This is a genomic window from Streptomyces sp. NPDC020192 (assembly GCF_044388685.1).
Lineage (GTDB): Bacteria > Actinomycetota > Actinomycetes > Streptomycetales > Streptomycetaceae > Streptomyces.
The window spans coordinates 736,765-792,862 of the sequence record NZ_JBIRXG010000001.1 but is presented as its reverse complement, the minus strand read 5'-3'; the positions used below and the strand labels follow the sequence as shown (position 1 = coordinate 792,862).

At 71.5% G+C, this 56,098-nt stretch carries 49 protein-coding genes, 3 tRNA genes and 1 pseudogene (2 of these 53 running past the window's edge); 21 read left to right on the top strand and 32 right to left on the bottom strand.

Features of this window, described 5'->3' with window-relative positions; genetic code table 11:
• A protein-coding gene (gene dnaG / locus ACH47Z_RS03685; RefSeq protein ID WP_399070074.1) for a DNA primase crosses the window boundary here: on the top strand, positions 1-704 show its 3' end. The gene continues 1,198 nt to the left of window position 1, outside the view; the window shows 704 of its 1,902 coding nt (coding positions 1,199-1,902); the start codon falls outside the window, past its left edge; it ends in the stop codon at positions 702-704.
• 7 nt (positions 705-711) lie between these two features.
• Here dnaG and ACH47Z_RS03680 read toward each other — a convergent pair whose 3' ends face one another.
• The 3 genes from ACH47Z_RS03680 to ACH47Z_RS03670 form a co-directional block, all read right to left on the bottom strand.
• Positions 712-1,035 carry a hypothetical protein gene (locus ACH47Z_RS03680; protein ID WP_399070073.1) on the bottom strand — a complete coding sequence of 108 codons (324 nt, stop codon included), beginning with the start codon at positions 1,033-1,035 and terminating at the stop codon, positions 712-714.
• Positions 1,036-1,118: 83 nt separating this feature from the next.
• Complete coding sequence (locus tag ACH47Z_RS03675) at positions 1,119-2,036, bottom strand: nucleotidyl transferase AbiEii/AbiGii toxin family protein (protein WP_399070071.1); 918 nt, start codon at positions 2,034-2,036, stop codon at positions 1,119-1,121.
• Complete coding sequence (locus ACH47Z_RS03670; protein ID WP_399070070.1) at positions 2,033-2,659, bottom strand: hypothetical protein; 627 nt, start codon at positions 2,657-2,659, stop codon at positions 2,033-2,035. Before ACH47Z_RS03670 ends, ACH47Z_RS03675 begins: the two co-directional genes overlap by 4 nt.
• Positions 2,660-2,867: 208 nt before the next feature.
• Here ACH47Z_RS03670 and ACH47Z_RS03665 point away from each other — a divergent pair, with 208 nt between their 5' ends.
• Positions 2,868-4,064 carry an RNA polymerase sigma factor gene (locus ACH47Z_RS03665; RefSeq protein WP_399070372.1) on the top strand — a complete coding sequence of 399 codons (1,197 nt, stop codon included), beginning with the start codon at positions 2,868-2,870 and terminating at the stop codon, positions 4,062-4,064.
• A 42-nt stretch (positions 4,065-4,106) separates the two neighbouring features.
• On the opposite strand, the gene ACH47Z_RS03660 is transcribed toward ACH47Z_RS03665, so the two are convergent.
• The 4 genes from ACH47Z_RS03660 to ACH47Z_RS03645 form a co-directional block, all read right to left on the bottom strand.
• Positions 4,107-6,032, bottom strand: a complete 1,926-nt coding sequence (locus ACH47Z_RS03660; protein ID WP_399070068.1) for an ABC transporter ATP-binding protein — start codon at positions 6,030-6,032, stop codon at positions 4,107-4,109.
• Complete coding sequence (locus tag ACH47Z_RS03655) at positions 6,032-7,765, bottom strand: ABC transporter ATP-binding protein (RefSeq protein ID WP_399070066.1); 1,734 nt, start codon at positions 7,763-7,765, stop codon at positions 6,032-6,034. Before ACH47Z_RS03655 ends, ACH47Z_RS03660 begins: the two co-directional genes overlap by 1 nt.
• Positions 7,766-7,917: 152 nt before the next feature.
• Positions 7,918-9,357, bottom strand: coding sequence for an FGGY family carbohydrate kinase (locus ACH47Z_RS03650; protein WP_399070064.1), 1,440 nt, complete (start codon positions 9,355-9,357; stop codon positions 7,918-7,920).
• Between the two features lie 75 nt (positions 9,358-9,432).
• Complete coding sequence (locus tag ACH47Z_RS03645; protein WP_399070062.1) at positions 9,433-9,726, bottom strand: YtxH domain-containing protein; 294 nt, start codon at positions 9,724-9,726, stop codon at positions 9,433-9,435.
• Between the two features lie 159 nt (positions 9,727-9,885).
• Here ACH47Z_RS03645 and ACH47Z_RS03640 point away from each other — a divergent pair.
• From ACH47Z_RS03640 to ACH47Z_RS03630, 3 genes are all read left to right on the top strand, one after another.
• Positions 9,886-9,958, top strand: a tRNA-Asn gene (locus ACH47Z_RS03640).
• A 6-nt stretch (positions 9,959-9,964) separates the two neighbouring features.
• Positions 9,965-10,037: transfer RNA gene (locus ACH47Z_RS03635), tRNA-Asn, on the top strand.
• Positions 10,038-10,214: 177 nt separating this feature from the next.
• Positions 10,215-10,288, top strand: a tRNA-Ile gene (locus ACH47Z_RS03630).
• A gap of 112 nt (positions 10,289-10,400) precedes the next feature.
• On the opposite strand, the gene ACH47Z_RS03625 is transcribed toward ACH47Z_RS03630, so the two are convergent.
• The gene (locus ACH47Z_RS03625; protein ID WP_399070060.1) at positions 10,401-12,029 is read right to left on the bottom strand and encodes a protease pro-enzyme activation domain-containing protein; all 1,629 of its coding nucleotides are present in this window, start codon (positions 12,027-12,029) and stop codon (positions 10,401-10,403) included.
• Positions 12,030-12,150: 121 nt separating this feature from the next.
• Complete coding sequence (locus ACH47Z_RS03620) at positions 12,151-15,075, bottom strand: AAA family ATPase (protein ID WP_399070058.1); 2,925 nt, start codon at positions 15,073-15,075, stop codon at positions 12,151-12,153.
• Between the two features lie 98 nt (positions 15,076-15,173).
• Here ACH47Z_RS03620 and ACH47Z_RS03615 point away from each other — a divergent pair, with 98 nt between their 5' ends.
• Positions 15,174-16,427, top strand: coding sequence for a serine/threonine-protein kinase (locus ACH47Z_RS03615; RefSeq protein WP_399070057.1), 1,254 nt, complete (start codon positions 15,174-15,176; stop codon positions 16,425-16,427).
• 334 nt (positions 16,428-16,761) lie between these two features.
• On the opposite strand, the gene ACH47Z_RS03610 is transcribed toward ACH47Z_RS03615, so the two are convergent.
• Positions 16,762-17,685, bottom strand: coding sequence for a LysR family transcriptional regulator (locus tag ACH47Z_RS03610; protein WP_399070055.1), 924 nt, complete (start codon positions 17,683-17,685; stop codon positions 16,762-16,764).
• Between the two features lie 203 nt (positions 17,686-17,888).
• Between ACH47Z_RS03610 and ACH47Z_RS03605 the strand changes: the two genes are divergently transcribed.
• Positions 17,889-19,253: an MFS transporter gene (locus ACH47Z_RS03605; RefSeq protein WP_399070053.1), complete on the top strand. Its 1,365-nt coding sequence runs from the start codon at positions 17,889-17,891 to the stop codon at positions 19,251-19,253.
• A gap of 6 nt (positions 19,254-19,259) precedes the next feature.
• Here ACH47Z_RS03605 and ACH47Z_RS03600 read toward each other — a convergent pair whose 3' ends face one another.
• The 4 genes from ACH47Z_RS03600 to ACH47Z_RS03585 all read right to left on the bottom strand — a co-directional run bounded on the left by ACH47Z_RS03600 (position 19,260) and on the right by ACH47Z_RS03585 (position 23,867).
• Positions 19,260-20,297, bottom strand: a complete 1,038-nt coding sequence (locus ACH47Z_RS03600) for a rod shape-determining protein (RefSeq protein ID WP_399070051.1) — start codon at positions 20,295-20,297, stop codon at positions 19,260-19,262.
• A 144-nt stretch (positions 20,298-20,441) separates the two neighbouring features.
• Positions 20,442-20,810, bottom strand: a complete 369-nt coding sequence (locus tag ACH47Z_RS03595; RefSeq protein ID WP_399070049.1) for a CU044_2847 family protein — start codon at positions 20,808-20,810, stop codon at positions 20,442-20,444.
• A gap of 17 nt (positions 20,811-20,827) precedes the next feature.
• Positions 20,828-22,387: a carboxyl transferase domain-containing protein gene (locus ACH47Z_RS03590; protein WP_399070047.1), complete on the bottom strand. Its 1,560-nt coding sequence runs from the start codon at positions 22,385-22,387 to the stop codon at positions 20,828-20,830.
• Positions 22,380-23,867, bottom strand: coding sequence for an acyl-CoA synthetase (locus tag ACH47Z_RS03585; RefSeq protein ID WP_399070045.1), 1,488 nt, complete (start codon positions 23,865-23,867; stop codon positions 22,380-22,382). The genes ACH47Z_RS03590 and ACH47Z_RS03585 overlap by 8 nt, the downstream gene beginning before the upstream one ends.
• A 114-nt stretch (positions 23,868-23,981) precedes the next feature.
• Between ACH47Z_RS03585 and ACH47Z_RS03580 the strand changes: the two genes are divergently transcribed.
• Positions 23,982-24,866, top strand: coding sequence for a RimK family alpha-L-glutamate ligase (locus ACH47Z_RS03580; RefSeq protein WP_399070043.1), 885 nt, complete (start codon positions 23,982-23,984; stop codon positions 24,864-24,866).
• Here ACH47Z_RS03580 and ACH47Z_RS03575 read toward each other — a convergent pair.
• Complete coding sequence (locus tag ACH47Z_RS03575) at positions 24,856-25,758, bottom strand: LysR family transcriptional regulator (protein ID WP_399070041.1); 903 nt, start codon at positions 25,756-25,758, stop codon at positions 24,856-24,858. The two genes, ACH47Z_RS03580 and ACH47Z_RS03575, sit on opposite strands and share 11 nt — an antisense overlap.
• A 97-nt stretch (positions 25,759-25,855) precedes the next feature.
• On the opposite strand from ACH47Z_RS03575, the gene ACH47Z_RS03570 reads away from it, so the two are divergent.
• The gene (locus tag ACH47Z_RS03570) at positions 25,856-26,686 is read left to right on the top strand and encodes an oxidoreductase (RefSeq protein WP_399070039.1); all 831 of its coding nucleotides are present in this window, start codon (positions 25,856-25,858) and stop codon (positions 26,684-26,686) included.
• 1 nt (position 26,687) lies between these two features.
• On the opposite strand, the gene ACH47Z_RS03565 is transcribed toward ACH47Z_RS03570, so the two are convergent.
• Positions 26,688-27,248, bottom strand: a complete 561-nt coding sequence (locus ACH47Z_RS03565; RefSeq protein ID WP_399070037.1) for a hypothetical protein — start codon at positions 27,246-27,248, stop codon at positions 26,688-26,690.
• Positions 27,249-27,393: 145 nt separating this feature from the next.
• Here ACH47Z_RS03565 and ACH47Z_RS03560 point away from each other — a divergent pair, with 145 nt between their 5' ends.
• Together ACH47Z_RS03560 and ACH47Z_RS03555 are read left to right on the top strand one after the other, a co-directional pair.
• Complete coding sequence (locus ACH47Z_RS03560; RefSeq protein ID WP_399070035.1) at positions 27,394-28,167, top strand: IclR family transcriptional regulator; 774 nt, start codon at positions 27,394-27,396, stop codon at positions 28,165-28,167.
• On the top strand, positions 28,164-29,036 hold the full coding sequence (locus ACH47Z_RS03555) for an SMP-30/gluconolactonase/LRE family protein (protein WP_399070033.1): 873 nt from the start codon (positions 28,164-28,166) through the stop codon (positions 29,034-29,036). The genes ACH47Z_RS03560 and ACH47Z_RS03555 overlap by 4 nt, the downstream gene beginning before the upstream one ends.
• A gap of 6 nt (positions 29,037-29,042) precedes the next feature.
• Here ACH47Z_RS03555 and ACH47Z_RS03550 read toward each other — a convergent pair whose 3' ends face one another.
• Together ACH47Z_RS03550 and ACH47Z_RS03545 are read right to left on the bottom strand one after the other, a co-directional pair.
• Positions 29,043-30,278, bottom strand: a complete 1,236-nt coding sequence (locus tag ACH47Z_RS03550) for an MAB_1171c family putative transporter (RefSeq protein ID WP_399070031.1) — start codon at positions 30,276-30,278, stop codon at positions 29,043-29,045.
• On the bottom strand, positions 30,278-30,886 hold the full coding sequence (locus ACH47Z_RS03545) for a toxin-antitoxin system, toxin component family protein (protein ID WP_399070029.1): 609 nt from the start codon (positions 30,884-30,886) through the stop codon (positions 30,278-30,280). The genes ACH47Z_RS03550 and ACH47Z_RS03545 overlap by 1 nt, the downstream gene beginning before the upstream one ends.
• Positions 30,887-31,179: 293 nt before the next feature.
• Between ACH47Z_RS03545 and ACH47Z_RS03540 the strand changes: the two genes are divergently transcribed.
• Positions 31,180-32,700 (top strand): alpha-N-arabinofuranosidase, encoded by a 1,521-nt coding sequence (locus tag ACH47Z_RS03540; RefSeq protein ID WP_399070028.1) that lies wholly within the window; start codon positions 31,180-31,182, stop codon positions 32,698-32,700.
• Here the strand turns inward: ACH47Z_RS03540 and ACH47Z_RS03535 are convergent.
• Positions 32,687-35,647, bottom strand: a complete 2,961-nt coding sequence (locus tag ACH47Z_RS03535; protein ID WP_399070026.1) for a beta-galactosidase — start codon at positions 35,645-35,647, stop codon at positions 32,687-32,689. The genes ACH47Z_RS03540 and ACH47Z_RS03535 overlap by 14 nt on opposite strands.
• Positions 35,648-35,722: 75 nt before the next feature.
• Here ACH47Z_RS03535 and ACH47Z_RS03530 point away from each other — a divergent pair, with 75 nt between their 5' ends.
• Together ACH47Z_RS03530 and ACH47Z_RS03525 are read left to right on the top strand one after the other, a co-directional pair.
• Positions 35,723-36,181 carry an RrF2 family transcriptional regulator gene (locus ACH47Z_RS03530; protein ID WP_399070024.1) on the top strand — a complete coding sequence of 153 codons (459 nt, stop codon included), beginning with the start codon at positions 35,723-35,725 and terminating at the stop codon, positions 36,179-36,181.
• 270 nt (positions 36,182-36,451) lie between these two features.
• On the top strand, positions 36,452-37,099 hold the full coding sequence (locus ACH47Z_RS03525) for a DUF4360 domain-containing protein (RefSeq protein WP_399070022.1): 648 nt from the start codon (positions 36,452-36,454) through the stop codon (positions 37,097-37,099).
• Here ACH47Z_RS03525 and ACH47Z_RS03520 read toward each other — a convergent pair.
• A complete protein-coding gene (locus ACH47Z_RS03520) occupies positions 37,059-37,277 on the bottom strand; it encodes a DUF397 domain-containing protein (RefSeq protein WP_399070020.1) in 219 nt (72 codons plus the stop codon). The two genes, ACH47Z_RS03525 and ACH47Z_RS03520, sit on opposite strands and share 41 nt — an antisense overlap.
• Positions 37,274-38,110, bottom strand: coding sequence for a helix-turn-helix domain-containing protein (locus ACH47Z_RS03515; RefSeq protein ID WP_399070370.1), 837 nt, complete (start codon positions 38,108-38,110; stop codon positions 37,274-37,276). The genes ACH47Z_RS03520 and ACH47Z_RS03515 overlap by 4 nt, the downstream gene beginning before the upstream one ends.
• A 107-nt stretch (positions 38,111-38,217) precedes the next feature.
• Here ACH47Z_RS03515 and ACH47Z_RS03510 point away from each other — a divergent pair, with 107 nt between their 5' ends.
• Both ACH47Z_RS03510 and ACH47Z_RS03505 read left to right on the top strand, forming a co-directional pair.
• Positions 38,218-38,685, top strand: coding sequence for an ATP-binding protein (locus ACH47Z_RS03510; RefSeq protein WP_399070018.1), 468 nt, complete (start codon positions 38,218-38,220; stop codon positions 38,683-38,685).
• A 132-nt stretch (positions 38,686-38,817) separates the two neighbouring features.
• Positions 38,818-38,985, top strand: a pseudogene (locus tag ACH47Z_RS03505) (arabinan endo-1,5-alpha-L-arabinosidase); the annotation flags it as partial.
• Here ACH47Z_RS03505 and ACH47Z_RS03500 read toward each other — a convergent pair.
• Positions 38,979-39,404, bottom strand: a complete 426-nt coding sequence (locus tag ACH47Z_RS03500; RefSeq protein ID WP_399070015.1) for a hypothetical protein — start codon at positions 39,402-39,404, stop codon at positions 38,979-38,981. The pseudogene ACH47Z_RS03505 and the gene ACH47Z_RS03500 overlap by 7 nt on opposite strands.
• Positions 39,405-39,513: 109 nt before the next feature.
• Here ACH47Z_RS03500 and ACH47Z_RS03495 point away from each other — a divergent pair, with 109 nt between their 5' ends.
• The 3 genes from ACH47Z_RS03495 (at position 39,514) to ACH47Z_RS03485 (ending at position 42,161) form a co-directional block, all read left to right on the top strand.
• A complete protein-coding gene (locus ACH47Z_RS03495; RefSeq protein ID WP_399070012.1) occupies positions 39,514-40,083 on the top strand; it encodes a TetR/AcrR family transcriptional regulator in 570 nt (189 codons plus the stop codon).
• A gap of 242 nt (positions 40,084-40,325) precedes the next feature.
• A complete protein-coding gene (locus tag ACH47Z_RS03490; RefSeq protein WP_399070010.1) occupies positions 40,326-40,562 on the top strand; it encodes a hypothetical protein in 237 nt (78 codons plus the stop codon).
• A gap of 51 nt (positions 40,563-40,613) precedes the next feature.
• A complete protein-coding gene (locus tag ACH47Z_RS03485) occupies positions 40,614-42,161 on the top strand; it encodes a right-handed parallel beta-helix repeat-containing protein (protein WP_399070008.1) in 1,548 nt (515 codons plus the stop codon).
• Positions 42,162-42,179: 18 nt separating this feature from the next.
• Here ACH47Z_RS03485 and ACH47Z_RS03480 read toward each other — a convergent pair whose 3' ends face one another.
• From ACH47Z_RS03480 to ACH47Z_RS03445, 8 genes are all read right to left on the bottom strand, one after another.
• The gene (locus ACH47Z_RS03480) at positions 42,180-43,925 is read right to left on the bottom strand and encodes a pyridoxal phosphate-dependent aminotransferase (RefSeq protein WP_399070005.1); all 1,746 of its coding nucleotides are present in this window, start codon (positions 43,923-43,925) and stop codon (positions 42,180-42,182) included.
• 101 nt (positions 43,926-44,026) lie between these two features.
• Positions 44,027-45,199 (bottom strand): aldose epimerase family protein, encoded by a 1,173-nt coding sequence (locus ACH47Z_RS03475; RefSeq protein WP_399070002.1) that lies wholly within the window; start codon positions 45,197-45,199, stop codon positions 44,027-44,029.
• A 60-nt stretch (positions 45,200-45,259) separates the two neighbouring features.
• Entirely contained in the window at positions 45,260-46,504 is a 1,245-nt protein-coding gene (gene mmsB / locus ACH47Z_RS03470) for a multiple monosaccharide ABC transporter permease (RefSeq protein ID WP_399070000.1), read from the bottom strand.
• Positions 46,501-48,051 carry a multiple monosaccharide ABC transporter ATP-binding protein gene (mmsA, locus tag ACH47Z_RS03465; protein ID WP_399069998.1) on the bottom strand — a complete coding sequence of 517 codons (1,551 nt, stop codon included), beginning with the start codon at positions 48,049-48,051 and terminating at the stop codon, positions 46,501-46,503. The genes mmsB and mmsA overlap by 4 nt, the downstream gene beginning before the upstream one ends.
• Before the next feature lie 44 nt (positions 48,052-48,095).
• The gene (gene chvE / locus ACH47Z_RS03460) at positions 48,096-49,205 is read right to left on the bottom strand and encodes a multiple monosaccharide ABC transporter substrate-binding protein (RefSeq protein ID WP_399069996.1); all 1,110 of its coding nucleotides are present in this window, start codon (positions 49,203-49,205) and stop codon (positions 48,096-48,098) included.
• Between the two features lie 137 nt (positions 49,206-49,342).
• Positions 49,343-50,314, bottom strand: coding sequence for a hypothetical protein (locus ACH47Z_RS03455; protein ID WP_399069994.1), 972 nt, complete (start codon positions 50,312-50,314; stop codon positions 49,343-49,345).
• Positions 50,315-50,432: 118 nt separating this feature from the next.
• Positions 50,433-51,437, bottom strand: coding sequence for a zinc-binding dehydrogenase (locus ACH47Z_RS03450; protein WP_399069992.1), 1,005 nt, complete (start codon positions 51,435-51,437; stop codon positions 50,433-50,435).
• The gene (locus ACH47Z_RS03445; RefSeq protein WP_399069990.1) at positions 51,434-52,591 is read right to left on the bottom strand and encodes a mandelate racemase/muconate lactonizing enzyme family protein; all 1,158 of its coding nucleotides are present in this window, start codon (positions 52,589-52,591) and stop codon (positions 51,434-51,436) included. The genes ACH47Z_RS03450 and ACH47Z_RS03445 overlap by 4 nt, the downstream gene beginning before the upstream one ends.
• Before the next feature lie 201 nt (positions 52,592-52,792).
• Here ACH47Z_RS03445 and ACH47Z_RS03440 point away from each other — a divergent pair, with 201 nt between their 5' ends.
• Both ACH47Z_RS03440 and ACH47Z_RS03435 read left to right on the top strand, forming a co-directional pair.
• Positions 52,793-53,692 (top strand): hypothetical protein, encoded by a 900-nt coding sequence (locus tag ACH47Z_RS03440; protein ID WP_399069987.1) that lies wholly within the window; start codon positions 52,793-52,795, stop codon positions 53,690-53,692.
• Between the two features lie 253 nt (positions 53,693-53,945).
• Positions 53,946-55,097: a serine hydrolase domain-containing protein gene (locus tag ACH47Z_RS03435; RefSeq protein WP_399069985.1), complete on the top strand. Its 1,152-nt coding sequence runs from the start codon at positions 53,946-53,948 to the stop codon at positions 55,095-55,097.
• Between the two features lie 61 nt (positions 55,098-55,158).
• Here the strand turns inward: ACH47Z_RS03435 and ACH47Z_RS03430 are convergent, their stop codons facing one another.
• Entirely contained in the window at positions 55,159-55,578 is a 420-nt protein-coding gene (locus ACH47Z_RS03430; RefSeq protein ID WP_399069983.1) for an organic hydroperoxide resistance protein, read from the bottom strand.
• A gap of 108 nt (positions 55,579-55,686) precedes the next feature.
• Positions 55,687-56,098 carry the final stretch of an NADP-dependent oxidoreductase gene (locus ACH47Z_RS03425; protein ID WP_399069981.1) on the bottom strand. It continues 587 nt past the right edge of the window, so only the last 412 of its 999 coding nucleotides appear in the window; its start codon lies beyond the right edge, outside the window — the gene reads right to left on this strand; the stop codon is at positions 55,687-55,689.

Here is a 56,098-nt window from a genome sequence, read left to right as displayed (position 1 = left end):
CGGCACCGATCGTCGCCCGGATCAAGAACAGCGGCGCCCAGCACGAGGTCGCCGTCGAGCTGGCCGGCATGCTCGGCATCCTCGACACCCAGTTCGTGGTCAAGCGGGTGGCCCAGCTGGCCCGCTGGGCGCGCGAGCGCGGCGGCAAGGGCCCGGCACCCGCGGGCACGGGCCCACAGTCGTACGAGGCCGCCGCCCGCCCCGCCACGGGGGGCCCCGCGCTCCAGCTCCGTAACCCGATCTACGCCACCGAGCGTGAACTGCTCAAGCTCGCCCTGCAGCGCCCCGAGCTGGTCTCCCCGGCCTTCGACGCGTACGGCGTGGACGAGTTCACCGCCGTCCCCTACGCCGCCGTACGCCAGGCCATCCTGGACGCGGGCGGCGCCGAGTACGGCCTGCAGGACTCCCAGGAGTACCTGGTCCGCGTCCGCGAGGCCGCCCCCGACGACACGGTCCGCGCCATGGTCACCGAGCTGGCCGTGGAAGCGATCATGCGCAGGACGGTGGACGAGTCGTACGCGGGCGAGCAACTGGTGACGGTCCGCCGCCGAGCCGTGGCCCGCCGGGTCGAGGAGATCCAGATCACCGTCCGCCGCCTGGAAGCAGGCGGCGACCCCGCCCAACTGGCCGCCGTACGCAACGAGCTGTGGGTCCTCCAGCAGTACGACCAGTCCCTGAAGACCCGGGGGGCGGAGGCGCTGTAAAAGGGGGCTAGTCCTCTTCGCGGGGCTGCTCGGGGGGTGCGATGCCGAGGTGCTCCATGATTGCCACCTGTCCGGCCACGAGAGCGCCGAGCAGCTTGCTGTGTTCGGTCAGCGTCTTGGTGTGGGCATCCAGCGTCTTGCCGTGCTCGAGCTGCGTCTGCCGGAGGGCCTGCATCAGCTGCACGTCCGCCCTGCGCTGCTCCTGGAGCGCGGCAACGTGGCGATCGGAGTTCACGGCGAGGTGGCGTGTGGCAGCCTGCTGCTCCCGCATGTCGTGCACCTCGGCCTCGAGCGCCTCCAGACGCTGCCGCAGCTCCTCGATCTCGCTCATGCCTTCCATCCTGCCCTAAGTCGGTGCGGTCCAGTGTCCGCATATGCCAGTCGGATGGTCCAACGAGCTGAGTAGCCGCCCGGTTACGGAACGGAGGGGAACGCCGGTGTGACCGCCCGCACCAACCGGTCCGCGAACTCCCGGTCCCGGTCGGCGAATTGGGGGTGCTCGGTGACGAAGTGCGGCCACTCGACGTAGCCGACCGCCTCGACGACGTCCTCGAGCAGGACGCTCTCGCGGTTGTGGTCCGGCCACTCGCCCGAGAGCCGGAAGACCTCGTGGAGCAGGCCGACGTCAAGGGGGTGGCGTTCGGCGAGCAGGACGGCGTCGTACAGGTCCTTGCCCTGGGCGTGCATGTCGTTGATCAGCCACATCAGCTTCCAGGCGAGCGACAGTCCCGGTGTCGCCCCGGACAGCACCGCCCCGCCCGGCAGCTCCACCGGCTCCGGCCGCTCCGGCAGCTTCTCGTTGAAGACGAAGTCGAGCTGGACGTGCCCGCCGGGCAGGCCGGGGGCCGACCAGGGCAGGATCATGCGGCGGCCGGGCACCCGGTCGTAGGTCCAGATGTCCTCCGTGACCGCGTCCCGCGCCGAGAAGCGGATCTCGCCCGACCGGGTCTCGGCCGCCCTCGCGATGTCGTCGAGCATGCGCGCCGTGCGTTCCTCCTCGATGCCCCAGGTCTCCGGTACGACGACGAAGTCCAGGTCGCCCGGCTCGCGCGCGGCCTCGCCGAACCACATCGACATCAGCACGCTGCCCCGCAGCACCAGCGCCCCGGCCCACTCCGAGTCCGCGATCGCGGCCAGGACCAGGTGCAGGGCCCGGCGGCGGGTCGTACGCCACGCCTCGCCGCGTGCCAGGTCGGTGAAGACCGGGTCGGTGGCGCGGTAGGCGTTCGCGTAGTGCTTCAGGGCCGGCTCGAAGACCTGTTGCTGCCGTACGTCCTCGCCGGGCACCCAGGTCAGAGTCCTCGGCAGTTCCCACTTCCGCGCCCCGTTCATCCCCGTACCCCCTGAGCCGTCGGCTCCTCGATCCATCCCTCGTCCACCGACTCGTCACTGTCGTACAGCACGAACTCCCGCTCCACGGACAGGACTTCGTGTCCGTCCAGCGCCGCCAGCAGCCGGCCCAGGGCCTCTTCGGCCTCCGTGTCGGCGACGCCCCGGCAGCGCTGCGTCACGAACCGCTCGTGCCGGCCGCCGCCGTGCACCCGGCGGGCGTTCCACGATAGGTGCGCGCCGTGCGGTACGACCGCTGACGCCAGCGCGGCGAGATCCGTGCCCGCCTCCAGCAGCAGCTTCACGTGGTGCTCGAAGTACCGCCCGTCCCCGCACATCCCGTCCGGCACCTCCGGCGCCCACGGCACCGACTCCGTCTTCACCCGCACCGGCGTGAAACCGGCCGACTTCAGCGCGGCCACCGTTTCCTCCGCCCGCGCCGACTGCTCGGCGTACGACGCCGAACCGGCGAGCGTGAGCATCGGCTGCTCCCGCAGCCGGCCCCGGGCCAGGACGATGTGCGTCAGTTTCAGCCCGACCGCGTCCGCCCAGCCGCGCAGTCGCTCCGTCTCGGCGGGGCCGGCGCAGCGGACAGTGACGTGGGTTTCGTACAGAAGTCCGGACATCCCGGGATCCTCCCAGATCAGGGCCCGGTACCGCCCCCGGTTTTCCGGGCCGGGTCACCAACCGGTCACGAGCCGGACGCAAAAAGTCACCGCACGCCCCTCGTGGCGGGGATGTGTCGTACCCCACACTGGGGGCGGTGCCCGAGTCCTCGGAGCGCAGGCCGTCGACTCTCCGCTTCCGAAGCACCGCTGCAGCCGACGGCAAGCGATCATCCTGGAGGTCGCCCCCGTGCAGACCCAGACCCTCACCCAGACCGACAGCGCCACCCGTGCCACCAGCACCACCGCGGACGAGCCGGACGCGGAGACCGACGACGCCCTCGAGACCGACGTCCTCGTGGCTGTACCCCCGCAGAGCCGTGCCGCCCTGCATCCGGAGGGGTCCGCCGAGCCGCCCGCGGAAGCGCTCACGGACGAGCCCGAGGAGGCCGAGGAGGCCGAGGAGGCCGACGAACCCGTCGCCACGCCCGCCGTCGTCCGGGCCGAGAGCGGCGGCCCCTCCGCCGACCTGTTCCGTCAGTACCTGCGGGAGATCGGGCGCATCCCGCTGCTCAGCGCCGCCGAGGAGGTCGAACTCGCCCGCCGGGTCGAGGCCGGGCTGTTCGCCGAGGAGAAGCTGAGCAACGCCCCCGACCTGGACAGCCAGTTGGCGCTCGACCTGGACCGGCTCGTCGTCATGGGGCGGGTGGCCAAGCGGCGGCTCATCGAGGCCAATCTGCGGCTCGTCGTGTCCGTGGCGAAGCGGTACGTCGGGCGCGGGCTGACCATGCTCGACCTCGTCCAGGAGGGCAACCTCGGGCTGATCCGTGCGGTGGAGAAGTTCGACTACGCCCGCGGCTACAAGTTCTCGACGTACGCCACCTGGTGGATCCGCCAGGCCATGTCCCGCGCCCTCGCCGACCAGGCCCGCACCATCCGCGTCCCGGTGCATGTCGTGGAGCTGATCAACCGGGTCGTACGGGTGCAGCGCCGCATGCTCCAGGAGCGGGGGCACGAGCCGACGCCCGACGAGGTCGCCGCCCATCTCGACCTGCCGCCCGAGCGCGTCAGCGAGGTGCTGCGGCTCGCCCAGGAACCGGTCTCCCTGCACGCCCCGGTCGGCGAGGAGGAGGACGTGGCCCTCGGCGACCTCATCGAGGACGGCGACGCCGCGAGTCCTGTGGAATCCGCCGCGTTCCTGCTCCTCAGGGAGCATCTGGAGGCCGTCCTGTCCACCCTGGGGGAGCGGGAGCGGAAGGTCGTCCAGCTGCGTTACGGCCTTGTCGACGGCCGCCCGCGGACCCTCGAGGAGATAGGGCGCATCTTCGGGGTCACCCGGGAGCGGATACGGCAGATCGAGTCCAAGACCCTCAACAAGCTCCGGGATCACGCCTTCGCGGATCAGCTACGGGGCTATCTGGACTGAGACGGGGGCCGCGCACCTCGTGGCGGCCCCCCCAGGTCACCCTCAGTCCACCTCGGCGACCGCCTGCGCGAACTGCGCCTTGTACAGCCGCGCGTACGCCCCTTCGGCTTCCAGCAGTTCGGCGTGTGCGCCCTGTTCCACGATCGAGCCGTTCTCCATCACCAGGATGGTGTCGGCGTCGCGGATCGTCGACAGCCGGTGGGCGATCACGAACGACGTGCGCCCGGCCGCCAGTTTGGCCATCGCCTTCTGGATCAGGACCTCCGTGCGGGTGTCGACGGAGCTCGTCGCCTCGTCCAGGACCAGGATCACCGGGTCGGACAGGAACGCCCGCGCGATGGTGATGAGCTGCTTCTCACCCGCGCTGACCCCGGTGCCCTCGTCGTCGATCACCGTGTCGTAACCGTCGGGAAGGGTGCGGATGAACCGGTCGGCGTGGGCCGCCCGTGCCGCCTCCTCGATCTCCCCGCGCGTGACCTCCCTGGACGCGCCGTACGCGATGTTCTCCGCGATCGTGCCGCCGAACAGCCAGGTGTCCTGCAGCACCATGCCGATGCCGGAGCGGAGTTCGTCGCGGGTCATCCTCCGGATGTCGACCCCGTCCAGGGTGATCCCGCCGCCCGAGACGTCGTAGAACCGCATCAAGAGGTTGACCAGCGTGGTCTTGCCGGCGCCGGTCGGGCCGACGATCGCGACCGTGTGACCGGGCTCCACCGTGAGCGAGAGGTCCTCGATCAGCGGCTTCTCCGGGTCGTACCGGAAGGAGACGTTCTCCAGGCGGACACGGCCGCGCAGTTCCGCCGGGCGCTCGCCCGGCACCGGGTCGGCCTCCTGCTCCCCGGCGTCGAGGAGTTCGAAGACGCGCTCGGCGGAGGCGACGCCGGACTGCACCAGGTTCGCCATCGAGGCGACCTGGGTCAGCGGCATCGAGAACTGCCGCGAGTACTGGATGAAGGCCTGGACGTCACCGATGGAGAGCGAGCCGGAGGCCACGCGCAGGCCGCCGACCACCGCCACCAGCACGTAGTTCAGGTTCGACACGAACATCATCAGCGGCTGCATCACACCGCTGTTGAACTGCGCCTTGAACCCGGCCTCGTACAGCGCCTCGTTCTGCTCGGCGAACTGCTTGGCCGACTCCTCCTGCCGGCCGAACACCTTCACCAGGGTGTGCCCGGTGTACATCTCCTCGATGTGGGCGTTCAGCTTGCCCGTGGTGCGCCACTGCTGCACGAAGTGCGGCTGGGACCGCTTGCCGACCCGGGTGGCCACCAGCGCCGACAGGGGCACGGTGACGAGCGCGACCAGCGCCAGGATCCAGGAGACCCAGAACATCACCGCCAGGACGCCGACGATGGTGAGCAGCGCGTTGATCAGCTGGCCCATCGACTGCTGGAGCGTCTGGCCGATGTTGTCGATGTCGTTGGTCGCGCGCGAGAGCACCTCACCGCGCTGCCGCTTGTCGAAGTACGACAGCGGCAGCCGCGACAGCTTCGTCTGCACCTGCTCGCGCAGCCGGAACATCGTGCGGTTCACGGCCCGGTTGACCAGCCGGGTCGCCACCGCGCTCAGCAGACCGGCGACCAGGAACGTACCGAGCGCGAGCACCAGGACGTCGCCGACGGCGCCGAAGTCGATGCCCTTGCCGGGGGTGAAGTCGGTGCTCTTGAGCATGTCCGCGACGGAGCCCTGGCCATGGGCCCGCATCCGGTCGAGGACCTGCTCCTTGGTGGTCCCGGCGGGCATCTGCCGGCCGATGATGCCGGCGAAGACCAGGTCGGTGGCCTTGCCGAGGATCTTCGGGCCGACCACGTTCAGGCCCACGCTGACGACCACGCACACCAGCAGGCCGTAGATGGTGAGCCGTTCGGGCCGGAACTGGCCGATGAGCCGTTTGCCGGACCCCTTGAAGTCCATCGAGCGCTGGTCGGGACCCTGCCCGGCCATCATCCGCATGGGCCCCGCCATCAGGCAGCCTCCGCTTCCGTCAGCTGGGAGAGCACGATCTCCCGGTACGTCTCGTTGGTCGCCATCAGCTCGTGGTGCCGGCCGGAGCCGACGACCCGGCCCTCGTCCAGCACGATGATCCGGTCGGCGTCCCGGATGGTCGCCACGCGCTGGGCGACGATGACGACGGTCGCCTCGGCGGTCTCCCGGCCGAGCGCCGCGCGCAGCGCCGCGTCGGTGGCGTAGTCGAGCGCGGAGAAGGAGTCGTCGAAGAGGTAGATCTCCGGGCGCTGCACGAGGGTGCGGGCGATGGCGAGGCGCTGGCGCTGACCGCCCGACACATTCGTGCCGCCCTGCGCGATCGGCGCGTCGAGGCCGCCCTCGAGCTTGCTGACGAAGCCCTTGGCCTGCGCCACCTCCAGCGCGTGCCACAGCTCCTCGTCGGTGGCGTCCGGGTTGCCGTAGCGCAGGTTGGTGGCGACCGTGCCCGCGAACAGGTACGGCTTCTGCGGCACCATGCCGACCGTTCTCGCCAGCAGCTTCGGCTCGACCCGCTGCACGTCCACGCCGTTGACGAGGACCTCACCCTCGGTGGCGTCGAACAGCCGCGGGACCAGCCCGAGCAGGGTGGACTTGCCACTGCCGGTGGAGCCGATCACGGCGGTGGTCTCGCCCGGCCGGGCCACCAGGTCGACGGCCTTGAGCACCGGCTCCTCGGCACCCGGATAGCGGAAGCCCACGGCCCGGATCTCCAGATGGCCGTGCGCGCGCAGCTCGGTGACCGGCGCCGTCGGCGGGACCACGCTGGAATCCGTGCCGAGGACGTCCTCGATGCGCTCGGCGCAGACCTCCGCGCGGGGCACCATCATGAACATGAAGGTGGCCATCATCACGGACATGACGATCTGCATCAGATAGGCGAGGAACGCGGTCAGGTCGCCGATGCGCATGCCGCCGCTGTCGATGCGGTGTGCGCCGAACCACACGACCGCGATCGACGACACGTTCACGACCGTCATGACGATCGGGAACATCAGCGCGAGCATCCGGCCGGTGGCCAGCTGCATCTCGGTGAGATCGGTGTTCGCCTTCCCGAACCGGCCCTGCTCGTACTCGTCGCGGACGAAGGCGCGGATCACACGGTTGCCGCTGATCTGCTCGCGCAGCACCCGGTTCACCGTGTCGAGGCGCACCTGCATCGACCGGAACAGCGGCCGCAGCTGTCGCACGATCAGCGTCACGGAGATGCCGAGCACCGGCACCACCGCGACCAGCACCCCGGACAGCGGTACGTCCAGGCCGAGCGCCAGGACGATGCCGCCGACGCACATGATGGGCGCCGACACCATCAGCGTGAACGTCATCAGGGCCAGCATCTGGACCTGCTGTACGTCGTTCGTCGTACGGGTGATGAGCGAGGGGGCACCGAAGTGACCCACCTCACGCGCGGAAAAGGACTGCACCCGGTCGAACACGGCACCGCGCACGTCCCGGCCGAGCGCGGAGGCGGTGCGCGCGCCGTAGTACACGGCGCCCATGTTGCACACCACCTGTGCCAGCGAGATGCCGATCATCAGGGCGCCGAAGGACAGGATGTAACCCGTGTCCCCCTTCACGACACCGTTGTCGATGATGTGCGCGTTCAGGGTGGGCAGGTAGAGGGTGGCGCAGGTCTGCAGGAACTGCAGGACCACCAGAAGGGCTATGGGTTTTGTGTAGGGCCTGAGATAGGTCCGTAGAAGTCGTATGAGCACGCTACGTCTCTCGGAGTCGGCGACAGGGGCTGGTTCGGTTGCCCTTGGCCCCTATCGTCCGACACTCCACCCGCGTTACCTCAAGTCATTAACCCGACGACGTAGCGCGCACGGAAGCTCGTACGACCATACTTTTTGCGGCGTTACGCCGTTCATGACTGAAACGCCCCCGGATGGGTCTGCTCCCGTACGGCCGTGAACTGCTGCCGTACCGCCTGCCCCACCGCCAGCTCGTCGCCCGGCTCCAGTACCTGTGCCGCCGCGCCCTGCCAGGCCGGCGGGGTGCGCGGGTCGAGTGTGCCCTGCGACACACCGAGTGCCCACGCCGCCTGCCGGGCCGCGCCCATCGCCGCGTAGTCCGCCGGCTGGGGTACGACGACCTGCGCGCCGAACAGCGCGGGCGCCGAGGCCTGCACGGCGGGCAGCTCGGCGGCCTGGCCCAGCAGGAAGACCCGCCGCACGTCCACACCCCGCCCGCGCAGCACGTCCAGCGCGTCGCCGAGCCCGCACAGCATGCCCTCGAACGCGGCCCGCGCCAGATGCTCCGGCTTCATCGACTCCCGCCGCAGCCCGGCGAGCGTGCCCGCGGTGTGCGGCAGATTCGGCGTCCGCTCACCCTCCAGGTAGGGGAGGAGGACCAGACCGTGAGCCCCCGGCGTGGACTTCATCGCCAGGTCGCTCAGGCTCTCCAGATCCGGCAGCCCGAGCAGTTCGGCGGTGCCGCGCAGGGTCCGTACGGCGTTCAGGGTGGTGACGACCGGCAGATGCAGGCCGGTGGCGTCGGCGAGGGAGGTGATCATCCCGGACTGGTCGGCGAGCGCCTCGGGATGCACGGCCATCACGGACCCGGAGGCCCCGAGCGAGACGACGGCGTCCCCCAGCCCGATCCCGAGCCCGAACGCGGCGGCCATGGTCTCCCCGGTCCCGGCCGAGATCAGCAGCCCCTCCGGTGTCGTACCGGCCGCGTCCGACGGGCCGATCACCTCCGGCAGCATCGCCTGGTGCCCGAGCGCCAGCTCGACCAGGTCGGGCCGGTAGGCGCCGGTGGCGGCCGACCAGTACCCGGTGCCGGACGCCCCGCCCCGGTCGGTGGTCCTGCGCACCGGCCGCCCGAGCAGCTGCCAGACCAGCCAGTCGTGCGCCTGGAGCAGTACGGCTGTGCGGCGGGCGTTCTCGGGCTCGTTCTTGGCGAGCCAGCGCAGCTTGGTGACGGGCTGCGCGGCCTGCGGCACGCACCCCACGGCCTGCGCCCAGGCCTCCCGCCCGCCGAGCGCGTCGACCAGGTCGGCCGCCGCGACCTGCGCCCGCTTGTCCCCGCCGACCAGCGCCGGACGCACGGTGTTGCCCTGGGCGTCCAGCGGGACCAGCGCGTTCTGCTGCGCGGAGACGCCGATGGCCTGCACGCCCTCCAGCAGTCCGCCCCCCGCGGCCTCGCCGAGGGAGAGCAGCCAGGCCTGGGGATCTATGTCGCTGGGGCGCCCCTCGACCGGATGCGGGGCGTACCCCTGCCTGAGCACGGCTCCGGTGTCCGTGTCGCAGACCACGATGCGTGTGAAGTCCGGTGAGCTGTCCAAGCCGGCGACTATCCCCATGCACCGAATTTTGCAGCATCGGTGGGGGTGGTTGGGTCGAGGGAGAACAAAGGGGGCAGGGGTGTCTCTGTCCCGTTACGTGTCGCTCGTGCCCCAGTCGTCCTCGGGCGTGCCGTTGATGTTGCGCTCCCGCAGGTGCCGTACGCGCTCGGCCACCGTCTCGGGGAACCGGTCGCCGACCGAGTGGAAGGCCTTCCCGGCGTACTGGCGGCCCTGCTGGGCGGCCGTCTCGGCGGTGTTACGGACGGCCGGGTTCTGCGCGATCCGCTGAGCGGACTTCTTCAGCTGCTCGTACCGCTCCCGTCCGGCCCTCGTGCCGAGTACGTAACCGAGGGCCAGTCCGGCGACGAACGTGAGCCGGTAGCGCATGGCTGCCACCCTTCCCTTGCCTGGGTCTGCGGTGCGACGTGGGCGCCCGGGGATACCGATTGGCGGAGCACCCCCCTGCTTGCGCTAATGTATGTGTCGCAGCGAGCGAGCGCCCCCTGGCGAATACCCGGGTAGGTACGTTCGATGCAATCGAGGCGATCCTCCGTAGCTCAATTGGCAGAGCAGCCGGCTGTTAACCGGCAGGTTACTGGTTCGAGTCCAGTCGGGGGAGCTTCGGTCCTCCGTAGCTCAATTGGCAGAGCAGCCGGCTGTTAACCGGCAGGTTACTGGTTCGAGTCCAGTCGGGGGAGCGCGATGAACGAGGACCCCTTGGGGGTCCTTTTTCATGCCCGCGGGAACCGCCGTGCCCCGGGGCGCTGTCCTGACGGTCGTGAGCAGCACAGATGCCGACCATCCGAGGCAGGAGATCGTATGAGCGGCTATGCTGCGGCAGACGGCGCGCACACATGTACGCGACACGCCGCTATGGGGCGGTAGCTCAGCCGGTTAGAGCAGCGGACTCATAATCCGTCGGCCGTGGGTTCGAGTCCCACCCGCCCCACCGCGCAGCGCAGGTGCAGAAACGATGTGACCTGCGGTGATGCCACGTGAAGACAGCGCGGGCCGGGAGAGATCCCGGCCCGCGCTGTGTTCGTGGGGTTCGATCGCCGGCGTCAGCCGAGCAGCTTGTTCGCCAGCGTGGCGGCGTTGTACGAGCCCCAGCCGGTGGTGAAGTCCCAGCCGGTGGTCGCGGAGTAGGCGCCGTTGCTGCCGCTGGTGATGTCGTGGAAGCCGGTGCCGGCCGCCGAGTACAGGGCGGGGTTGGCGAAGCCCAGGTTGGCCTTGCCGGCCGCCTTGGCCTGCTGGTTGTAGAGGGCCGCGAAGGCCGCCCACTCGGGCGCCGCGGCGCTGGTGCCGCCGACCGAGGACCACGAGCCCTGCGAGTAGATCGAGACGCCGGGGGTCGGGTTGGCGTGCGCCGAGACGTCCGGGACCTGGCGGAAGCCGCCGCCGGCGCTCTTCTGCACCGAGGTCTGCCAGCTCGGGATCTTGAACACGGAGGACTTGCCGCCGCCACCGCCGGACCAGGCCACCTCCTTGCTGAAGGCGTTGGACGAGGTGACGGTCAGCCTGGTGCCGCCGACGCCGGTGACGTACGGGTCGCTGGCCGGGTAGTCGACGGAGGTGCCGCCGTCGCCCGCGTCGTCGGAGCCGCTGTCGCCGGAGGCCGCGTAGAAGCCGAGGCCCTGGGCGGCGCCGGCCTTGAAGACGGCGTCGACCGCGTTGATGCCGGAGGTGGTGCGGGCGCTCTCGGCGGCGCCCCAGCTGATCGAGGTGGTCGGGATGCCGCTGTCGACGATGGCCTGGTAGGTGTCGACCTCGCCGGCGTCGGAGTTGGGGCCCTCGAAGACGGTGACGTTGGCCTTGGGGGCGATCGCGTGCAGGACCTCGATGTCCAGCTCGACCTCGACCTGGCCGTCACCCAGCGCGCCGGAGCCGCCGTCCACCTTCTGCACGGTCGGGGTGGGCGAGCCCAGGCCGTAGTTGTTGTCGTAGGTGGTGATGTTGGACTGCTGGAAGCCGTCGAACTCCAGCAGCGCGATCTTCTGGCCGCTGCCCGTGTACGTGCCCGAGACGTTGTAGCCGCCCTTGAGCTGGGCCGGGGTGTAGCCACCGCCCGGGCCGTTGTGCGGGTGCACGGTGGAGGGCGCCTGGCGGTGCAGGTGGAGGCGGTTGTTGAGGCCGGCCACGTCGCTGACGATCGAGGCGATGGCGCTCGGCAGGGTCGGCGCGCTGTCGTTGGCGTAGAACGAGCGGCCCGACGTCGCGTCCCTCCAGGTCGACAGCTTGGTGCCGAAGGCCTTCTCCAGCTGGGCGGCGGTGCCGCTCGCGTCGACCAGCAGATTGCCCGAGTGGACCTTGCCGACGGTGAGGCCCTGCGCCCGCAGGTAGTCCTTCACCTGCTTGATCTCGGCGTCGGTCCGGCCGAAGCGGGCCGCGAACTGGGCCTTCGTCAGGTAGTGGCCGTAGGAGGCGGAGTGCGGGTCGCTGACCTCGGCGACGAACGTGTCGAGGGCCTTGCCGCCTCTGGGCGTCAGGCTGATGGCCACCGATATGCGCTTTCCGGCGGCCACCTCGCCGGTGCGGGTCGCATGCTGGGTGAGGCCCTTCAGGACATCTCCGGTGATGGCCGCGTGAGTTGCGGACGGCTGCGGGGAGGGGGAGGCGTAGGCCGCGGGGACGGCGGCGGCGAGCAGGGCCGGCACGGCGACCAGACCGAGCAGTTTCAGGCGTGACTTCACTGTGGGGTCCTCCGGAGTGGGGGTGATGTCCCGGAAGCGGAACGGCTTCACCGTAGGAACACCGGCCCCACCCGCATAAGCGGGGGAACCCTTGCTTCACGTGTTAACTGCTGATGTCGTGTCAACGGCGTGTGTCCACCACGCGGGACGTACGCGGGCGAGCGGGCTGACTCACCGTCACCGCCTGCTTCAGCCCGCCGTCGTCGCCCGCGTCGACGGACGCACCGGAGGCGATGACCGCGACCGCCATCGCATGGGCGAGCGCGGTGCGCGAGCGGACCCCGAACTTTCGGTAGACCCGCGACAGGGTCCCCTCCACCGTCTTGACGCTGATGAACAGCTCCGCCGCGACCTCCCGGTTGGTGGCCCCGCCGCCGACCAGCTCGGCGATCCGGGCCTCCGTGGGCGTGAGTTCGGGTCCGCCGCCGCGCTCGGCGGCCTCCAGCCGGGCCAGTTCGTCCCGGGCGCGCGCCTCCAGCGGCACGGCCCCGATCCGGGCCGCGGTCTCGAGGGCCTCACCGAGGACGACGCGCGCCGCGTTCCGCCGACGGGCCCGGCGCTCGACCGCGCCCAGCGCGATGAGGGTACGCACCAGCTCGACGGGCAGGGGCAGTTGACGCAGCAGGTCGATGGCGGCCCGCAGCCGCGCCGCGCCCTCCCTGGCCCGCCCGAGCCCCGCCTCACGCAGCCCCTCGGCCCGTTCCAGCGCCGCGACCACGCTGTCCGGGGCATCGCCGGGCATACGGCCGTACGCCTCGCGTACGACATCCCCGGCCGCGTCCGTCTCGCCCAGCACGACGAGCGCCTCGGCCAGATCGCCGTACCAGTGCAGCAGGGGCGGGTCGGCGGCGCACATGGCCTCGCCGAGCCGCTTGACGCGGCTCAGCGCCTCGACGGCGGCGGCCGCCCCGCGAGGGTCGCCGCCGAGCAACTCGGCCTGTCCGAGCACGGCCAGCGCACGCACCAGGAACAACCGGTCGCCGTCGGCCTCCGACGCCCGTACCGCCTGCTCGGCGAGGTGCCGGGCCTCCTCCGTGCTGCCGCCGGCGGTCTCGGCGAGCGCGGCCGCGTACCACGCAGGAGCCGACCGTACGCCCGCCTCGGCCACGGCGCGCGAGCAGCGGGCGGCGGTGTGCAGGGCCGCACGGCAGTGCCCGGAACGCACCTGGATCCGGACCAGCGACACCAACGTCGCGACGGTCTCCTCGACCCCGGCCACCGCGCCGATGGCCGCGAGGAGCGCGTCGACCTGTTCCCGGGCCTCGGTCACCCGGTCGGCGTCCAGGGCGAGGATCGCCCGCATCCGGACCAGCCGCCACCCGGCCGGCCCGCCACCGGCGCCGCCGGCCAGTGCCAGCGCCTCCGCCAGTGCGGCATCGGCGGCGCCCGCCTCACCGGCCAGGGACCGTACCCGGGCGAGCGTGGCGAGCGCCTCGATCCGGGTGTCGGTGTCGCCCGTCTCCGCCGCCCGCCGGGCGTGCCGGGCCGCCTCGGCCAACTCCCCGCACAGCAGGCCGCGTACGGCAGCCCAGTGGTGCAGCCGCGCCTCGGCCCGCGGGTCGCCGGCGGCGTCCCGCAGGCCGTCCTCGATCAGGTCACGGGTGCCCTCGAGGGCCTGCCCGGCGCCCCGCAGCAGGATCAGCCGGGCCCGCACCCGCCGGTGCGCGGAGCCCGACTCGGCGAGGACCGTCCCGGCGGCCTGCGCCGCCTCCTGAAGCTGCCCGGCGTCGCACGCGTACTCGGCGGCGGCCAGCAGCCGGTCGGCGCGGTCGGCGGGCCGGTCGGCGGGGGTGCGGCGGGCGGCGAGCCCGGCCAGTTCGCAGGCGGCGTCGGAGGTGCCGTGGCGGCGCGCGTGCGCGGCCGCGGCCAGCAGGGTGCGGGCGGTGGCCTCGTCCTCGTACGGGCGGGCGTGCGCGAGATGACGCGCCCGCTCCACAGGCTCGGCGACCGCGCGGGCCAGCAGAGTGTGCGCCTGCCGGCGGGCGTACTCGGGGGCGTCGGCGTAGACGGCGGCCCGGACCAGCGGATGCCGGAAACGTACGGTGCCGTCGGCGCCGGCCGCCGCGACGCCGAGGCGTTCGGCCGCCGCGAGGTCCGCGGCCGGGTCGGGGAGCCCGGCGGCACGCAGCACGGTGAGGCTCGGGAGGGCGGCGGCGCTCGCGACGAGCAGGGTGCGCCGGACGGCTTCGGACAGCGTGCGCACCTGGTCCAGCACCAGGGCGCGCAGCCTCCGGGGCACGGGCAGCGCCCCGCCGGAGTCCGCGGACGCTCCCTCACGCAGGGCGGCCCGCCCCAACTCCAGTGCGTACGAGGGATTTCCGGCGGCGGTGTCCTGAACGGCCCGCAGCAGCGCCGGTGGCAGACCGGCGCCGAGGGCGGTGCGCAGGAGGTGCTCCGTCTCACCGTCCGCCAGCGGCGGTACGGCGAGCTCGGCGGTGTCCGGCGGGCAGCAGTGCGGCCGTTCGGGCTGCTCGCCCTCGGTCACCCGCTCGGCGGCCACCATCCGCAGGTCGAGCCCGCCCACGCGGCGTACGGCGAAGGCGAGCACCTCGGCGCTGGGCGCGTCCAGCCACTGCAGGCCGTCGACGACCAGCAGTACCGGACCGGCGGCGGCCAGGGCGCGCAGCACCTCCAGGACCGCGACGCGCACCGCCAGCCGCCCCTGGTCACCGGCCGGTTCCCGGCCGCGCAGCAGGGCCGCCCGCAGGGCCGCCCTCGGTTCGGGCGGCAGGGCGTCCAGACGGCTGTCCGGCACCCGTGCGAACAGGTCGACGAGCCCGGCGAACGGCAGCCGGGCGTCCTCCTGGGCGGGCGCGCAGTGCAGCACCGTGCAGGCCGACGGGGCCTGCGCGGCAAGGGAGTTCACGAGGGCGGCCACGAGCGTGGACTTGCCGATTCCGGCGGGGCCGTGGAAGAGCACTCCGGGACGGGCCGTCAACTCGGCCCGGGCGGCGGCGAGCAGCTCGTGGCGTCCGGTCAGTGGCCGCATGCGCACGGCAGCCGGCCACTTCGTGCCGTGGGGGTGGCACCCGTGGTCCTCGCGCATCGCAGCATGTGTTCATGACAACCTTCGCGGATTCGGGTTGTCAATGGCGACGCCGGGGGGACGCGGGACCGGTACCGCCCGGCGGCCATACTGTGCGCATGGAACGTATAGGGGGATACCTCGTCGAGCGCCGGCTCGGCGAGGGCGGCATGGGCACCGTGTATCTCGCCCGGACGCGCGGTGGGCGGGCCGTCGCGGTGAAGGTCGCCAAGGCCGAGCTGGCGGCCGACCCCGTCTTCCGCGAGCGGTTCCGCAGCGAGGTCGAGGCGGCCCGTGCGGTGGGCGGCTTCCACACGGCGCCGGTCGTGGACGCGGACGTCGACGGCGACCCGCTGTGGCTGGCCACGGCCTACATCCCCGGACCGACCCTCGCGGCACAACTCGCCGCCGAGGGAGCGATGGACGAGCCCCGCCTGAGGGCGCTGGCCGCCGCGCTCGCCGAGGCACTGGAGTCCATCCACTCCTGCGGTCTGGTGCACCGCGATCTCAAGCCCGGCAACATCGTCATGGCCGCCGACGGCCCGCGCGTCCTCGACTTCGGCATCGCCCGCGCCGTCGAGTCCACCCGCCTCACCGCCACCGGCACCGCCTTCGGCACCCCCGGCTTCCTCGCCCCCGAACAGGCCCTGGGCCACGATGTGACCGGCGCGGCCGACGTGTTCGCGCTGGGCGCCGTGCTGGTCGCCGCGGCGGGCGGCAGCGCCTGGGGTGAGGGCACACCGATGGGGCTGATGTACCGCTCCGTCCACGAACCGCCGGACCTGGCCGCCGTACCCGCCGGACTCGCCGGCCTGGTTGCGCGCTGCCTGGCGAAGGACCCCGCGGACCGGCCGACCCCCACCGAACTGCTGGACCGGCTGACGGACGAGACCCGGGAACCGGCGCACACCCCCGCGTACAGCCCGGCGCCCCCCGTGCCCCCGGCCCCCGCCACGCCCCCGCGGCTCACACCGCCCCCGGCGGCACCGCCCCAGCCGGCGCCGTACCCCGCACAGCCCCCCACGCCCCCCGCCGCCCTGCCCGTGCCCCCCGCGACCCCGCCGCAGGTCTCCTACGGGTTCGGGCCGCCGGTCGCCTACGCCGCGCCGGAGGCCGAACTGACCGACGGGGAGTCCCGCGTCGTGGTGAACGCCACCGGGATCGTCCTCGAAGTGGCGGGCGTCGCGGCGGACTTCGAGTGGGCGGAGATCGCCTTCGCCGGGCGCTCCCGGCACGGCCACCATCTCAGGGTGACCGTACGGCTGTGGGACGGCGGCGTGTACGACTGTGAGCTGAACGCCCGCAGGTCGGCGCGGCTCGGCGAGTGGGTGGCCCGGCTCGATCCGGTCCTCGCGCGCTACCTGACCCGGTAACGGACCCGGCCGCCGCCCCGCCGCCGTTCACGCACCGCTGGAGCCTGACTCGAGCGGGACTCGGTCATGACTCGGGCCTGATCGACGAGTTGGGCGGCGCAGGCTTGAAGCGCCCGTGTCATGGGCACGCACCTCCTACCGGCAGCCGCTGCCGGTCGTACGGACCGGTCATACGGACTGGTCATACGGACTGGAGGAGGGCGTCATGGACCGTCGCATCCGGGTACGTGTCAGCCGGCGTCCCGCCGCCCCGCGCCGCGAGCAGGAGATCGACCGCAGGACGCCGTCCGGCCGGATCCTGCCGTACTGACCGCACCTGCCGGCCGCCGGAGGCTCAGGAGGCGTGAGCCGCCTGGGTCGCCTCCGGCAGGGGGTCCGCGCGGCGGGCCAGGTCGAGCAGGGTGTGTACGGCGGTCTCGGCCGGGCCCAGGCGCGGGTGCCACTGGGCGACGATGCTGAGCGGGCGGATCGGCTCGGTCGGCCGCAGTTCGACCAGCTCGCCCTCCCGCAGCTCCCGGGCGACCGACAGCTCCGGCAGCAGGGTGACGCCGTGCCCGTGCCCGATCAGGCGCAGCAGCGCCGCGAACGAGCCCTGGAGCAGGGTCTGCTGGGCCCCGGCCAGCATGTCCTGGCCGAACCGGTCCACCAGCATCTCCGAGGTGCAGCCGCGCTCGGCCACCAGGAAGTCGTAGCGCAGGAGCTGTTCGGCCGACACCTTCTCCCGCTGCCCGGCCAGGGGGTGGCCGGGAGCCGCCACCAGGACCGTCCGGTCATGGCCGACGACCGCGCTCGGGCCGACCGCACGCACCCCGTTGTCGTACTGGAAGACCAGGTCCAGCTCGCCCGCGGCGAAAGACCGTTCCAGCGACCTGCGCTGAGCCACCGTCAGGACGACGTCCGCGCCGGTGTCCGGGCCGCCCGCGCCGTACTCCAGCGCCGCCAGCACCTCGGGCACCCACACATGGGCCAGCGACTCCTGCGCCCCGATCCTGAGCCGGGTCCGGTCACCGCGGGCCGCCCGCCGCATCCGCTCCTCCAGTGCCAGGGCTTCGCGCGCGTACGGCAGCAGGCGGTGGCCGGCCTCGGTGAGTGCCGCGCCCGTGCCCGCCCGTACCAGTACGCTCACGCCCAAGTCCGCTTCCAGACGCTTGAGTTGGGCGCTCACGCTTGACTGGGCGTAGCCCAGGGCGTGGGCCGCGGCGGAGATGCCGCCGTTGTCTGCGACGGCCACGAGGGCGCGGAGGTAGCGGGAGTCCACGGAAGGAAAGGGTAGCCGTGGGGCGCCGTGGGGGTGCTTGTCGTCTTGTGGGTGCGGGTCCGTTGTGGCTGGTCGCGCCCACGCGGCGGAGCCGCATATCGATACGGTCCCGCGCCCCTTGGGGTGTTGCCATCGGAGTTTCCGATGGGGGTATCGGAGTCACGGCGTCGCGGGTCCAGCGGCCTGCGGGACACGCTGCCCGCATGACCACCGTCGATCCCCTCCGCAGACCGTCCGCGCCGGCCGGCACCGTCCCCCGCCCCACCTCCCGGCTCGCCTTCGCCGGGATCGCCACCGGGAATCTGCTCGTCCTGCTGGACACCTCGATCCTCAACGTCGCCGTACCCGACATCCAGACCTCGCTGCGGCCGGGCGCGGCCGTGCTGCCGTGGACCGTGGACGCGTACACCGTCGTCTTCGCCGGGCTGCTGCTGGCCGGTGGTGTGATCGCCGACCGGTGGGGTGCGCGGCGGGTGTACGCCGTGGCGCTCGGGTTGTTCGCCGTGCTGTCCGTGGCGTGTGCGCTCGCGCCCGGTGCGGGGGCCCTGATCGCCGGGCGGGCGCTGCTCGGGGCCGCGGGGGCCGGACTGGTGCCCGCCTCCCTGGCGCTGCTCATCCACCTGTATCCCGACCCCGCCCGCCGTACCCGCGCCATCGGCTCCTGGTCCGCGCTCGCCGGGCTGGGGGCCGCCGCCGGGCCCGTGCTCGGCGGCGCGCTGGTCGAACTCGGCGGCTGGCGGCTGGTGTTCCTCGTCAACCCGCCCCTCGCCCTGGCCGCGCTGCTCCTCGCCCGCCGGCTGCCCGCGCCGCCCGTACGGGCCGCCCGTGCCCTGGACCGGCCGGGGCTCCTGCTGTCCACCGCCGGTCTGGGCCTGCTCACCTTCGGGCTGGTCGAGGCCGGCATCGAGGGCTGGGGAGCGGCGCGTGCCCTGCTGCCGCTCGGCGCCGCGCTCGTCTGCTTCGTCGCGGTGGCCGTCGTGGAGCGCCGGGTCGCCGCCCCGGTGCTGCCGCCCGCGCTGCTCGCCCTGCCGCGGGTGCGGTCCGCGATGGTCGCCGCCGCGGTGTCCTGCTTCGCCTACTTCGGCGGCATGTACCTGCTCGCCGTATGGCTCCAGCGCACCTACGACCTGACCCCGTTGCGCGCCGGACTGGCCACGTTGCCGCTGGCCTTCCCGGTGTGCGTGATGCCGTTCTTCACCGGGCGGCTCGTGGCCCGCCACGGCCCCCGCCCCGTCCTGCTGACCGGCATGTCCGCCACCGTCGCCGCCGGCGTGCTGCTGGCCTGCGCGGTGGGTCACCGTCCGGCGCTGCCGCTGATCGTCGCCGCCGAGCTGGCGCTCGCCGCGGCCGGCACGCTGTCCATTCCCGGTGCGGCGGCCGCGGTGGCCGTCGCGGCGCCGCCCGAGTACGCCGCGACGAGTCAGGGCGCGCTCAACGGCATCCGGCAGGCCGGGTCCGCGCTGGGGGTCGCCGTGCTGGGCACGCTGGGGGCCCTCGCCGCGTCCGGCTACCTGCTCATAGGGGTGGGGGCGATCGCGGTACTGCTGGTCGGGAGGACCGAGCGCTGAGGCCGCTCAGGCGGCCAGCGGGCTCAGCATCAGCGGCTCGATCCGGCCCTCCAGCATTTCGCCCATGCCCTGGGCCACGCAGATGTCGGGCCGCTCGGCGATGTGCACCGGCATCCCGGTGGCCTGCCGCAGCATCTGGTCGAAGCCGGGCAGCAGCGCGGAGCCGCCGACCATCATGATCCCGCGGTCGGCGAGGTCGGCCACCAGGTCGGGCGGGCAGGCGCGCAGTACCTTGCCGATGCCGTCCAGGACGGCGGTCAGCGGGGTCTGGATCGCGTCGCGTACGGCGGCGGTGTCGACCTGGACGCTGCGCGCGAGCCCGGTGGCCACGTCCCGGCCGTGGATCTCCGTGGAGGCCGGGCCCTGCGGAGTGAGCCCGTTGCCGGACAGGGCCAGTTGCAGCGGCCGTACCGACTGGCTGGGCAGCATCAGCTCGTGCTCGTGCCGCAGGTGCTGCACGATCGCGTGGTCCACGGCCTCGCCGCCCACCGGGATCCGCTCGGCGGTGACGATCGAGCCGAGGGAGAGGACCGCGACCTGGGTGGCCGCCGCCCCGCACACCATGATCATGGTGGCCTCCGGACGTTCGACCGGCAGCCCGCACCCCACGGCGGCGGCGATCAGCGTGTCCACCAGCTCGACCTTGCGCGCCCCCAGCCCCACCAGCGTCTCGATGGTCGCCCGCGTGGCCAGCGGATCGGCGTCGTGCGGGGTGCAGGCCGCCGCGCGCAGCCGGAGATTACGGCGCAGGGCCCGGCGCATCTTGTCGCCGAGCAGCTGGCGCAGCATCCGCTGGGCCATCTCGATGTCGACCACCGTGCCCCCGGAGACGGGCCGGACGACCCTGATGTAGCTCGGCGTGCGGCCCGTCATCTTCTCCGCGAACTCGCCGACGGCGATCAGCGCGCCGGTACGGGTGTTCACGGCGGCGGCCGACGGCTGGTCGACGACGAGACCGGCGCCCTTCACATAGACCCGGGTGCGGGCGGCGCCCAGGTCGACGGCGAAGTGGCAGCGGCGCAACTGCTCCAGACTGACGGTCACGGCGAACCTCCCGGGTGCGCGGGCCTTGGTGCGCCCGGCCGGTTGGCGGGCCTCTCACACTGCATCCTGCGCGGGCCGCGAGGGCGGGCGCCTGCTGGAGGGGGCCGGGTGGGGTGCCGCTGAATGGGGGGTTTGCGGCGCGGCTCACCGGTCGGTGGTGGACTCCGGGCCCGATTCCCCACTCGGCGCGTGTCCGGCCTGCGGCGTCCAGCTCAGCCGGACCACCAGCTGGCCCTCCGCCGTGCCCTTGGCGATGACCGCGCCGGCCTCCGCGGTCAGCTTCACACCGAACTCCAGCTCCACGGAGTCGGGGCGCAGGCTGCCGTCGCGGAAGACCCGCAGGGCCGCATGGGCGGCGGCGCGGACGTGATCGAGCGCGTCCTCGAACGTGCGCGCGGCCCGGTCCACCGTGTCCTCGCCGCGCGAGACGGGCCGGTTCCCGCCCGCCCCGTCCGCGGTCTCCACGCGTACGACGGCCCCGTCCTCGGTGGTGAACTCCACCAGTCTGCTCATGCGTCCCCCTTCGAGATTCATTCGGGCGGTGGGGATGAGGTGACCTGGACCTGGGCGATCCCCCGGATCACCCCCAGCTCCACCAGGTCCTGCGGCCGGATCCGCAGGTGCTCGGCGGTCGCCTCCACCTCCTCCTGCGGGCGTTTGAGGATGGCCGCCGCCAGTTCCGGGGCGATGACGGAGAAGTAACTGTCCGGCGTGGCCCAGGTGTTGCCCGGTGCGGCCAGCGCCAGGGCGCCGCCGGAGCCGCCCTCGCCGATGACCAGGGTGGTGACGGGGACGCGGGCGGCGGCCACCGCGCCGAAGACCTCGGCGATCGCCGGGCCGGCCCCCTGCCGCTCGGCCTCCGCGTCGTTCGCGGCGCCCGGGGTGTCCACCAGGGTCAGCACCGGGATCCCCAGCCGGTCCGCGAGCCGGATCAGCCGGGCGGCGGTGCGGTACCCGGCGGGCCGGGTCGCCGCCCCGGTCTGCGCGGCGTAGGCCACGGTACGACCGTCCCGCTCGCCGAACCCGCAGAGCATGCCCTCGGTGTCCGTACCGCCGCACCGGTCACCGCTGAGAGCGACCCGGTGAGCGAAGTAGGCGTCCAGGTAGGCCTGAGCGCGGGGGCGTTCGGGGGCGCGGGCACGCTGGACGGCGTCCCAGCCGGTGGCGGGCAGCCCGGTGTCGCCCAGGGCATGGGGAACGGGGGCGGGGGCGATGCGGGACTCGCGTGCGTCCCGCGCCCCGGCGGGCGGCGCGCCCTGATCAGCGACGGTGTCTCCGCCGCCCACGGCGCCGGCTGCGTGGGGTCCGGGCAGCCCGCCGCCGCAGCCGCTCGCGCCCGCATCCCCGAAGAGGCCGGCGGCGTCAGCGGGTTCCGCCGTGGTGTCGGCGGCCGTGCTGCGCTGTCCGGCCGCCCTGCCGGTCAGCAGCCGCAGCCACGCCCCCAGCACCCCCTTCAGCTCCTCCGGCGCCACCACCGCGTCGGCCGCGCCCGCCGCCACCTGGGCCTCCGCCGTGTACGCCGTCGGGTCGGCGTCCGCCGGGCGTACCCGGGAGCCGGCGAAGCCAACCTGGGCGTCCGGGAGGGCCAGGACGACGTCAGCGCCCGCGCCGAGGGTGGCCCAGCCGCCGCCCGTCGTCGGGTCCCGCAGGACCGCGATCTGCGGCAGGCCGGCCTCCCTCGTGAGCGCCGACTGGCGGGCCACGCGCTGGAGTTGGGTGAGGGCGAGCATGCCCTCCTGCATCCGGCTGCCCCCGGTCGCGACCAACGGCACGACCGGCAGCCGGTGTTCCCGGGCGTGGCCGTACGCCGCCTCCAGGCGGTCGCCGGTGCGCTCGCCCAGGGAGCCGCCGAGGTAGCCGAACTCGAAGGCGATCAGTACGGCCGGGGTGCCGTCGACGCGGGCGGTGCCGCAGACGACGGACTCCTCCTCGCCGGTGCGGGCGGCGGCGCGGGCGCGCGAGGCGTCGTAGCCCTGCCAGGCGAGGGGGCCTTCCGGTTTCGACTCCCTTGCGGGGGAGGGGAGTTCGGCGAAGGTGCCGGGGTCCGTGACCAGGGCCAGGATCTCCCTCGCCGAGCGCCGCTCAGGCATCGGCCACCAGCGCGCGCTTCATGATCTTGCCCATGTCGTTGCGGGGGAGGGCGTCCAGGTAGCGGACGACGCGGGGGCGCTTGTGCGGGGCGAGCCGCTGTGCCACGTGGTCGGCCAACTCCTCGGCGCCGGGCGGGGTTTCGGGGTCCGCCGGGACGATCCAGGCCACGATCCGCTCGCCCAGGTCGGCGTCCGGCTCGCCGGTGACGGCGGCCTCCCGTACCCCCGGATGCTCCAGCAGCGCGTTCTCGATCTCCCCGGCCCCGATCTTGTACCCGCCGCTCTTGATCAGGTCGGTGGCCTTACGGCCCACGATCCGCACATACCCGTCGCTCTCGCGCACGGCCATGTCCCCGGTCCGGAACCAGCCGTCGGCGGTGTAGGCGGCGGCCGTGGCGTCGGGCCGGTTCAGGTACTCGGTGAACAGGTTCGGCCCGCGCACCTGGATCTCGCCGACGCTCTCCCCGTCGTACGCGGCGATCGGCGTCCCGTCCTCCTCCACGAGCCGCAGCTCCACGCCCGGCAGCGGCACGCCGACGGTCCCGGGCCGCGCCTCCCCGTCCGCACGGACGCTGGTGTTCATCAGGGTCTCGGTCATGCCGTACCGCTCGATGACCCGGCGCCCGGTCGCCGCCGCGATCCGCTCGTGGTCGTGCACGGGCAGCGCGGCCGAGCCCGACACCAGCAGCCGGGCCCGCCCGAGCGCCTTGGCCAGCGCGGGGTCGTCGGGCAGGGCCTCGGCGATGCGGTGGTACATCGTCGGCACGCCGAACAGCATGGTCGCGCCGTCGTTCAGCTCGCGCGCGACACCCTCGGTGCCGAACCGCCCCAGGTGCCGGACGCTGCCGCCGCGCCGCAGCGGGCCGAGAATGCCCAGCACGAGCCCGTGCACATGGAACAGGGGCAGCCCGTGCACCAGCACATCGTCCCCGGTCCACTGCCAGGCGTCGGCGATGGCGTCGAGCGTGGTCGCGAGGGCCCGGCGGGACAGGACGGCACCCTTGGGCGGGCCGGTGGTGCCGGAGGTGTAGACGATCAGGGCGGGGGCCGAGTCCGGGACCTCGGTGTCGGTGGCGGTCCCGGTGGCGGACGCGTCCACGTCGATCCGGGTCAGGTCACCGAGCCCGGCGGGCAGTTCGGCACCCGGCGCGGCCAGCACCAGCGTGGGCGCGCTGTCGGAGACGATGTGCGCGAGTTCCTTCTCGCCCGACTTCGGGTTCAGCGGCACGGCGGCCGCACCGGCGAGCAGTACACCCGTCACGGCGACGGCGGTCTCCAGCTCCGGGGTGGCCCACACGGCGACCCGGTGAGCCCCGCGCAGCCGCCCGGCGAGCGCACCGGCGGCCCCCGCCAGCTCGCCGTACGTCAGAGACCGCTCACCGAATCGCAGGGCGAGTTTCCCCCAGACTTCGTCCGGGGGCACCCCCATCTCGCTGCGCTCGCCCGGACCGTCCGCCAGAGCGGGAAAGAGGGAGGACACGCGGCGCACTCCTAACTGTCGGCACTGTCGGCACCCTTCCTACCCTAGGTACCGGTTGGCCACGGTTGTTAGCCTCGCCGTGACCGAACCGTCGTCACGACAGGGAGTCCCGCCGTGCCCCGCATCGCACTCGCCACCTACGACCCCGGGGCCGAACCGCACCGGGACGACGATCTGCCGGTGCTGGTGCGGGCGCTGCTGGAGCGCGGGGTCGAGGCCGAGGCCCAGTACTGGGACGATCCGTGGGCCGACTGGGGTGGGTACGACCTGGTCCTCATACGGTCCACCTGGGACTACAGCTGGCGGGCCGCCGAGTTCGCGGACTGGGTGGAGCGGGTCGGGCGGGTGACCCGGCTCGCCAATCCGGCGGCCGTGGTGCGGTGGAGCATGGACAAGCGGTATCTGGGGGAGCTGGCGGCGGCCGGTGTGCCCACCGTGCCCACGTCCTACATCGCGCCCGGTGAGGCCGCCGAGCTGCCCGACGGCCATGAGTACGTGATCAAGCCGACCTCGGGCGCGGGGGCGCGGTTCGCCGCCCGGTACACGCCCGCCGAGCACGACACGGCCGTACGCCAGCTCGCGCGGATGCACGCCGAGGGCTTCACGGCGATGGTGCAGCCGTACGTCCGGGGCATCGAGGTCAGCGGGGAGCGGGCGCTGCAGTTCTTCGGCGGCCGCCTGCTGCACGCCAGCCGCAAGGGCGCCGTCCTCGCGCCGGGCACGCCGTACGACGCCGAGAAGGTGGCCCATCCCGACCTGGAGCGCTGGCAGCCGACGGCCGACGAACTCGCCGTCGCCGAGCGGGCGTTGGCCGCCGTACCCGATGCGCCCGAGCTGCTGTACGCCCGCGTGGACCTCGTGGACGGCGAGGACGGGACGCCCCGGCTGATGGAGCTGGAGCTGGTGGAGCCGAATCTGTTCCTGGGACTGCATCCCGGGTCGCTGGAGGATGTGGCGAAGGCGATCCTGGCGGCGGCCGGCGACGACGTCATCGGTTGACCGTCTCCCTGCACGCCTGCGCGTACGCCCTGACCAGCGGGCGGCGTTCGTCCTCCCGCCGCCAGGCCAGGGCGTAGCGGCTCGGGCCGATGCCTCGTACCGGGCGGGTGACGACTCCGCCCAGGGTGATCAGCGGGGCGTTGCCCTCGGCCACCAGGCAGATCCCGAGACCGGCGACCAGCGCCTCGTACGTCTCCTCCGCGCCGGAGATCTCCGCGCCGATCCGGGCCGGCCGGCCGGCGCGGGCGTCCAGGGCGAGCCAGTGGTCGCGCAGCCGGCCCGCGCTCTCGGGGAGGGCCAGGAACGGCTCGTCCAGTACGTCCGTGAAGTCCAGCTCCGCCTGGGCGGTGAGCGGGTGGTTCTCCGGCAGGGCGAGCAGCCGGGGCTCCTCGGCGACCACGGTCCAGTCGTAGCGCTCCTCGTCCGGCAGCGGCAGCCAGACGAAGGCGACGTCCGTCTCGCCGTCCGCCAGGCCCGCCGTCGGATCGTCCCAGGTCAGCTGGCGGAGCCGGACCGTGACCTCGGGGTGCGCGGCGGTGAAGCGGGAGCGGATGGCCGGCAGCAGTCCGCCCCGGCCGGGGCTGGTGCTCATGCCGACCACGAGCGTGCTGCGCTGGGCCGCCTTGGCCTCCTCCACGGCCGCCGCGCCCGCCTCCCATGCCGACAGTACGTTCCGGGCGTGCGGCAGCAGCGCCTCGCCCGCCGCCGTCAGCGCCACCGCGTGCTGGTCGCGCCGGAACAGCTCCGTCCCCAACTGCCGCTCCAGCGCCCGGATCTGCTTGCTCAGTGCGGGCTGTGAGACGTAGAGCTTCTCGGCGGCGCGGGTGAAGTGCAGTTCCTCGGCGACCGCGACGAAGTAGCGCAGGTCGCGTGCGTGGACGTCCATCGTCATAGCCGTTGGTTATCACCAAGGGTCTTGGACGGGCAACGGCACGTGGCAGCAGTCTGTTCGTGTCAGCGGGAACCACTGAGATCAACGGGGAGTCGTGATGAACAAGGTATGGCTGGTGACCGGGGCGACCAGCGGTTTCGGGCGGGAGATCACCGAGGCGGCCGTCGCCGCCGGTGACGTGGTGGTCGGCGCGGCCCGGCGCCCGGAGGCCCTGGACGACCTGGTGGCCGCCCACCCCGACCAGGTGGAGGCGCTCCGGCTGGACGTGACCGACACCGCCGCGATCGAGGAGGCGGTCCGGGATGTCGTGGCCCGGCACGGGCGGATCGACGTGCTGGTCAACAACGCGGGGCGTACGCATGTCGGTGCCGTCGAGGAGACCACGGAAGCGGAGCTGCGCGAGCTGTTCGACCTGCATGTCTTCGGTCCCACGGCACTCGTGCGGGCGGTGCTGCCGCACATGCGGGAGCGGCGCTCGGGCGCGGTCGTGCAGATGAGCAGCATGGGCGGGCAGATGTCCTTCGCGGGCTTCGGCGCGTACAGCGGGACGAAGTTCGCGCTGGAGGGCATCTCCGAGGCGCTCGCGGACGAGGTCGCCGAGTACGGGATCAAGGTGCTGATCGTGGAGCCGGGTGCCTTCCGGACCTCGCTGTTCCAGGCCGGCCGGGCCGGGAGCAGCGACGACAGCGGGGTGTACGCGAAGGTCGGCGAGACGCGCGCGGCCGTGGCCGGCGGTCACGGCGGCCAGCCCGGCGACCCGGCCAAGGCGGCGGCCCTCGTCCTGGCCGCGCTGGACGCGGAGCACACTCCGCTGCGGCTGCCGCTCGGCGACGACGGCGTGAGCGCGGTCCTCGGCCACCTCGACCAGGTACGGGAGGATGTCGTCGCCTGGGAGAAGCGGACCCGTGCGACGGGCTTCGACGACTGAGCTACGACGGGAGTACGGCCGTCCGCTGCAGCAGCCCCCAGGTGAACTCGGCGACGACCTCGTGCCGTACGCCCGCCCGGTCCGGCGCGGTGAAGGCGAGCCCCCAGCGGGTGGGGGCCGTGCCCTCCAGCGGGCGGGCCGGGGCGAAGGCGCGGGCGGCCTCGTCCACCGTGCAGGACCAGGGGGCGAGGTCGTCCAGGGTCTCCAGCTTCGGCGCCGGGGCGCCGGGGGCGCGTACCAGCCATTCGTTCCACACCGCCCCGTCCGGCCCGACCAGCACCTCGAAGCGCAGGTCGGGCCAGAGGGGCAGGGCCCAGCGGCGGGCCTCGCAGTCGGCGTCGCCGAGGCGGCGGGGGACCACCGATTCCGGGTCGCCGAGGACAGAGCGATAGCGGGTGGCGGCGGACCGGGACCTGGGCGAGCGGACCATCGCCTGCCAGCGCTTGTTGGCCTCCCGCATGTCCGCGATCGACGCCCCGAGGCGGTGGCGGGCGTCCTCGACCAGATCGGGATTGTGGTCGGCCATGCGGCGCAGCAGCACCAGCTGGAAGTCGACGTACATGCCCTTCATGGTGCCCGGCCCGCTCCGGACCATTGCCCGCGCACCTCCCCATGATTAGCCTGTGTTCGTCATGCCGATCGCCTGTTGATATCTCGAACATGAGGGATATCGGCCGGGCGCTTAGACCCAAGGGAGGGGGCCGGACGTGGGACGCCTCGTGCCTGCCGTGACCCGGGCTCTGGACATTCTGGAGCTGTTCCTCGACGGAGACGGGACGCTCTCCGCCCCCGACATCGTGCGCAGGCTCCAGCTGCCGCGCACCACCGTGCACGAGCTGGTCACCACGCTCGCCGCACGCTCGTACATCGTGCAGGTTCCGGGGCAGCCCGGACGTTACCGGCTCGGCGTACGCCCGTACCAGCTCGGCAGCCGCTACGCCGAGCAGCTCGACCTCGCCGCCGAGGGGCAGCAGGTGGCCCGCTCGGTCGCCGAGACCTGCGACGAGACGGTGCACGTGGCGATCCTCGAGGGCACCGACGTCATCTACATCGCCAAGGTCGACTCCACGCACGCGGTGCGCATGGTGTCCGCCGCCGGCCGCCGGCTGCCGGCCCACTGCACCTCGGTCGGCAAGATGCTGCTGGCCTCGCTGCCGCAGCCGGAGCTGACGGCGCGGATCCCGGACGACGCCGAGCTGACCGCGATGACGCCGAACAGCATCACCGACCCGGGCGCGCTGCGCGAGGCGCTGGCGGAGATCCGGCAGCGGGGGATCGCGGTGGAGAGCCGCGAGTCCAACCCGGACGTGAGCTGCGTGGCGGCGCCGGTGCGCGACCGCACGGGCCAGGTGGTCGCCGCCCTGTCCATCTCGGTGCCGATGATCCGCTGGAGCGACGAGCGCCGGGAGGAGCTGGAGCAGCTGGCCGTGAAGGGCGCGGCGGACCTGTCCGAGCGGCTGGGCCACCGGAGCGCGGAATGAGCGGGGGGCACCAGGACAGGGGATACGCGGGGTTCGAGGTCGCCGTACGGGCGGAGGCGACGCTCGGCGAGGGGCCGACGTGGGACCCGGCGACGGGGCGCCTCATCTGGCTGGACATCCTGGGCATGCGGGTCAACACGTACGACCCCGCCACGGGCCGCCGTACGGCCCGGACGACCGAGCAGCACGTGGGCGCGGCCAAGCCGCGCGCGGGCGGCGGCCTGGTGCTGAACCTCCGGGACGGCGTGGCCCTCCTGGACCCCGACGACAGCTTCCGCTGGCTGTACCACGAGCCGGTCCAGGGGCGCCGCGCGAACGACGCCGCCGTGGCGCCGGACGGGGCGCTGTGGGCGGGCACGATGCGGTACGACGAGGCGGCGGGGGGCGGCACGCTGAGCCGCCTGACCGGCGACGGTACGGCCGAGACGATCCTCCCCGACGTCACGGTCAGCAACGGCACGGGCTGGAGCCCGGACGGCCGCCTGATGTACTACGCCGACTCCCCGACCCGGCGCGTCGACGTCTTCGACTACGACGGCGAGCGGGTGACCGGCCGCCGGCCGCTGGTGGAGATCGAGGAGGGCGCGGGCTTCCCGGACGGCCTGACGGTCGACGCGGAGGGGTGTGTGTGGGTGGCCCTGTGGGACGGGGGAGGGGTGCGCCGTTACACCCCTGACGGCCGGCTGGACCGCGTGATCACCTTGCCGACGCCGCGTACGACGGCCTGCGCGTTCGGCGGCGCCGCGCTGACCGACCTGTACGTCACGACGGCTCGGGTCGGCCTGGAGTCCCCGGAACCGCTGTCGGGTTCTGTGCTGGTGATCCCGGGTGCGGGTCAGGGGCTACCCCAACCGGCATTTGCGGGCTGACGTTCCTCACTCCACAGGAGCGGCCGTGCGTACGCGCGGACCCGTCCCCGCCCGCACCGCCTCGATCTCCTCCGGCCTTCGCAGCGCACGGGAGATCGGGGCGATGTCGCGGAGCAGGTGCGTCGGGTCCGGGCCCGTCGCCGACTCGGCCGTGTCCCCGTCCGGCGTACGCCGTCTGCTGTCGATCGCGTCCAGGACGGCCACCGCCGACGCCAACGCCTGCGCGTGCTCCGGCGGGTGCCCCAGGGCGCGGGCGGTGTCGTACGCCCTGTGGCCCAGGTCCGCGTCGATGTGGCGGGTGAGCTGGAGGAGCACGTCCCGTACGAACGTCTCCCGGCGGGTCAGGCGCAGTTCCGGTGTGGCCCGGAGCATGAAGGGGACGCCGTCGCCGCTCGCGGTGCGCATCAGCTGGTACAGCGGGCGGAGTTCGCGGTGGGCGAGGCGGACGTGCCAGCGGTCGTGGAGGTACTGGCCGGCGTGCGGGAGGATGAAGCCGGCGGCGACCAGGATCGCGGAGAGCGAGGCGACCGGCGGCGCGAGGTTCGTGCTGAGCCAGTCCAGATCGTGCCCGGACCACCGCGCGCCGATGGCGGTCAGCTTGGCCGTGTTGAAGACGATGTTGAGCCAGTATCCGGCGCCCAGCAGCTTCAGCCCCCAGCGCAGCAGGGCGTCCAGCCCCTCGGTGTGCGCCCAGTTCCAGATGAGCCGCGAGGCGACCGTACAGGCCGCGCCGTGCGCGAGGAGGTACAGCAGGATCTCCTCGCGCATGAACGGCGTAGCGGCGTAGAAGGTGTCGAGGTCCCGTACGCGCTCCACCGGCGCGTCGGCGAGCAGGAACAGCAGCCACAGCGCCACGATCACCCCGGCGTACGCCGAGACCACCCACCGCACCGCCCGCCGGGTCGCGGCCGAGCGGTCGGACAGGCCGTTGCGCCAGGTCACGATCAGCAGCAGGCCGGAGGCGGACATCGCGGTGATGAGCGAATAGCACCAGGGCGCCGAGAAGTTGGGCACGCCGGTCAGCCGGTTGACCCGGTGGATCGTGGACGGCGAGCAGAACACGAACACCGCGCAGGCGAGCAGCAGCAGCCCGCCGACCGCGCGCAGCAGCGGGTCCCGCCACAGCCGGATGATCGTGGGCAGCTTGAGCACCAGCGCGGCGGTGAGCACGGCGGTGGGGATCCAGAAGGAGATGTAGAACTCGCCGAGGAACTCCGAGGGGTCGAACGCCAGCTGTCTCACTACGCGGCGCCTCCACGTCCGCGATATCCGAGGACCCGCTGGACGGGATCCAGCGGGGTGGGGCGGGCACCGGAAGTGCCGGAGAGCCGGTTGCGGAAGAGCGTGGCCAGGCGGTGGCCGAAGTCGTCCGCCTCGGCCTCGTCGGTCTCCCGGGAGCCGTTGCGGGCGGCCACCGTGAGCGCCGCCTCCCGCCAGCCGGGCTCGTCGGCGAGGGCGCGGGCGGCCGCGTCGTCGGCCAGGTGGTGGTGCCGGTGCCCGGCGTGCAGGTGCCACAACTCGTGGCCCAGGATGACCAGTTGCTGGACCGACTCGGCTCGCTCCTCCACGATCACCAGGTCGAAGTCGACGAACTCCACCCACAGGCCGGTGACTTCGAGCTCGTCCGGGAAGCGTTCGAAGCGCAGCTCCACCGGCCGTCCGCCGCGTCGCGCGCTCATCTCCTCGCACAGGGCCCGGCACAACTCCCGTACTCCGTCCGGCGGCCGGGGCCGGGCGCGGACGGCGGCGGCCAGGTCGCGGGCCAGCAGGCGCATCGCCCAGCCCGGCCGGGAGGGGCGCAGCCATGCGGTCAGGCGTGCCGCCTGCTCACGCGCGCCCGCGATGCCCATCGCCTCCCCTTCCGCTGGACAGAGCCTACGCGTCCGGGAGTGTCCCCGTCATGAGATGCGATGACCGTGGTCAAAGAGAAAACCACCTATGGGCTTGTGTCCCACCCATTGACGCGGAAGCGCTTCGAATCTACGGTCCCGTTCGAAGTTACGAGCGTTATTCGATATGCCGAACAATCACCTGCAAGATCCGCGTCGAACGACGCGAACGACAACGGCACCCCGAAGCTGGGCCTGAACGAGCTGAGCCGGCGTGCCGGATGGCCTGTTGTGAAGTAACCCGGAGGGACCCCATGAGCAAGAGCACCGCCCGCTTCACCCTCGACCCCGCCTTCACCGTCGGCGAGGTCAACGCCCGTATCTTCGGATCCTTCGTCGAACACCTCGGCCGCTGCGTCTACACCGGCATCTACGAACCCGGGCACCCCTCCGCAGACGAGGCCGGACTGCGCACCGACGTACTGGAGTTGGTCCGCGAACTCGGCGTCACCGCCTTCCGTTACCCCGGCGGCAACTTCGTCTCCGGCTACAAGTGGGAGGACTCGGTCGGCCCCGCCGAAAGCCGCCCCCGCCGCCTCGACCTGGCCTGGCACTCGACGGAGTCGAACCGCTTCGGCCTCTCCGAGTACATCGCGTTCCTGAAGAAGGTCGGCCCGCAGGCCGAGCCGATGATGGCCGTGAACCTCGGGACGAGAGGCGTGGCCGAGGCCCTCGAACTCCAGGAGTACGCCAACCACCCCTCCGGCACCGCCCTCTCCGACCTCCGTGCCACCCACGGCGACAAGGAACCCTTCGGCATCAGGCTCTGGTGCCTGGGCAACGAGATGGACGGCCCCTGGCAGACGGGTCACAAGACCGCCACCGAATACGGCCGGCTCGCGGCCGAGACCGCGCGGGCCATGCGTCAGCAGGACCCCGGCGTCGAGCTGGTCGCCTGCGGCTCCTCCAGCCAGTCCATGCCGACCTTCGCCGAGTGGGAGGCGACGGTCCTCCAGGAGGCGTACGACCTGGTCGACTACATCTCGCTCCACGCCTACTACGAACCCACCGACGGCGACATCGACTCCTTCCTCGCCTCGGCCGTCGACATGGAGTCCTTCATCGAGAACGTGGTCGCGACCGCCGACCACGTGGGCGCGCGCCTCAAGTCCAAGAAGAAGATCAACCTCTCCTTCGACGAGTGGAACGTCTGGTACCTCTCCCGCTGGGAGGAGCACGCCAAGACGTTCGAGCAGTCCGACTGGCCGGAGGCGCCCCGGCTGCTGGAGGACAACTACAGCGTCACCGACGCCGTCGTCTTCGGCTCGCTCCTCATCGCCCTGCTCCGGCACGCCGACCGGGTCACCGTCGCCTGCCTCGCCCAGCTGGTCAACGTGATCGCGCCGATCATGACCGAGCCGGGCGGCCCGGCCTGGCGGCAGACGACGTTCTTCCCGTTCGCGCAGGCCTCGAAGTACGGCCGGGGCGAGGTGCTGGACGTACGGGTGGACTCGCCGACGTACGAGACGAAGAAGTACGGCGAGACGGACCTGCTGCACGCCACGGCGGTCCGCGCGGCCGACGGCACGGTCACGGTGTTCGCCGTCAACCGTAGCCGTACCGCGGCCCTGCCCCTCGAAGTGGCCCTCATCGGGCTGGAGTTGACGACCGTCACCGAGCACAGCGCGCTCGCGGACGCCGACCCCGACGCCCGCAACACCCTGGAGGACCCCGAGCGGGTCGCCCCGCACCAGGTCGAGGGCACCGCCGTGGCGGACGGCACCCTCACCGCCGTACTGGAACCGCTGTCCTGGAACGTGATCAGACTGGCGTGACCGGCAGTCCGCCGCTCGCGCTGCCGAGCAGCGTCAGACGTACGGACCCGGGGCCCGACAGCGTGGTGAGTTCCGACAGGACCGCCAGCGCGAGGGTGTTGGTGCCCCGGGTGCGCAGGACGCCGTTCGGCAGGACGAAGGTGTGCTGCGGGCCGACGTCGTTGATGTACTGGCCCATGTTCCAGCCGTTGAGGAAGATCTGGGCCCGGTACTTCCGGTACCGGTCGTCCTCCAGGGTCAGGCCGATCGACGCGTCGACGTCGGCCGGCACCGACAGCCGGAAGCTGGTCCGGTACCAGGTCACGCCCTGGTACCGGACGTCCCGCGGGAAGCTCACCGGCTCCCAGTCGCGGTCCCGGCCGTCCGGCAGATGCCAGCCCTCCCGCTCGCCGTACAGGCCGCCGTTGTTCATCGGCCCGCGCACGGGGTCCGGGGCCGTCTCGCCCTGGATCCGCCAACTCACCTTCGGCGCGGCCCCCTTGAAGGCGGCCGACACAAGCCCCCTCGCCGCCTTGTGCGTGTCCCGCCCACCGCCGTCCTGGTCGTGCTGCATACGCCGGACGAGCACGGACAGCACATGCCGGCCGGGCGAGCGCAACGCCTCGCGCACCGGGAAGGCGGCCGTGGCGGTCCAACTCCCCTGCCGGACAGTCGTGTTCCTGTCCGGGACGGGCATCCGGTGGGTGCCCAGCGGATCGCCGTCCAGCCAGGCCATCAACAGCCCCTGTGTGCCGCTGCCGTAGGCGAGGGAGATCTCCTCCAGGTCGCTGGAGTCGGTGAAGGTGCCCCGGTACCAGACGTCTCCGTAATGGAAGCCGTAGTCGTCGGCGAAGAGCACCGGCCCGCCGTCCGGGACGGCGGTGGTGCTGAACGACGTCGTACGGTCGGCGACCTGCCAGCGGGAGTCGTCGAAGCCGGGCCCGGCCTCCGGGTTCTCCCTGCGCATCCGCCAGCCGCCCAGCGCGGGCAGCCGCACCTCGGGCACGGCCGGCACCAGACCCGTGGTCATCAGGCTGCCGGACAGGGTCACCCGGGTGGGCAGGGTGCGCCCGTTCCACACCAGGGTGTCGACCCCGCGCGGGGCCCACACCTCGACGGCCGTCGTGTCGGTGACGTCGCCGGTCAAGTGGACGACCGAGCCCCGCACTTCGGCGTGGCGCAGCAGCGCCGGGCCGTAGACCAGCAGCGTCCCGGACGGGGTGTCGTACGGGAAGAGGCGTACGGCGGTGGTGTCGTCGCCGAAGAGGAGGACCAGCGGGGTGTCGCTGCCGCCCTTCTGCACCAGGACCCGGGTCAGCCCGCCGTCGCCGAGGGGGCTGGTCACCCGCAGCTCGTCGATCTCGTCGTAGACCCAGGCGGCCTCCGGGGCCAGCCGCATGACGGACGGCTCCTCCGGGCTCTTCAGCACCAGCTCGACCATGTCGTCCGTGCGGCCCGTGAACAGGGCGACGTCCTGCCGCCCGGCCGTCAGGCAGAAGACGGGCTGGGCGGTGGAGTACTTGAGCGTCCGCTCGCCGAGCTTCAGCCCGGTCGTCAGCAGCCGGGCGTCCTTGCCGGGCACGGTGATGCGCAGATCGCCGGCGTCGGTGGACAGGGAGGTGGTGACCGGGTCCGTGCCGTCGTTGCGGGCGACGTAGACATGGGCGCCGGTGTCGGGGTTGGTCAGGTGGTAGACCTTCAGCCCCTTCGCGGTGACCGCCTCCGCCCGGTCCAGCTTGGCGAAGTCGGGCACGCGCTGGAGGAGATGGCCGAGCTGGTGCATCGGCGCGATCTTCGCCGTGACGTTCCGGGCCTCGTCGATGGCGGCGCCGTAGTCGTACGACGTGTAGACGACGGGCGCGGGCAGCCAGCCCCAGGAGGTCCCGCCGAAGGTCATGTAGACGTTGTGGAGCGTGAGCCCGTTGGCGAGGTTGGTCAGATAGAACCGCCGCTCGTACGCCGCGTCCCGCGTCCGCCGGGACTCGGCGTACCCCTTGCCGTCGAACCAGGCCCCGCCCCACGGATCGAACCAGCCACCCCCGAACTCGGGCACGAACCCGGGCGTGGAGGGAGAGGCACCGGCCCCTCCCTTCGCGCCACCCGGCCCGAAGGTCCCCCAGTCCGGCGGGGTGCCGGTGGGCGACGGATACCCGTCGAACCCGTACAGCCAGCCGCCCGACTCCCCGCCGGTGTCGAACGACCCGGGCACCCAGTACCCGTTCCGCCCCTTGTCATTGTGGAAGAGGGGTACGTCGATGCCGTCGGCGCGCACCTTCTTGTACAGGTGGGACATGTACCGCCGCCCGGTGTCGTCCCCGGCGTGGGCGTCGTACTCGTTCTCGATCTGGTAGAGCAGGACCGTGCCGGTGCCCTGGGTGAAGAGGTGCTTGCGCGCGATCCGGTTGACGGCTGTCAGCCACGCGTCGACGTACGACAGATAGGTCGGATCGTCGGTCCGCGCGGTCCCCTTGGTCGCCGTGAGCCAGCCGGGGAAGCCGCCGCCGTCGACCTCGGCGTTGATGTACGGCCCGGGGCGCAGGATGACGTACAGCCCGGTCTCGGTGGCCATGCGCAGGAAGAGATCGAGGTCCCGGACGCCGGAGAAGTCATGGACGCCGGGTGCGGGGGAGTGGTAGTTCCAGGCGACGTAGATGCTGACGGCGTTGTACCCGTGCGCCCGCATCTTCTGGAGGATGTCCCGCCACAGCGACGGACTCGGCAGCCGGAAGGGATGGAACTCCCCGGACCAGACGACTACCCGCATGCCGTCCACGAGCAGCGAGTACCGGTCGTAGCCGATGGTGTGCCGCTCGCCGTCGGCCCGGGGCGGCAGGGGCGCCGGGCCGGTCGGCACACTGGCGCGCGCCGCGAACGCCGAGGGCGCGCCGGGGCCGCCGCTGCCGCCCAGGCCGAGCCCGAGCGCGGCAGAGCCGGCCAGGGCACTGAAGGTACGTCTGCTGAGCGCCAAGGTGGATCCTCCCGGGCGATCTTACGGGGCGCGGGTCCGGCCATTCTCCCCGGAGCGACGCCTCACAATGGACCCATGAGGATCTCGGCGCGGGCGGACTACGCGGTACGGGCGGTACTGGAACTGGCCGTACGGCAGGGTAACGGCCCCGTGAAGGCAGAGGAAATCGCCTCCGTCCAGGACATCCCGCACAAGTTCCTGGAGGGCATCCTGGGTGACTGCCGACGTGCCGGAATCGTGGAGAGCAGGCGCGGCGGGGGCGGCGGCTACCGCCTGGCACGGGACGCGGCCGCGATCACGGTGGCCGACGTCATCCGGGCGGTCGACGGCCCGATCGTGTCGGTACGCGGCGAACGCCCCACAGGCCTCTCCTACACGGGCACGGCCCAGCCCCTGTTGCCTCTGTGGATCGCCCTGCGCGCGAACGTCCGCCGCATCCTGGAGGGCGTGACGATCGCGGACCTCGCGGCGGACGCGCTGCCGGAGCCGGTCCGGGCACTGGCGGCGGAACCCACGGCGTGGGAGAACCCGTGAACAAGCCGGTTGGGACAACGACATGATCTTCTGCAAGCTGTGCTGGACGGCGATCACCGGTCCGGATCACCGCGTCGAGACGGTGTGGGACCGGAGGCGGTGAAAAGCCGGATGTGAATGGCCGGAGTTCGCTCTCCCGGGCCGGGGCGTGGCTTCCTACGATGCTCACGCCTCCCGCCCTTCACAGGTCCCACACAGTTTCTTCAAGGTTGAACGAGCGGTAGGGCCGGACCGGAGGCACACCCCCCACTCGACGACATGGGAGAAACCATGGCTGGCGGACTCCTCCTGAGCGGTGCCGTAGCCGCTCTGCTCACCACCGCACTGCCCGCCCACACGCCCGCCTCGGGCGTCCTCGACAACCCGCCCCCCGACAAGATCGTCATCGACGTGGCGACGGTGAACGGCTCGGGCTGTCCGGCCGGTACGGCCGCCGTCGCCGTCTCCCCGGACAACACGGCCTTCACGGTGACCTACAGCTCCTACCTGGCCCAGGCCGGCGGCAACTCCGACCCCACGGCCTTCCGCAAGAACTGCCAGCTCAACCTGGTCGTCCACGTCCCGCAGGGCTTCACCTACGCCATCGCGAGCGCGGACTACCGAGGCTTCCTCTCGCTTCAGCCCGGCGCCACGGCCACCCAGAAGGCCTCGTACTACTTCCAGGGCTCCCCGCAGACGGTGCCCAAGACCCACCCCTTCACCGGCGCCTACAACGACGACTGGCAGGCCACGGACAGCACGGACTGGGCCCAACTGGTCTGGTCGCCCTGCGGGGTGCTGCGCAACTTCAACATCAACACCGAGCTGAGAGTGAACGCCGGTACGCAGGCTCCGGGCAAGGTCAGCTTCATGACCATGGACTCGACTGACGGCGACATCAGCACGGTGTACCACATGGCGTGGAAGCAGTGCCCGTAGCGGCATAGCCGACGAAGTCGCTCCAGGCGGCGGGGGAGAGGCCCAGTACCGGGCCCTCCTTCGCCTTGGAGTCGCGGATGTGGATGGTGGTGGGGCAGGTGGCTATCTCCACGCAGTCGCCGGAAGCGCTGCTGCTGTAACTGCTCTTGAACCAGGTCAGTTCGGAGGTGCTGGTCATAAGTCCCCTCGCATCCGTTGCAGCAGACTCGCAGAGTCTCTGATGGTGAGAGCCTGCGAACGCATCCTGGCATACCGCGCCTGGAGCACGCTGACCACTTTCGGCTGAGTGATCAACTGCCCGCTCTCCTGCCCTTCGAGATAAGCGAACCACTTGTTCTCGGGGGTTTCCAGGAGATGGATGGGCCCCTGCAATCCGGCGTGCGACTCCTGTACCAGCGGCATCACTTGGAGCTCGACGTTCCGCAGCTCGCCGATTTCCAGGATGTGGTCGATCAGCCGCCGGGTGACCTCCACGCCACCAGTACGCCGTAGGAACAGGTGCTCTTCGAGGATGAAATTGAACGCGCTGTTGGGGCGTTCGTGCAGCAGCCGCTGTCGCTCTGTCCGAGCGGACCACATCTCCTCGATCTCCGGGTCCGACAGGGGCGGTAGCTGATCAGCGGCCAGAGCCCGTACGTAGGCCTCCGTCTGCAACAACCCCGGGATCATCCGGCACTCGTACGTGCAGAGATTGATCGCCAGCTTCTCCCATCGTGCCCATCGCCGAAACCAGGAAGCGAGCCCCGGCTCCCGCTCCAGATGCTCCGCCGCCCTCCTCAGCGCACCCGTGTTCCCCAGCGCCGCCTCCGCCGGTTCGATGAAGTCCGGGTCCGGCATCCGCCGCCCCAACTCGATCGACGCGATGGTGTGCTTGGAGTAGCCGACAAGTTCCCCGAGTTCCTCCCTGCTCAGCCCGTGATACTCCCGGAGGGCCTGCGAGACCGCCCCGAACGTCCGCAAACTGCCCGACGACTCCGGCTCACCGCCGGTTCCCGTACCCATGCAGCACATGGTCACGTTCAGTCACGCGTACTGTCCAGTCCGTCACCGTGTACGCTCGCGCAGCGTACGCGGCCCGGAGCTGGTGAACGCCCGTCCCCGCCCGCCACATTGGGCCCATGACCGCACCACCCCCCTTCACCCAGCGCCTCAGCCCCACCCCCCGAGGCGCCCGCCTGGCCAGGCATCTCGCGCTCTCCCAGCTCGCCGGCTGGGGTATCCCGTACGGCTCCGGGACCGCCGAGGCCGTCGCCGTGATCGTCGGTGAGCTGGCCGCCAACGCCGTCACCCACGGTCGCGTACCCGGGCGGGACTTCGAGCTGCGGCTGGCGCTGGTGACCGGGAGTGTGCGGGTCGAGGTGACCGACACCCGGGCCGAGCGTCCGCCCGGACCGCACGACGTGCGCGCACCCGAGCTGCTCGCCGAGGCGGGGCGCGGGCTCCTGCTGGTGGACGCACTCGCCGATCGGTGGGAGGTCGTGGACCGTGACCCGCCCGGCAAGACCGTGCGGGCCGAGGTCGACGTGCCGCGCTGGCTGGCCCTGACGCGGCCGGAAAAGCCTTGTGGGGCCTACGAGTTGCTGTGAGAACCGCTGACTCGCAAACTATTCGATTCTACGGCCGTTCGTATTGGCGATCGCAGTGCGAGATCCCGAACGCCTCTTCGTGGACGGCGACGGCACGTGGTGGCTGTCGTTCGGCAGTTGGTGGACCGGGCGGTGCTGGAGTCGCACGGCAGCGTCATCGGGCCCGGCGGGCAGTCCATCATGAACGACACTGACGGCGACCTGATCGTCTACCACTACTACGACGGCAACGACAGCGGCACCCCGAAGCTCGGTGTCAACCTGCTGAACTGGTCGACGAGTTGGCCGGTGGCCTACTGAGCGGCGCCGGCCGTGACCGCCGCGACGAGGGCGTCGCCCGTGTAGGTCTGCCCGCCGAGGCCCCAGCCTCCGTCCAGGGCGTTGAGGATGTTGACCCAGGTGTCGCGGCGGTCGTGGGCCGGGACCGTGAGGGCGTCGACGATGTCGGTCGCCGCTGTGATGAACGACGTGCGCGACTCCAGTGACGGCAGGCCGATGTCGGGCAGCTTGAGCTCGACCATCACCAGCGGGCGGTTCACCCCGCCCCCGTAGATGCGCTCCGGCTCCAGGACATGGACCGTGCCGCCGACGACCGACGTGAAGAAGGCGTTGCCCTTGAGGCCGCCGGCCTCGATGAGCGCGTCGGTCAGACGGGGCAGGATCTCGCGCTCGCCCTCGGCGGTGAGGACGCCTCGGGGTGCGGTGACGGTGATGGGCATGGCAGGACACCTCTCGTTCTCGCTACTCGCTAGGACGTACGTACTAGCGCTCCGTCAGCTTGGAGTAGGATGGCCGTACTAGTCAACCCCGCAGGTCTGGAGGTCAGTGATGGCGAGCGACACTCGCGGCCGGATGATCGAGGCGACGATCGAGGCCCTGGAGCGGCGCGGGGTGGCCGGGATGTCGTTCACTGAGGTGCTGCGGGCCAGCGGGGCCGCGCGGGGCGCGATCTACCATCACTTCCCGGACGGCAAGGCCCAGTTGGTCGCCGAGGCCGCGGCCCGCAAGGGTGAGCAGGTGGACGACCTGCTGGCCGCCCTGCCCGCCGACGACCCGGCGACCGTGGTCTCCGCCTTCCTGGACCTGGTGCGGCCCGTCGTGGAGCTGTCCGCCTGCGGAGGCGGCTGTGCCGTCGCGGCGCTCACCGTCGGCACGGAGCCCGGTGACGACACCGCTCTGCGGGAGGTGGCGGCGACGGCGTTCACCTCCTGGATCGACCGCCTCGCCGACCGGCTCGCCGTGGCCGGCCTGTCGTCCGCCGCGGCGACCGACCTCGCCACCACCCTGGTCACCCTGCTTGAGGGTGCGCATGTGCTGTGCCGCGCCACGGGCACGCTGGATCCCTTCGACGCGGTCGCGCGTACGGCGGCGGGTCTCTCGGCGCGACCGACCGGGTGATCCGCGCCTGATCACCATGGCGGACAGGGGTGATCAGTTGGTGTGTCCTGTATGAGGTGATGTGCCGTCACGGTGTGTCCGGACGGCGCAGCCCTGTGGGATCACCTGACGGGGTCCGGCCGATGGTGCGTCCCGTCTCTCCGCGATCCCGTCTCTCCGCGATGAGGTGCCTGCCGGTCGGCCGGTGTCGTCATCGGGTGATGGGCTGCTGTGCGTGGCTCGATCACCTGTGAGGAAGCGCATTGCGTAGATTCCGCCGACTCCCGTCCCTGCTTGCCGTCGCGTTGTTCGCCACCGGCCTGGGCCACGCTCCGACGGCACAGGCCGCACCCGCGGCACAGCACCCCGCCCACACCGCCGCCCCGCACCGCTCGGGCGACTCGGGCTCCGCGGTTCATCACGACACCTCGCCGCCCCTGCGCACCCTGCACGCGGCACACGTGAGCAGGCCGGGGGGACACCCCGCCAAGCACCGGTGACCCGCTCCGCTCCGGCGTGACGTCAATTTACTTTTCTGAAGGAGAATTGCTGTGCCGCAAAGGTCACCGCGAAGCAACAGACTCCTGCCGGCCCTGCTCGGAACGCTGGCGTTGGCGGCGGGCGGGGTCACGCCGGCCGCGGCCGCGCACGACCGGCAGGATCCACAGGTACTGCTGGTCTGCAACGCCAGTACCGTCAGCTGCCCGAGCAGCTCGACGCACCCGTACGGAACCATCCAGGCCGCCGTCGACGACGCGCGCACGGGCGACTGGGTGCTGGTCTGGCCCGGCGTCTACCACGAGAAGGCCACCACGGAGGCGGGCGTGCTGGTCACCACGCCCGGCATCCACATCCGCGGGCTGGACCGCAACCGGGTGGTCGTCGACGGCAGCAACGCCGGCGCGGCGCGGCCGTGCCCGGCCGATCCGGCGCTGCAGGACACCACCGGCCGCAGCGGCATCGTCGTCTCCAGGGCCGACGGCGTCTCCATCGAGAACCTCACCGTCTGCAACTACCTCTCCGGCAGCGACGGCAGCGGCGGCAACCAGATCTGGTGGAACGGCGGCGACGGCAGCGGGCAGATCGGTCTGCACGGCTACCACGGCGCCTATCTGACCGCGACCTCGGGCTACGGCTCGGCCGACGCGAGCGCGCCGATGGCGCAGTACGGGATCTTCGCGTCCAACGCGACGGGCCCGGCGGAGATCGCGCACACCTATGCGTCCAACATGGGCGACTCCGACTACTACGTGGGCGCCTGCCGCAACATCTGCGGGGTGACGCTCAGCGACGCGCACGGCCAGAACTCGGCGATCGGCTTCTCCGGCACCAACTCGGGCGGCTACACCATCAGCGACTCCGAGTTCGACCACAACGGCACCGGCATCGTGGCCAACTCGCTCAACAACGACGACGCGCCGCCACCCCAGGACGGCAGCTGCCCCGGCGCACCGCAGCGCTCGTGCACCTTCATCGAGCGCAACGTCATCCACGACAACAACAACCCGAACGCCCCGGTCTCCGGGCTGGCAGGAGCCATCGGCGCCGGCATCGAGATCTCGGGCGGCCACAGCGACACGCTCCGCGACAACCGGATCACGCGGCAGGGCAGCTGGGGCGTCGTCCTGCACGACTTCCCCGACAGCGAGACTCCGCCGCCGCTGAGCCACTGCCAGGGCGGGGTGCAGCTGCCCGGCGTCTGCGTGTTCCTCTCCTACGGGAACGTGGTGGCGGCCAACGAGTTCAGCAACAACGGCTTCTTCGGCAACCCGACCAACGGGGACCTCGCCAACGAGTCGACGACGGCACCGCACAACTGCTTCTACGGGAACCGGGCGACCGGCGGTGCCGCGCTGACCAGCGACCCGGCGTCGATCCAGAGCCGCGGGGTCGACGGCCCGCCGTGCGGCAGGGGCGCGGGGGTCGGCGACGACCAGCTGCTCGCCGGCGAGCTGGTGTGCGCGGCGCGCTTCGGCCCGTGCCCGATCCCGGACGCGGCCTATCCGCAGCGGACCGGCCTCGATCTGGCGCCGCTCACCGCGCAGGTGAGCATGAGGCGTCCGTGCGCGGGTCTGCCGAAGAACGCGTTCTGCCAGTAGTCCGCGGCTCCCCGGCGGCTAGGCCCCCGCCGCGTTCGGCCAGCTCTGCGCGTTCGGCCACCCCGTGGCCGGTGCCGGGGTCAGGCCCGCCGGCGGGGCGGTCATGCCGCGGACCTGGGCCGCCGTGAGGCCGCCGCGGGCCGGGACGCCGGGCGGGGTGGGGGCGAAGGCGGCCGCGGGGGCCGGTACCGGTACCGGAGCGGGTACGGGGGTGGGGGCCGGCGTCGGCAGGGGCGTGGGCGGCGGCAGCGGGACCGGGGCCGGCACCGGGGCTGGGGCCGGCTGGGGGACCGGCATCGGGGCCACCGGCTGCTGCATCGGTGCCATGGGCTGCGGAACCGGTGTCGGCACCGGCTGCGGCACGAACGTAGGCTGAGGCGCCGCAGGCAACGGCGCTGCCGCCGGCATCGGCATCCCGGCGCCGGGTGGGGGTACGGCGGCGGGGAGCGGCATGCCGGTGCCGGCGGCCGGAATGGGGGCGGCGGCACCGGCGATCGCGGCGGTCGCCGCACCGGCGGCCATGGCCTGGGCCTGTGCGGCCAGGCCCGGTATGCCGCCTCCGTTGGTCTCGCTGACCAGCCGGTCCACGGCCGCCGTACCCGAGCTGTAGCTGGTCCCTGTGCTCAGCTCGGGTACGGCGGCTCCCCTCCTGGTCCCGTAGAGCACCTGCTCCAGGCCGGACACCAGGCGACGCACGTCGACCTGGGGGCGCACCACGAGTCTCAGGAAGCGGCTGGAGGAGCCGATCTTGTTGCCGCACTCGCGGACCAGGATCCGGTGCTCGCTGAGCATCCGGTCCCGGACCACCGTGCCCTCGGCTCCTACGGGCAGTCGTACGAAGAGGAAGTTCCCCTGGGAGGGGTACACCGTCAGGCCCGGCAGCGCCGACAGGTGGCTGGACATCTCCAGGCGGTCCCTGCGGATCTGCTGGAGGCTCTGCGCGTACTCGGGGCCGTGGGCGCGCAGCATGAACACCACGTGTTCGGCGAAGGAGTTGAGGTTCCACTTCGGGAGCATCGAGCGGACCTTGCCCGCCAGCGCCGGGTTCGCCACCAGGTAGCCGAAGCGGATGCCGTGCAGGCCGAAGTTCTTGCCGAGGCTGCGCAGGACGACGACGTTCGGGCGGATCATGGCCTCCTGGACGACGCTCGGGTCCGTCTCGGCGTCGGCGAACTCCAGGAAGGACTCGTCCACGACGATCAGGTCCAGGTCCGTCATCGCGTCCATGAACTGGACGATCTGCTGCTTGCGGAGGTAGCCGCCGTCCGGGTTGTTCGGGTTGCAGACGACCGCCACGCGCGTGCCCCTCGCGCGGATGAAGTCCGCGTACTGGGCGAGGTCCAGCGCGAAGCCGGCCGCCTCCTGGAGCGGGAACATGTCGACCCGCTTGCCGGTCTCCATCGGCTGGTCCGTCCAGCGGCCGAAGGTCGGGACCGGGATCGCCAGGGACTCGCGGACCAGCAGGTGGTCGATCCAGGTGATCAGTTCCGTCGAGCCGTTGCCCATCGCGACGCACTGCGGCGGCAGTTGGAGCAGTTCGCACAGCTCGCTCGTGATGGTGTCGGCGCTGCTCGGGTAGTACGTGACGATCTCGCGCAGTCGTGCCGACAGCTCGTCGAACATGGCCGGGGTCGGGAAGTACGGGTTGCACGGGATGCAGAAGTCCACCGGACCCGTGCCGTCCCCGCCCTCCCGGGTCAGCGCCGCCATCGAAGGGCTGTGCGCGGCCGTGCCGCGGAACAGCGAGGTGACGTTGCCGGCCAAGAGGACCTCCGTTCAAGGTGGCCCGTGCGGGGGAGCACGGGCCACCTTTGAGTACGGAGACTCAGGCACTGCCGTTCAACTCATGTGACGAGCAACTGGTTTCACACGCTGAACTTGTGGATCGTCGTCGTCCGGTAGGTGTGGCCCGGCCGCAGCACCGTCGACGGGAACTTGGGCTCGTTCGGCGAGTCCGGGAAGTGCTGGGTCTCCAGGCACATTCCGTCGCCCTGCCGGTAGGTGTGGCCGGAGGGGCCGACGAGGGTGCCGTCGAGGAAGTTGCCGGAGTAGAACTGGACTCCGGGCTGGTCGGTGAGGATCTTCAGGGTGCGGCCGGACTCGGGGTCGCGCAGGGTCACCACGTGCTCGGGCCTGGCGGTCACGCCCTTGTCGAGCACGAAGTTGTGGTCGTAGCCCTTGGCGGTGACCAGCTGCGGGTGGCCGGTGCGGATGTCGCGGCCGACCGGCTTGGGGTGGGTGAAGTCGAAGGGGGTGCCCTTGACCTTCGCCAGCTCACCGGTGGGGATCAGGCCCGAGTCGGTCGGGGTGAACCGGCCTGCGGCGAGCCAGAGTTCGTGGCCGTAGATGCTGCCGCTGCCCTCGCCGGCGAGGTTGTAGTACGTGTGGTTGGTGAGGTTGACCACCGTCGGCTTGTCGGTGGTGGCCTCGTAGTCGATCCGCCAGTCGCCGTGCCGGTTCAGGGTGAAGGTGACCTTCGTCTTCAGCGTGCCGGGGTAGCCCATCTCGCCGTCGACGCTCGTGTAGTGCAGGTGAAGGCCGACGTCGGAGCCGGAGACGAAGGGCTCGATGTCCCACACCTTGGTGTTGAAGCCCTGCTTGCCGCCGTGCAGGCTGTTCACGCCGTCGTTGACGGACAGCTGGTACTTCTTGCCGTCGAGCGTGAACTGGCCCTTGGCGATGCGGTTGCCGTAGCGGCCGATGGTGGCGCCGAAGAAGGTCGTGCCCTTCACGTAGGCGTCGAGGTTGTCGTAGCCGAGCGAGACGTTGGCGTACCGGCCGTGCCGGTCGGGGATCTCCAGGGACTGGATGATGCCGCCGTACGACAGCACCTTCAGCCGGGTGCCGCCGTTCTCCAGCGACCAGCGGTAGATCTTCGTGCCGTCGGCGAGCGTGCCGAAGTGCTCCTTCACCGGCTTCCTGCCTCCGGACGAACCCGTAGAGCCCGTTGCGGCCTGGGCGGTGCCCGAGCCGAGGGTGGTGGCGGCGAGGCCCGCCGCCGCGGCGCCTGCGATGACCGTGCGTCTGTTCAGTTCCATGAATGCGGCTCCCGCATAAAGGAGGGGCCCCGCCGGCTGTTCCGGCGGGGCCCGTCTGACTTACGAACCGGACTTGCGCTTGTTCCACACGTCGAACCCGACCGCCGCCAACAGGGCCAGGCCCTTGATGACCTGCTGCCAGTCGGTGCCGACGCTGAGGAGGTTCATGCCGTTGTTCAGCACGCCGAGGACGAGACCGCCGATGATGGCACCGAGTACGGTGCCGACACCGCCGCTCATGGAGGCGCCGCCGATGAACGAGGAGGCGATGGCCTCCAGTTCGAAGCCGTCGCCCGCCTTCGGCGAGGCCGCGTTCAGGCGGGCGGCGACCACCAGACCCGCCAGGGCCGCGAGCACGCCCATGTTCAGGAACACCTGGAAGGTGATGCGCTTGTCCTTCACACCGGACAGCTTGGCCGCCGGCAGATTGCCGCCGATGGCGTAGATGTGGCGGCCGAAGACCGAGTTGCGCATGACGTAGCCGTAGCCGCCCACCAGGACGCCGAGGATGATCAGCACGATCGGCGCGCCGTCGTAGCTGGCGAGCAGCATCGTGAGGGAGAGGATCGCGGCGACCAGGGCGACGAGCTTGAGCAGGAACAGCTTGACGGGCACCACGTCGAGGGAGAACTCCTGCTGGCGACGCCGGTCGCGCACCTCCTGCCACACCACGGCGGCGATCAGGACGATGCCGAGGAGCAGGGTGAGGTTGTGGTAGTTGGTGTTCGGGCCGACCGCGGGCAGGAAGCCGTTGCCCATCTTCTGCAGGCCGTTGGGGAACGGGCCGAGGGTCTGGCCCTTGAGCAGGATCTCCGTGAGGCCGCGGAAGAGCAGCATTCCGGCCAGCGTGACGATGAACGACGGTATGCCGAAGTACGCGATCAGGAAGCCCTGTACGGAGCCCGCCACCGCGCCCACCAGCAGGCACAGCACCAGGGCGAGGGGCCACGCCATGTGGTGTTGCACGGTGAGCACGGCCGCGAACGCGCCCACGAACGCCGTGATCGAGCCGACCGACAGGTCGATGTGCCCGGCGATGATCACCAGCATCATGCCGATCGCGAGGATCAGGATGTAGCTGTTCTGCAGCACCAGGTTGGAGACGTTACGCGGCAGCAGCAGGTCGCCGCCGGTCCAGAACTGGAAGAGGACGACGATCAGACCGAGTGCGATCAGCATGCCGTACTGGCGCATGTTGCGGCGCAGGCCGCCGAGCACCAGCTGCAACAGGTTCTCGCCGCCGGCCGATCCGCCCTTGCCCGGCGGCGCGGCCGCCGGAGTCTTGTCGGTGACGTCCGTGCTCATCGGGTTACCTCTTTGTCCTTCGTCATCTGGCGCATCAGCACTTCCTGCGTGGCCTCGGCCCGCGGCACCTCACCGGTCAGCCGTCCCGCGGCCATCGTGTAGATGCGGTCGCACATGCCGAGCAGTTCCGGCAGCTCGGAGGAGATGAAGACGACCGCCTTGCCCTGGGCGGCCAGTTGGTCGATGACCGTGTAGATCTCGTACTTGGCGCCCACGTCGATGCCGCGGGTCGGTTCGTCCAGGATCAGCACGTCCGGACCCGCGAAGATCCACTTGCTGAGGACGACCTTCTGCTGGTTGCCGCCGGACAGCTTGCCCACCGGCTCGAAGACCGTCGGCGCCTTGATGTTCATCGACTTGCGGAAGCCCTCGGAGACCTGCCGCTCCGCCTGCTCGTCCACCACGCCCCGCTTGGCGACCTTCTTCAGCGCGGTCAGCGAGATGTTCCGGTTGATGGTGTCGATGAGGTTGAGGCCGTAGTGCTTGCGGTCCTCGGTGACGTACGCGATGCCGTGGTCCACCGCCTCGGCGACGGACTTCGTACGGATCTCGACGCCGTCCTTGAGGACCGTGCCGCCCGCGTACCGGCCGTAGGTACGGCCGAAGACGCTCATCGCGAGTTCGGTGCGGCCGGCGCCCATCAGGCCCGCGATGCCGACGATCTCACCGCGGCGGACGCTGATCGACACGTCGTCGACGACCTTGCGCTGCTGGTCGATCGGGTGATGGACGGTCCAGTTGCGGATCTCCAGCGCCGGTGCCGCGCCCTCCTCCGCCTCGTGCGGGGTGCGCTCCGGGAAGCGGTGGTCGAGGTCGCGGCCCACCATGCCGCTGATGATCCGGTCCTCGGTCGTCCCCTCCGCCTTCACGTCGAGGGTCTCGATGGACCGCCCGTCGCGGATGATCGTCACCGAGTCGGCGACCTTGCGGATCTCGTTGAGCTTGTGGGAGATGATGATCGAGGTGATGCCCTGGTTCTTCAGCTCCAGGATGAGCTGGAGCAGCTTGTCGCTGTCCTCGTCGTTCAGCGCCGCCGTCGGCTCGTCCAGGATGAGGAGCTTCACCTTCTTCGAGAGCGCCTTCGCGATCTCCACCAACTGCTGCTTGCCCACGCCGATGTCGGCGACGCGGGTCTCCGGGTGGTCGTTGAGACCGACCCGGCGCAGCAGCTCGGTGGCGTGCCGCAGGGTCTCCCGCCAGTCGATGAACCCGCCCCTGGCGTGCTCGTTGCCGAGGAAGATGTTCTCCGCCAGGGAGAGGTACGGGGAGAGCGCCAGCTCCTGGTGGATGATGACGATGCCGTGCTGCTCGCTCGCCCGGATGTCCTTGAACCGGACGACCTCTCCCTCGAAGAGGATGTCGCCCTCGTAGGTGCCGTGCGGATGGACGCCGGAGAGCACCTTCATCAGGGTGGACTTGCCGGCGCCGTTCTCCCCGCAGATGGCGTGGACCTCGCCCTGGCGGACGGTCAGCGTGACGTCCGACAGCGCTTTGACACCGGGAAAGGTCTTGACGATCGAGCGCATTTCCAGGACGGGTCCCGCCATGGTCGTGCCTTCCAATCAGTGTGGGGTCGGGCAGATGGGCGGGATCACTTGAGCTGGGAGTCGGTGTAGTAACCGCCCTTGACCAGGGCGTCCTCGTAGTTGGTCTTGTCCACGCTCACCGGCTGGAGCAGGAAGGAGGGGACGACCTTGGCGCCGTTGGTGTAGGTCGTGGTGTCGTTGACCTGCGGCTTCTTGCCGTGCAGGACATCGTCGACCATGGACACCGCGACCGCGGTCTCCTTGCGGCTGTCCTTGAAGACGGTCTGGGACTGCTGGCCCGCGATGATCGACTTCACCGAGGCCAGCTCGGCGTCCTGGCCGGTGATGACCGGCAGCGGCTTGCCGGCGGAGCCGTAACCGTCCGACTTCAGGGCGGCGATGATGCCGATGGAGATGCCGTCGTACGGCGAGAGCACCGCGTCGACCTTGCCGCTCGTGTACGTGGAGGTGAGGATGTCCTCCATGCGCTTCTGCGCGGTGGCACCGTCCCAGCGCAGGGTGGTGACCTGGTTGAGCTTGGTCTGCCCGGACTTGACCACCAGCTGCTTCTTGTCGATGTACGGCTGGAACACCTTCATCGCGCCGTTGAAGAAGTACTGGGTGTTGTTGTCGTCGTTCGACCCGGCGAACAGCTCGATGTTGAACGGGCCCGTCTTGCCGCTGTCCAGGCCGAGCTTGTGCACGATGTAGGTGCCCTGGAGGGTGCCGACCTTCTCGTTGTCGAACGAGGCGTAGTAGTCGACGTTCTTGGTGCCGAGGATCAGCCGGTCGTAGGCGATGACCGGGATGTTGGCCTGCTTGGCCTCCTGGAGCACGTTGTTCAGGGACTTGTTGTCGATGGCCGCGATGATCAGGCCCTTGACGCCCTGCGTGATCAGGTTCTCGATCTGCGAGACCTGGGTGCTCGGGTCGTCCTCGCCGTAGACCAGCTTGGTCTTGTAGCCCTTGGCCTCGAGGTTCTTGACCATGTCGTTGCCGTCGTTGATCCACCGCTCGGAGGACTTGGTCGGCATCGCGATGCCGATCGTGGCGCCCTTGACGTCGCCGGTCTTCTCCTTGCTTCCGCCCGAGCTGCTCTGACCGCAGGCGGTCAGGGTGAGGGCGAGGGTGGCGGCTCCGGATATGGCGGTGAGTGCGGCTCTGCGAGTACGCATGATCATCATCCTTGATGTGTGTGGGGCAGGGCTCGGCCTGGCGATGGGAAGACGCTCCGAGGCGGTGCGGGAGACCGAGAGACGTGTGGGATTGTGTTTGACTACGTCGTATTTTGTGAAGTGGATTATCCGGAACGTTATGCGGAGGTGTCGAACCGCTTGAGCGTCCCGGGCAGCCGTGAACCGAGGGGCGCCATGTCGCCGTCGGCTCCGTGCCGTGCGAGCAGGTCCAGGGCCAGCCGACCGCGCCGCACCCGCTCCCGGGCGGTGGCCAGCGTCAGGTCCCGCATGTGGTGTCCGTACGGGTAGATGCCGGGGCTCTTGGACAGGCCGAACTTCAGGTAGAGCGGTGCGCCGCGCCGGATCAGCTCGGCGACCTCGTACATCCGCACATAGCCGCCGAGATCGTCGGGGGCCTCGATGTACATGTCCATGGGAGCCGCCGACGCCCGGCGGATCTCGGTGAGGTGATCCAGCGTCAGATCGCTGGGCACGTTGACGGAGTCGGCGCCGAGCCGCTCGTACACGGCGTACGCCGCCGGGTTCACCGGGCCGATGAGGGCCGAGACCTTCAGGGTGGTGTCGGCCGGGATGACGCCGGCCTCGCGCGCCCGGTGCAGCGTCCACAGCACGCCCTCGTCGGCGACGAGCAGGCACTTGACACCCAACTCCGTTGCCCTGACGGCGTCTTCGACACAGCCGGCGACGGCGTCGTGGCCGCGTGCGCGCAGTCCGGCCCCCCGCGAGTCGGAGCGCACCGAGCCGCCGATGTCCCAGGTGCCGCGCGGGCCGGTGAACAGGCAGAGTTCGATGTCGCGTTCGGAGGTGGCCTCGACCATCTCGGTGATCTCGGCGTCGGTGAGCATCCACACGCCGCTGCCCTGGCTGATCCGGTGGATCGGCACATCGAGGCGGGAGGATTCCTTGAGTACGACCGCCAGCGCCTCGGGTCCCTCGCACGAGGGGATCTCGGTGCGCCAGCGGCCGCCGCCCGGGAAGCTGTGGGCGGAGGCGTCGGCGGGGTCGAGGGCGGGCGCGCCGAGGCCGAGAGCGGTGAGCGCCTGCTCACCGGGTCGGCGGGCCGCCGTAGCGGAAGCGTCGGTCGTCACAAGCTGTCCTTCGTGTTCGAGATTTCGGACAAGGTTCGCGGCTCGGGGCGCAAAAAAGAGCGCATGTGGTGGTACGCCGGTCAGGGCGCCGTCAGGTAACGCCCTGACCGGCGTACGGCTAGGGGCGGAGCAGCACCTTGCCCACCTTCGGGTCGCCGGCCCCGACGAGGTCGATGGCCTGGGAGAACTCGGTCAGCGGCAGCTCGTGCGTGACCAGCGGCAGCGGGTCCAGCAGCCCGGCGCCGAAGACCCGTACGGTGTGCGCCCAGGCGTCCGGCGGCGCCCCGAAGACGGTGTGCACCTCCAGCTGCCGTACGACGAGATCGGTCGGGTCGAGCCCGTCCGCGCCCGGCGCCGGGATCCCGGTCAGGACCAGGCGTCCGCCGCGCCTGAGCAGGGAGGCGGCGGTGCGCGCGGCGGACGCGGACCCGGCGGTCTCGATCACGACGTCGAAGTCGTCGGGCAGTTCCTGGTCCTTGATACGGAAGTCGGTCGCGCCGAACTGCCGCGACAGCGCCTCCCGGTCGTTGCGGGTCCCGACCACCAGCAGCTCGCTCGGCGAGATCGCCTTCAGGAACTGCACGGCGAACATCCCGAGCGTCCCGGTGCCGACCACCGCGACCCGCTCACCCGGCTGGGCGCCCGCCTTCAGCGCGGCGGCCGCGATGCAGGCGGCCGGCTCCAGCAGGGCGGCGGCGGTGAGGTCGGCGTCGTCCGGCAGGGCGTGCAGCAGCCGGGCCGGCAGGGTGAGCGTGGCGGCCATGGCGCCCGGCTGGGTGAACCCGGTCTCCTCGTAGCCGTCGGTGCACAGCGTGGTCTCGCCCGCGTGGCAGCGGTCGCACACCTGGCAGTTGCGGAAGCCCTCGCCGACGACCTTGCGGCCGGTGAGGGAGGCCGGGACACCCGGGCCCACCTTCGTCACCGTCCCCGACCACTCGTGGCCCGGCGTCAGCGGGTAACGGACGTACCCGTCCGGCCGGTTGCCCTGGTACACCTCGCGGTCGCTGCCGCAGATGCCGACCGCGTGCACGGCGACCAGCGCCTCGCCGGGGCCGGGCTCGCGGGGCGTGTGCTCCTCGACCCGGTGGGCGCCCGGCGCCTCGATCACGACCTGGGAACTCACTTCTTCCCCTTCGGCTTGCGCTGCTCCCAGCCCTCGGCCCACAGGTCGAACCGGGCCTGCTGCTGCGGGAACTCGGCGGCCGCGTCGGTGTCCAGCTCGACGCCGAGACCGGGCGCGTCGGACAGGTGGAAGTACCCGTCCACGACCTGCGGCGCCCCCTTGACCACCTTCTTGATCTCCGCGTCCGCGAAGTCGTTGAAGTGCTCGAGGATCTTGAAGTTCGGCGCGGTGAAGCCGACCTGGAGGGAGGCGGCGGTGAGCACGGACCCGCCGACGTTGTGCGGGGCGACCAGCATGTAGTGGGTCTCGGCGGTCGCGGCGAGCTTCCGGGTCTCCCAGATGCCGCCGATGTGGCCGACGTCCGGCTGGATGATGTCCACGGCCTGGCTCTCGAACAGCTCGCGGAACTCGATCCGGTCGTGGATCCGCTCACCGGTCGCGACCGGGATGTCCACCTTGGCGGCGACCTTCTCCAGCGCCTTCAGGTTCTCCGGCGGCACCGGCTCCTCCAGCCAGGCCGGCTTGAAGGGGGCGAGCTCACGGGCGAGGCGGACGGCGGTGGCGGGGGAGAAGCGGCCGTGCATCTCCAGCATCAGCTCGGTCTCCGGGCCGATCGCGTCCCGCACGGCCTCGATGAGGGAGACCGCGTACAGGGTCTGCTCGTGGTCCAGCTCGAAGTGCCCGGTGCCGAAGGGGTCGATCTTCAGCGCCTTGTACCCGCGCTCCATCACCCCCTGGGCGGCCTTGTGGTACGCCTCGGGCGTCCGCTCGGTCGTGTACCACCCGTTGGCGTACGCCTTGACCTTGTCGGTCACCTTGCCGCCGAGCAGCTGCCACACCGGCACGCCCAGCGCCTTGCCCTTGATGTCCCAGCAGGCCATCTCGATCACGGCGATGCCGGACATGACGATCTCGCCCGCGCGGCCGAAGTCGCCGTACTTCATCCGGCGTAGGAGGTCCTCGACGGCGAAGGGATCCGAGCCGAGAATGTGATTGGCCTCGGCCTCCCGCAGGTAGCCGATCAGCGCGTCGGTGTGACCGAGCATCCGGGTCTCGCCGACGCCTGTGATGCCCTCGTCGGTGTGCACCTGGACGTAGGTCAGGTTGCGCCACGGCGTGCCGACCACGTGCGTGCTGATTCCGGTGATGCGCACGGCAGTTGCCCCTCAGCTGTTCGAGATTTCGTCACACGTTCGAAATGCTGGCGTGACAGTAAGGACGGGGCGGTAGGGGTGTCAATGGGTCGAACAGGTAACGGTTTCGGCAAGGCTTTCGAGAATTATTTCGGTGATCTACGAAACCTTCACAGACACCCCTAGGAACGTTACCGGCGGGGAATCTAGTCTTCCCGCGTCATGGACTACTGCCACCCGTGCCAACGGCACCTCAACGGCGCCCTGGCCTGCCCCGGGTGCGGAACACCGGCCCGCGCCGCGAGCGCGGACGCGTACGCCCACGCGGGGGCGGGCGCGGGTGAGACACCGGGATACGGCGGTCACGTCCCGGCCGCGAACGGTTATCCGCCGGACCATAACGATTACGTCCCGGGCGAGGCGTACGACGTCCGGGTGCCCGCCCAGGGGCAGGGCGCGCCGGTGGAGTACGAGCCGGAACCGGACCCCGAGCCGGAGCCGCACGGCGAGTCCGTTCCCGAAGAGGAACCGGAGGCCGACCCCGAGCCGGGGGGCCGGGCCGCGCGGCGCAAGGGCCGTGGCGGCGCGACCGTGGCCCCCGTCGGTTCCGATGGCAGCCGGCGCGACCGCAAGGCCGCCGTCCACCGCCGTCGGCGCCGCCGTACCGTACTGATCGCCGCGGGCTTCGTCCTCGGCGCGGGTGGACTCAGCATCGCCACGCTGGGCACGGACGCGCCCTTCTCGCCCTTCTCCGGCGGCGGTCCGGCCACCTCCGGGAACACGGCGGCGGACGGCAGCGCGGCCTCCGCGACCCCGGGCGGCACGGCCCAGCCGGTGAACGACACCTCGGGCGCGCGCTCCGGCGCCTCCCCGGCGGCCTCGGCCTCCGCGTCCACGAGCAAGTCCCCCAAGGACAAGGCCTCCGCGTCACCGAGCGCCAAGGACACCGACAAGGCGGAACAGTCGGCCACGACGGGTTCCGGCGCCACCCCCCCGGCCCCGGCCCCCACGGCCACGACCCACCCCACCGCCACCCCGACCAGCGCCCCGACGACATCCGGCCCGGCCCCCGCGCCGTCGCCGTCCAAGACCTGCACCCGCTTCCTGTGGTGGTGCACCTGAGGCCCACGACGGCGTCCGGCCCGGCCCCCGCGGCGTCGCCGTCCAAGACCCGCACGCGCACCTGAGCCCCGCTCCGCTTCCGCGCGCCACGCCGTGCCATCGGCCATCCGGGGCATGCAGGTGACACTCGGCGGCCCCCGCCGCGGTTGAGTCGATCAGGTACATCGCGCCGTACCGGTCTGGGGAACGTCCGGAGCGGGAACGGGCGTTGTGCAGGGGGAGCAGCGAGAGCGGCTCAGGTTGAGGAGAGCGGATGACTCAGGAGATCACCGTCCACGGCACGGTCGCCGAGGGCTTCGAGGCGGTGCGCGAGGAGTTCGCCGCGTTCGTCGCCGGGGAACGGGACGACTACGAGGGGCAGTTGTGCGCGTACGTGCACGGGAGGCAGGTCGTCGACCTGTGGGCGGGCGGCGAGGCGGACTCCCTGTACGGCGTGTTCTCGTCCACCAAGGGCGCCGCGCATCTCGTGGTGGCACTCCTGGTGCAGGACGGCACCCTGGAGCTGGACCGCAAAGTGACCTACTACTGGCCGGAGTTCGCCGCCGAGGGCAAGGGTGCGGTGACCCTCCGTGAGCTGTTGGCCCACCGGGCGGGGCTGGTCGGGATCGACGCCGGGTTCTCGGCGGAGGAGCTGGCCGACGACCGGGCGATCGCCGAACGGCTCGCGGACCAGAAGCCGTTCTGGCGGCCGGGCACGGCGTTCGGCTACCACGCGTTCGTGATCGGCGCACTCACCGGAGAGGTGGTCCGCCGGGCCACCGGACGCACGCTCCAGGAGGTGTTCGAGGAGCGGATCCGGGCGCCGTACGGCATGGACTTCTACCTGGGGCTGCCCGAGTCCGAGGAGCCCCGCTTCCGCTCCGTGCAGTCGATGCTCCCCACCCCGGAGCAGCAGGCCGAGCTGGCGGCCCAGCGGACGGGTCCGCACTCACTGGCCTCGATCGCCTTCAACGGCCATGTGCCGGAGCCGGCGACGCTGGAGGACCACGCCAACTCCCGCCGGGTGCGCGCCAAGGGGCCGGCGTCGGCGGGCGGGGTCGCCTCCGCGCGCGGTCTGGCGAGGATGTATGCGGCTGCGATCAGCGAACTGGCCGACCGCCCGCCGCTGCTGAAGCCGGACACGGTCGCCGAGGTGGGCCAGATCCACTCCGTCGGCTACGACCTGGTGGCCCGCGGCCACAGGGCGTTCGGCCTCGGCTTCCAGGCGACGGCCGACGTGGCGTACCCGGTCCTGGGTGCCGGTGCCTTCGGTCACAGCGGAGCGGGCGGCTCCCAGGCCTTCGCCGACCCGAGGAGCGGCCTGGCGTACGGCTACACGCGGCGCAGGATGGCGTTTCCGGGCGGGGCGGCGCCGGAGAACGAGGGATTCGTGAGAGCGGTGCACAAGGCGGTCCTGGCCGCCTGAACACGACGGCAGCCGCACCCCACGTCCAGGGATGCGGCTGCCGCAGTGACAACGACGGGTGTCAGACCAGCGTCACGGTGATGTTGCCGCGGGTCGCCTTCGAGTACGGGCACACATGGTGGGCCTTCTCGACCAGGTCCCGGGCCACCTCGGCGGACACGTTCGGGATGTTCGCGGAGATCTCCACGATGATCCCGAACCCCTCGTCGTTCTTGCCGAGGCCGACCTTCGCGGTGACGGTCGACCCGGAGATGTCGGCACCTTCCTGCCGGGCGACGACCCCGAGCGCGCCCTGGAAGCACGCGGAGTACCCCGCGGCGAACAGCTGCTCCGGGTTGGTCCCGGCCCCGCTGCCGCCCATCTCCTTCGGCGGGTTGACGACGACGTCGAGTCGGCCGTCGTCGGTGGCGACCCGGCCGTCACGGCCGTTCTCCGCGGTGGCTACGGCGGTGTACACGACGTCGGACTGCGTGATGGGCATGCGGTTGTCTTCCTCCTCGGTCCGCCGCGACTCGCGCCCACGATCGACGGCGGATTTCGGAAAGAAGTTACCGCATGCCGGAAACGGTGGGGAAGGGGTGGCGGAGTCCTACAGTTTGACGATCATCTTCCCGGTGTTGTCACCGCGCAGCACCCCGAGGAACGCCTCCAGGTTGTTCTCGATGCCCTCGACGACGGTCTCGCGGTACTTGAGCCGACCGGAGGCCACCCACGGGCCGACCTCGGCGACGAACTGTGGCTGGAGGTCGTAGTGGTCGCCGACCAGGAAGCCCTCGATACGGCCCCGGGTCTGGATCAGCCGGGCGAGGTTCTTCGGGCCGGGAGCGGGCTCGGTGTTGTTGTAGACCGAGATCATGCCGCAGACGGCGATACGGCCGCCCTGGTTGAGGGAGCCGATGGCCGCCTCCAGGTGGTCCCCGCCGACGTTGTCGAAGTACACGTCGATGCCGTCGGGAGCGGCGGCGCGCAGCTGCTCGGCCACCGGGCCGCTCTTGTAGTTG

What these genes read in the sequence shown, in the direction of transcription:
- ACH47Z_RS03475 (WP_399070002.1), bottom strand. Translation starts at nt 45,199, where the DNA reads ATGGAACTGAACAGACGCACGGTCATCGCAGGCGCCGCGGCGGCGGGC.
- ACH47Z_RS03590 (WP_399070047.1), bottom strand. Translation starts at nt 22,387, where the DNA reads ATGCCTGAGCGGCGCTCGGCGAGGGAGATCCTGGCCCTGGTCACGGAC.
- ACH47Z_RS03620 (WP_399070058.1), bottom strand. Translation starts at nt 15,075, where the DNA reads ATGCGCGAGGACCACGGGTGCCACCCCCACGGCACGAAGTGGCCGGCT.
- ACH47Z_RS03520 (WP_399070020.1), bottom strand. Translation starts at nt 37,277, where the DNA reads ATGACCAGCACCTCCGAACTGACCTGGTTCAAGAGCAGTTACAGCAGC.
- ACH47Z_RS03500 (WP_399070015.1), bottom strand. Translation starts at nt 39,404, where the DNA reads ATGCCCATCACCGTCACCGCACCCCGAGGCGTCCTCACCGCCGAGGGC.
- ACH47Z_RS03605 (WP_399070053.1), top strand. Translation starts at nt 17,889, where the DNA reads ATGACCACCGTCGATCCCCTCCGCAGACCGTCCGCGCCGGCCGGCACC.
- ACH47Z_RS03435 (WP_399069985.1), top strand. Translation starts at nt 53,946, where the DNA reads ATGACTCAGGAGATCACCGTCCACGGCACGGTCGCCGAGGGCTTCGAG.
- ACH47Z_RS03645 (WP_399070062.1), bottom strand. Translation starts at nt 9,726, where the DNA reads ATGCGCTACCGGCTCACGTTCGTCGCCGGACTGGCCCTCGGTTACGTA.
- ACH47Z_RS03650 (WP_399070064.1), bottom strand. Translation starts at nt 9,357, where the DNA reads ATGGGGATAGTCGCCGGCTTGGACAGCTCACCGGACTTCACACGCATC.
- ACH47Z_RS03540 (WP_399070028.1), top strand. Translation starts at nt 31,180, where the DNA reads ATGAGCAAGAGCACCGCCCGCTTCACCCTCGACCCCGCCTTCACCGTC.
- ACH47Z_RS03430 (WP_399069983.1), bottom strand. Translation starts at nt 55,578, where the DNA reads ATGCCCATCACGCAGTCCGACGTCGTGTACACCGCCGTAGCCACCGCG.
- ACH47Z_RS03515 (WP_399070370.1), bottom strand. Translation starts at nt 38,110, where the DNA reads ATGTGCTGCATGGGTACGGGAACCGGCGGTGAGCCGGAGTCGTCGGGC.
- chvE (WP_399069996.1), bottom strand. Translation starts at nt 49,205, where the DNA reads ATGCGTACTCGCAGAGCCGCACTCACCGCCATATCCGGAGCCGCCACC.
- ACH47Z_RS03570 (WP_399070039.1), top strand. Translation starts at nt 25,856, where the DNA reads ATGAACAAGGTATGGCTGGTGACCGGGGCGACCAGCGGTTTCGGGCGG.
- ACH47Z_RS03670 (WP_399070070.1), bottom strand. Translation starts at nt 2,659, where the DNA reads ATGTCCGGACTTCTGTACGAAACCCACGTCACTGTCCGCTGCGCCGGC.
- ACH47Z_RS03495 (WP_399070012.1), top strand. Translation starts at nt 39,514, where the DNA reads ATGGCGAGCGACACTCGCGGCCGGATGATCGAGGCGACGATCGAGGCC.
- ACH47Z_RS03545 (WP_399070029.1), bottom strand. Translation starts at nt 30,886, where the DNA reads ATGGGCATCGCGGGCGCGCGTGAGCAGGCGGCACGCCTGACCGCATGG.
- ACH47Z_RS03615 (WP_399070057.1), top strand. Translation starts at nt 15,174, where the DNA reads ATGGAACGTATAGGGGGATACCTCGTCGAGCGCCGGCTCGGCGAGGGC.
- ACH47Z_RS03565 (WP_399070037.1), bottom strand. Translation starts at nt 27,248, where the DNA reads ATGTACGTCGACTTCCAGCTGGTGCTGCTGCGCCGCATGGCCGACCAC.
- ACH47Z_RS03575 (WP_399070041.1), bottom strand. Translation starts at nt 25,758, where the DNA reads ATGACGATGGACGTCCACGCACGCGACCTGCGCTACTTCGTCGCGGTC.
- ACH47Z_RS03675 (WP_399070071.1), bottom strand. Translation starts at nt 2,036, where the DNA reads ATGAACGGGGCGCGGAAGTGGGAACTGCCGAGGACTCTGACCTGGGTG.
- ACH47Z_RS03680 (WP_399070073.1), bottom strand. Translation starts at nt 1,035, where the DNA reads ATGAGCGAGATCGAGGAGCTGCGGCAGCGTCTGGAGGCGCTCGAGGCC.
- ACH47Z_RS03595 (WP_399070049.1), bottom strand. Translation starts at nt 20,810, where the DNA reads ATGAGCAGACTGGTGGAGTTCACCACCGAGGACGGGGCCGTCGTACGC.
- mmsB (WP_399070000.1), bottom strand. Translation starts at nt 46,504, where the DNA reads ATGAGCACGGACGTCACCGACAAGACTCCGGCGGCCGCGCCGCCGGGC.
- ACH47Z_RS03510 (WP_399070018.1), top strand. Translation starts at nt 38,218, where the DNA reads ATGACCGCACCACCCCCCTTCACCCAGCGCCTCAGCCCCACCCCCCGA.
- ACH47Z_RS03530 (WP_399070024.1), top strand. Translation starts at nt 35,723, where the DNA reads ATGAGGATCTCGGCGCGGGCGGACTACGCGGTACGGGCGGTACTGGAA.
- ACH47Z_RS03440 (WP_399069987.1), top strand. Translation starts at nt 52,793, where the DNA reads ATGGACTACTGCCACCCGTGCCAACGGCACCTCAACGGCGCCCTGGCC.
- ACH47Z_RS03660 (WP_399070068.1), bottom strand. Translation starts at nt 6,032, where the DNA reads ATGGCGGGGCCCATGCGGATGATGGCCGGGCAGGGTCCCGACCAGCGC.
- mmsA (WP_399069998.1), bottom strand. Translation starts at nt 48,051, where the DNA reads ATGGCGGGACCCGTCCTGGAAATGCGCTCGATCGTCAAGACCTTTCCC.
- ACH47Z_RS03525 (WP_399070022.1), top strand. Translation starts at nt 36,452, where the DNA reads ATGGCTGGCGGACTCCTCCTGAGCGGTGCCGTAGCCGCTCTGCTCACC.
- ACH47Z_RS03555 (WP_399070033.1), top strand. Translation starts at nt 28,164, where the DNA reads ATGAGCGGGGGGCACCAGGACAGGGGATACGCGGGGTTCGAGGTCGCC.